Annotated in this window: 31 protein-coding genes (1 of these 31 running past the window's edge); 14 read left to right on the top strand and 17 right to left on the bottom strand. The window is 64.5% G+C overall.

Annotated features, from left to right (window positions below; genetic code table 11):
• Positions 1-437, top strand: a 437-nt coding sequence (locus tag LOM8899_RS17315) for a methyltransferase domain-containing protein (RefSeq protein WP_133065062.1), incomplete at its 5' end; no start/stop codon positions are given.
• Positions 438-532: 95 nt separating this feature from the next.
• Here LOM8899_RS17315 and galE read toward each other — a convergent pair.
• The gene (gene galE / locus LOM8899_RS17310; RefSeq protein WP_093993510.1) at positions 533-1,549 is read right to left on the bottom strand and encodes a UDP-glucose 4-epimerase GalE; all 1,017 of its coding nucleotides are present in this window, start codon (positions 1,547-1,549) and stop codon (positions 533-535) included.
• A 170-nt stretch (positions 1,550-1,719) separates the two neighbouring features.
• Between galE and LOM8899_RS17305 the strand changes: the two genes are divergently transcribed.
• Together LOM8899_RS17305 and LOM8899_RS17300 are read left to right on the top strand one after the other, a co-directional pair.
• The gene (locus tag LOM8899_RS17305) at positions 1,720-3,336 is read left to right on the top strand and encodes a class I SAM-dependent methyltransferase (protein ID WP_168770589.1); all 1,617 of its coding nucleotides are present in this window, start codon (positions 1,720-1,722) and stop codon (positions 3,334-3,336) included.
• Between the two features lie 12 nt (positions 3,337-3,348).
• A complete protein-coding gene (locus tag LOM8899_RS17300) occupies positions 3,349-5,622 on the top strand; it encodes an exostosin domain-containing protein (RefSeq protein ID WP_093993508.1) in 2,274 nt (757 codons plus the stop codon).
• A 42-nt stretch (positions 5,623-5,664) separates the two neighbouring features.
• On the opposite strand, the gene LOM8899_RS17295 is transcribed toward LOM8899_RS17300, so the two are convergent.
• Together LOM8899_RS17295 and LOM8899_RS17290 are read right to left on the bottom strand one after the other, a co-directional pair.
• Positions 5,665-5,970, bottom strand: a complete 306-nt coding sequence (locus tag LOM8899_RS17295) for a hypothetical protein (RefSeq protein WP_093993507.1) — start codon at positions 5,968-5,970, stop codon at positions 5,665-5,667.
• 122 nt (positions 5,971-6,092) lie between these two features.
• Positions 6,093-7,412, bottom strand: coding sequence for a UDP-glucose dehydrogenase family protein (locus LOM8899_RS17290; protein ID WP_093993506.1), 1,320 nt, complete (start codon positions 7,410-7,412; stop codon positions 6,093-6,095).
• A gap of 186 nt (positions 7,413-7,598) precedes the next feature.
• On the opposite strand from LOM8899_RS17290, the gene LOM8899_RS17285 reads away from it, so the two are divergent.
• A complete protein-coding gene (locus tag LOM8899_RS17285; RefSeq protein WP_093993505.1) occupies positions 7,599-8,720 on the top strand; it encodes a hypothetical protein in 1,122 nt (373 codons plus the stop codon).
• A 51-nt stretch (positions 8,721-8,771) separates the two neighbouring features.
• Here the strand turns inward: LOM8899_RS17285 and LOM8899_RS17280 are convergent, their stop codons facing one another.
• The 6 genes from LOM8899_RS17280 to LOM8899_RS17255 form a co-directional block, all read right to left on the bottom strand.
• Positions 8,772-9,422, bottom strand: a complete 651-nt coding sequence (locus LOM8899_RS17280) for a sulfotransferase family 2 domain-containing protein (protein ID WP_093993504.1) — start codon at positions 9,420-9,422, stop codon at positions 8,772-8,774.
• A 31-nt stretch (positions 9,423-9,453) separates the two neighbouring features.
• Complete coding sequence (locus tag LOM8899_RS17275; RefSeq protein ID WP_093993503.1) at positions 9,454-14,901, bottom strand: glycosyltransferase; 5,448 nt, start codon at positions 14,899-14,901, stop codon at positions 9,454-9,456.
• Between the two features lie 333 nt (positions 14,902-15,234).
• Complete coding sequence (gene kdsA / locus LOM8899_RS17270; RefSeq protein ID WP_093993502.1) at positions 15,235-16,086, bottom strand: 3-deoxy-8-phosphooctulonate synthase; 852 nt, start codon at positions 16,084-16,086, stop codon at positions 15,235-15,237.
• Positions 16,079-16,870: a 3-deoxy-manno-octulosonate cytidylyltransferase gene (locus LOM8899_RS17265; RefSeq protein WP_093993501.1), complete on the bottom strand. Its 792-nt coding sequence runs from the start codon at positions 16,868-16,870 to the stop codon at positions 16,079-16,081. Before LOM8899_RS17265 ends, kdsA begins: the two co-directional genes overlap by 8 nt.
• A 28-nt stretch (positions 16,871-16,898) precedes the next feature.
• Complete coding sequence (locus tag LOM8899_RS17260; protein WP_093993500.1) at positions 16,899-17,876, bottom strand: KpsF/GutQ family sugar-phosphate isomerase; 978 nt, start codon at positions 17,874-17,876, stop codon at positions 16,899-16,901.
• Between the two features lie 217 nt (positions 17,877-18,093).
• Positions 18,094-19,266 carry a DegT/DnrJ/EryC1/StrS family aminotransferase gene (locus LOM8899_RS17255; RefSeq protein WP_093993499.1) on the bottom strand — a complete coding sequence of 391 codons (1,173 nt, stop codon included), beginning with the start codon at positions 19,264-19,266 and terminating at the stop codon, positions 18,094-18,096.
• 242 nt (positions 19,267-19,508) lie between these two features.
• On the opposite strand from LOM8899_RS17255, the gene LOM8899_RS17250 reads away from it, so the two are divergent.
• The 4 genes from LOM8899_RS17250 to LOM8899_RS17235 all read left to right on the top strand — a co-directional run bounded on the left by LOM8899_RS17250 (position 19,509) and on the right by LOM8899_RS17235 (position 22,629).
• On the top strand, positions 19,509-20,222 hold the full coding sequence (locus LOM8899_RS17250; RefSeq protein WP_093993498.1) for a polysaccharide deacetylase family protein: 714 nt from the start codon (positions 19,509-19,511) through the stop codon (positions 20,220-20,222).
• The gene (locus LOM8899_RS17245) at positions 20,215-20,691 is read left to right on the top strand and encodes a glycosyltransferase family protein (protein ID WP_093993497.1); all 477 of its coding nucleotides are present in this window, start codon (positions 20,215-20,217) and stop codon (positions 20,689-20,691) included. Before LOM8899_RS17250 ends, LOM8899_RS17245 begins: the two co-directional genes overlap by 8 nt.
• Entirely contained in the window at positions 20,688-21,179 is a 492-nt protein-coding gene (locus LOM8899_RS17240; RefSeq protein ID WP_093993496.1) for a glycosyltransferase, read from the top strand. The genes LOM8899_RS17245 and LOM8899_RS17240 overlap by 4 nt, the downstream gene beginning before the upstream one ends.
• 124 nt (positions 21,180-21,303) lie before the next feature.
• Positions 21,304-22,629, top strand: coding sequence for a nucleotide sugar dehydrogenase (locus LOM8899_RS17235; RefSeq protein WP_093993495.1), 1,326 nt, complete (start codon positions 21,304-21,306; stop codon positions 22,627-22,629).
• Between the two features lie 317 nt (positions 22,630-22,946).
• Here the strand turns inward: LOM8899_RS17235 and LOM8899_RS17230 are convergent, their stop codons facing one another.
• Positions 22,947-25,403, bottom strand: a complete 2,457-nt coding sequence (locus LOM8899_RS17230) for a PKD domain-containing protein (RefSeq protein WP_168770588.1) — start codon at positions 25,401-25,403, stop codon at positions 22,947-22,949.
• Between the two features lie 396 nt (positions 25,404-25,799).
• Here LOM8899_RS17230 and LOM8899_RS23465 point away from each other — a divergent pair, with 396 nt between their 5' ends.
• Positions 25,800-25,973 carry a hypothetical protein gene (locus LOM8899_RS23465; protein WP_168770587.1) on the top strand — a complete coding sequence of 58 codons (174 nt, stop codon included), beginning with the start codon at positions 25,800-25,802 and terminating at the stop codon, positions 25,971-25,973.
• Positions 25,974-26,060: 87 nt separating this feature from the next.
• Here the strand turns inward: LOM8899_RS23465 and LOM8899_RS17225 are convergent, their stop codons facing one another.
• From LOM8899_RS17225 to LOM8899_RS17215, 3 genes are all read right to left on the bottom strand, one after another.
• On the bottom strand, positions 26,061-27,530 hold the full coding sequence (locus LOM8899_RS17225; RefSeq protein ID WP_133065061.1) for an efflux transporter outer membrane subunit: 1,470 nt from the start codon (positions 27,528-27,530) through the stop codon (positions 26,061-26,063).
• Positions 27,531-27,824: 294 nt separating this feature from the next.
• Complete coding sequence (locus LOM8899_RS17220; protein ID WP_093993492.1) at positions 27,825-29,144, bottom strand: HlyD family type I secretion periplasmic adaptor subunit; 1,320 nt, start codon at positions 29,142-29,144, stop codon at positions 27,825-27,827.
• Complete coding sequence (locus tag LOM8899_RS17215; protein WP_245820586.1) at positions 29,141-31,180, bottom strand: type I secretion system permease/ATPase; 2,040 nt, start codon at positions 31,178-31,180, stop codon at positions 29,141-29,143. Before LOM8899_RS17215 ends, LOM8899_RS17220 begins: the two co-directional genes overlap by 4 nt.
• A 224-nt stretch (positions 31,181-31,404) precedes the next feature.
• Here LOM8899_RS17215 and LOM8899_RS17210 point away from each other — a divergent pair, with 224 nt between their 5' ends.
• The 5 genes from LOM8899_RS17210 to LOM8899_RS17190 all read left to right on the top strand — a co-directional run bounded on the left by LOM8899_RS17210 (position 31,405) and on the right by LOM8899_RS17190 (position 37,695).
• The gene (locus LOM8899_RS17210) at positions 31,405-32,712 is read left to right on the top strand and encodes a right-handed parallel beta-helix repeat-containing protein (RefSeq protein ID WP_093993491.1); all 1,308 of its coding nucleotides are present in this window, start codon (positions 31,405-31,407) and stop codon (positions 32,710-32,712) included.
• A gap of 112 nt (positions 32,713-32,824) precedes the next feature.
• Positions 32,825-34,234 (top strand): O-antigen ligase family protein, encoded by a 1,410-nt coding sequence (locus tag LOM8899_RS17205; RefSeq protein ID WP_093993490.1) that lies wholly within the window; start codon positions 32,825-32,827, stop codon positions 34,232-34,234.
• Positions 34,235-34,333: 99 nt separating this feature from the next.
• On the top strand, positions 34,334-34,978 hold the full coding sequence (locus LOM8899_RS17200) for a class I SAM-dependent methyltransferase (RefSeq protein ID WP_093993489.1): 645 nt from the start codon (positions 34,334-34,336) through the stop codon (positions 34,976-34,978).
• A 187-nt stretch (positions 34,979-35,165) separates the two neighbouring features.
• The gene (locus LOM8899_RS17195; RefSeq protein WP_093993488.1) at positions 35,166-36,407 is read left to right on the top strand and encodes a glycosyltransferase family 4 protein; all 1,242 of its coding nucleotides are present in this window, start codon (positions 35,166-35,168) and stop codon (positions 36,405-36,407) included.
• A gap of 115 nt (positions 36,408-36,522) precedes the next feature.
• The gene (locus tag LOM8899_RS17190) at positions 36,523-37,695 is read left to right on the top strand and encodes a GNAT family N-acetyltransferase (protein ID WP_093993487.1); all 1,173 of its coding nucleotides are present in this window, start codon (positions 36,523-36,525) and stop codon (positions 37,693-37,695) included.
• 3 nt (positions 37,696-37,698) lie between these two features.
• On the opposite strand, the gene LOM8899_RS17185 is transcribed toward LOM8899_RS17190, so the two are convergent.
• The 4 genes from LOM8899_RS17185 to LOM8899_RS17170 form a co-directional block, all read right to left on the bottom strand.
• Complete coding sequence (locus LOM8899_RS17185; RefSeq protein WP_093993486.1) at positions 37,699-38,301, bottom strand: class I SAM-dependent DNA methyltransferase; 603 nt, start codon at positions 38,299-38,301, stop codon at positions 37,699-37,701.
• Between the two features lie 24 nt (positions 38,302-38,325).
• A complete protein-coding gene (locus tag LOM8899_RS17180) occupies positions 38,326-39,006 on the bottom strand; it encodes a polysaccharide deacetylase family protein (protein WP_093993485.1) in 681 nt (226 codons plus the stop codon).
• Positions 39,003-39,998, bottom strand: coding sequence for a glycosyltransferase family 2 protein (locus tag LOM8899_RS17175; protein ID WP_093993484.1), 996 nt, complete (start codon positions 39,996-39,998; stop codon positions 39,003-39,005). The genes LOM8899_RS17180 and LOM8899_RS17175 overlap by 4 nt, the downstream gene beginning before the upstream one ends.
• A gap of 187 nt (positions 39,999-40,185) precedes the next feature.
• Positions 40,186-41,113, bottom strand: partial view of an oligosaccharide flippase family protein gene (locus tag LOM8899_RS17170; protein WP_093993483.1) — the 3' portion only. The gene runs 494 nt beyond the window's last position; only the last 928 of its 1,422 coding nucleotides appear in the window; its start codon lies off the right edge, out of view; its stop codon occupies positions 40,186-40,188.

The following is a 41,113-nucleotide window of genomic DNA, read 5'->3' as shown; positions in this document are numbered from 1 at the left end:
TCGACGGGGTCACCAATGTGCCGGCCTATCTGGGGGAGTATCACTCCGATCTGGCCGACAACAGTTTCGACGTGGTCTTCTCGGTCAGCGTTGTCGAGCATGTGCCGCACACCGCCACCGTTGCCTTTATCGATGATCTGCTCCGCATTCTGAAGCCGGGCGGCGTCTGTTATCACGCGATGAGCATGTATGTCGGCGACAGTGTCGATCCGGCCAATCAGAGAAAACTGGATACCTATGCAGGCTGGCTGTCGCGCCCGGATGTGAGCCCGATGGAAGAGACGACCGCGACCCAGCCGCTGTTTCAATCGAACATGGGAACGAACCCCGACCTGACCATGTGGAAATGGGGGCAGACGAACGCCACGCTCACCGAGATGCGGTGCGCATCCCAGAGCGTGTCGCTGTTCATGGGCTTTCGCAAAGCCGGTTCCTAGCGTCCGCGCAGCCGTGCCGGACAGGTGGCATCACCCGGATGCCTGCCCCTCGTTCGAGGCGGCGTCCGTTGCGATTCCGGGGGGCGGACCTTGGTCTAGCCGGCCTCATAGCCCCTTGGATTGGCCGATTGCCATGTCCACAGGCTTTGCGCCATGGCGTCGATATCGTGAGTGGCCTGCCAGCCAAGAACCGCTTTGGCCTTGGCGCAGTTTGCCTCCATCGCGGCGATATCCCCGGCGCGGCGCGGCACCACGCGGGCGGGCAGGTCACGCCCCACCGCCCGGCTGAACGCCGCCACCATCTCGCGCACGGACCGCCCGGTGCCAGTGCCGATGTTATAGACCTCGGCCCCGGTGCTGACCGCCGCCCGGTTGAGCGCTGCCACATGGGCACGGGCCAGATCGACCACATGAATATAATCGCGCACGCCTGTCCCATCGGGGGTGTCATAGTCATCGCCAAAGATCTGCAGTTCCGCCCGCTGGCCGGTGGCCACCTGCGCCAGATAGGGCATCAGGTTGTTCGGGATGCCCTGCGGATCCTCGCCCAGCCGCCCCGAGGCATGCGCCCCCACCGGGTTGAAGTACCGCAAGAGCATCACAGACGCCTCGGGCCGGGCGGCGGCCCAATCGGTGAGGATCTGTTCGGCCATCCGTTTGGTCTGGCCGTAAACGGAGGTGGGCGCTGTGGGATGATCTTCGTCATAGGGCAGGTAGACCGGATCGCCATAGACCGTGGCAGACGACGAGAAGATGATCCGCGGGCAGGACGCCGCCTCCATGGCGCGCAGCAGGGACAGGGTGCCGGTGACGTTCACGTCGTAGTAGTCGACAGGCTTGGCCACGCTTTCGCCCACCGCCTTGAGCCCGGCGAAATGCACCACCGCGTCGGGGGCAAAGCCGGTGGCAATCCCGCTCAGGGTGGCGGTGTCTCGGATGTCGGCCTCATGCGCCTCCAGATGGCCGTTGGTCAGGCTGCGCACCCGGTCGAGCGCCACGGGCGAGCCATTGTCGAAATTGTCGACCACGCAGACCTCGTGCGCCTGTCCCAAGAGCTCGACAAGCGTATGGCTGCCGATATAGCCCGCCCCGCCGGTGACCAGAACACGCATGGGCTGTCTCCTCGTGATTGCAGTGTGTTGGCAGGGGTCTTAGGCTGCGAGGAGCGATGATGCCAGTCCTGCGATGCGCAATCAGCGGCTGTCATGCCTTTCCCGCCGGAGCCGGGACGCGTATGACAGGGCCAGACCCATTTCATGACGTATGCCAGATCAGGATTCCGATGACCAACGACGCCCAGCCACTCGTGCACAGTTCTTCCCGGCAGGTTCCGTTTCAGGAGATCGTAACACCCGTATCCGCCCGCGCCCTGTTCTGGCGGCCGCGCTATCTGTGCCGCTCGGATTTCGTCTATCATCTGCCGTTTCTGTTCTGGCTGATCGACATGCAGCGTCCGCAGGCGGCGGTCAGTCTGGGCGTTGGCGACGGGGCCGGGTATTTCGGCCTGTGTCAGGCGATGGACCGGCTGGGCCCCGAGGCCCGCTGTCACGGCCTTGACCCGCGCAGCGCCGCCGAGGGCGGCCCGAGCCGCGACGTGCGTGATTACAACGAGGCCCAGTATGCCGATTTCTCACGCCTCGATGCCGGCGATCCCCGCGAGCTGGTCCACCGTTTCGAGGACGGCTCTGTCGATCTGATGATCATCGACATGGCGTTGGACGCCGGCCTGATCCACAGCCTGACCCACGACTGGACCCGCAAGCTGTCGGACCGGGCGGTGATCCTGTTTCACGACACCCGGAATCGCTTTGCCGCCGGGCCGGAACAGAGCCTGTTGCAGAGCCTGACCCAAGCCTATCCCACGGTGCAGTTTCCCACCGGGGTGGGGCTGGCGGCGGTGCTCTATGGCGCGGACCGGCTGGACAAGCTGGAGCGGTTGTCGGAGCTGGGCCTTGGGGCCACCGGCTATGCCGAGGTGCATCATGTCTTTGCCCGGCTGGGCGCGGCCAATCACCATGAATGGGCTGCCCGCACCGAGACCGCCCGCGCCGAAGAGGCGCTGGAGCAGGCCCGTGCCGCCGATCTGGCTCTGAGCGAAGTCCGCGATGTGCTGAGCGCCCGCGAGGCGGCTCTTGAGAAACGCAGCCATTCGGATGACACCCGTGCAGAGCAACTGGCCTCCGTGCAGGCCCGCCTGTTCGATCTGCAGGCTGCCCATGACGCCCGTGCCCAGGAGATCGCGGAACACGCCAAGGCCCTTGCACAGGTCGAGGCCGACGCCCTGCGCGAAGCGGCCACCCGCGATGCGGCCCTGATCCGGGAACGTGACCGGGCCGAGGCGGCCACCGCCAAGCAGGTCGCCGCGGAGGCCGAGCGCGTCGCGGCTCAAACCGCGCTCGAGGCGCTGCGCATCGAGGCGGCGCGGGCCGCCGAGGCGGCTGCCGGTCAACTGGCCGTCAAGGAACGCGCCCTGGCCCTGACCACGGAACGGCTGGAGGCGGCCCAGAAGGCCGAGGCCGAGGCGCGCCGTCAGGCCGCCACCCAGTCCGAAACCGGCGCCGCCGAACTGGCCGCCGCTCAGAGCAGGATCGCGACCCTCGAAGAGCAGCTGAACGCCGCGCCCTCCGGCCCCGATCGGACGGTTTCAGACCCTGCGGCCGAGGCCAGCCATTTCGAGGAAATCAGGGTGCTGACCATCCGGCTGGAATCGGCCCAGCAAGAGGTGCTCACATTGCAAAAGGAGCTGCGCGCCAAGGCCGACCAAAGCGACCGGATGCGCGAACTCGAAGGCGAACTGGCGGCGGCCCGTCAGCATGTGGCCGATCTGCTGAGCAGCACCTCGTGGCGGCTCACCGGACCGGTGCGCAAGGTCGTGTCGACACTGCGGCGGCAAGGCTAAGGCCGCCTTCGGATGCGGGCCAAACCTTCAGCATCGGCGCTGGCATATTCGGCAGAGCGGCGGATGGGCATCTATGCTTTCGACCGTGGCTGGCAGTTTCCCGCGATCACCGAACAACATGCCTATCACCGGATGCGCCAGATGGGCGGAGCGCCCCCCGGTGTGGCCTATGTCGCCTACCCCTGGGCCACGCTGATCGACAAGCTGCAGGTGAATGCGGCAGATGCGCAGGCCCATCTCGACAGTTTTCACGCCTTTTGCCTTGGCTTGCCGGAGGAACCGGTCAAGGTGACCGTTTGCCAGCACATCCTGCTGCCCAGTTTCCGGCACCTGTTCGTCGAGGCGGGCGTGTCGGATGTGTTCTGGTCACACACCACCCATGCCGATCTGGTCGCTGCGCCGGATCCGGCCAAGGGGGACGGTCTGCGGTTGCATCCGTTCCCGCTCTATCCCGTGCAGACCCCGCGGATCGAGGCCGACCGGATGGCCCGGACCGAGCGGCGGTGGCTATACTCCTTTGTCGGGATGCGCCCCAACGGTTGGTATCTGACGCAGGTGCGGGCCTGGATCATCGACCGGTTGGGGGCGGACCTCCGCGGTCAAGTGATTGCCCGCGATGATTGGCATTACAAGCAGATCGTCTATCGCCATCAGGTGCTGGACCGGGCTCCCAAGGATGCCCAGGGCCGCCCCGCGCCCGGGCTGGTCGACGATGCCGCCTCGGCGCAGTTTCGCGACGTGCTCTACGACAGCACCTTTGCGCTGTGCCCCTCGGGCACGGGTCCGAATTCGATCCGCCTGTGGGAAGCGATCATGGCGGGCAGCATTCCGGTGATCATCGCCGATACCTATGCCCCGCCGGGCGATCCGCGCCTCTGGGACGAGGCGGTGGTGTTCTGCGAGGAAACCGCCGATGCGGTCGCCGCCCTGCCGGACAGGCTGGCCGCCCTTGCCAACGATCCGGCCCGAATGGCGGGGCTGCGTGCCGGGTTGGCCCGGCTGCGGCTGCTTTATGGTCCGCATGGCTTCGTGCCCGATGTGACGGCGTTGATGCAGAGCCTTGCCCATGCTCCGGACACGCCGACGACCCTGACCGAGCAGGGGGCGGTTCGGGCGCTGCTGACCCGGGCGACCGCGCTGTTGACGGGCCGTCCGGCCTTGGGGGGCGCGGGAGGCCCGGCTCGGGCCGCGCTCTCCTCGGCGCATCCGGCGCGACGCCACTACGATCATGTTGCGGCCGGGGCGGCGTCCGATCATGAACATGGCCCCGCCCCCCGGATCGGGCGCGGTGCGACCCCGGCGCTCTATCTGGCGGGCCCCGGTCTCACGCCGCTGCATTACCCGGCCCTGCGGCGGCTGGCGGGCGACAGGATCACGGTGGTCCGCGACCCGTCTCGTGCCGATCTGATCATGGCGGGCAGCCTGACCGACCTGCAAACCGCCGGCTCTGCTCGTGCCGTTCGGCTGATCGTCAGCGAGGCGTCGATGCCCGCGGTCGGGATGTTGCCCGGCTCCGGCCCGGTCTGGCTGAGCCATGCGACCAGCGACATCTTTCGCTTTGACCGTTTGCCCTATGCCTTGGTCTGTGACGATCAGACCTTGCCCCGCTTGGCCGGGTTGCTCAGCCCCGAACGGGACATCCCCGCCGCGGCCCTGCAGACCCGCTGGATGGCCGCCCAGGCCCGGGCGGCCCTGTGGTGCCCGCCGGTCGAGGCCGGGCCGTACCCGCCCGACCAGCCTGCCGGGGCCGATCCGTGCCTGCACGGGCTGGCGCAGGCGGTGTCAGACGCGGCACAGGCCCGGACGGAGGGTGAGCCGCAATCGCTGCTCTGCCTGGAGCCCCGGCAGATCGTCCCCGCGATCACCCCTGACACGAGCGCCGATCAGGTGCGTGCCGCGCTCGCCCGTGCGCATCTGGACAAGCTGTCTCGGCTCGACGGGCTGGCCCCGGTGCTTGGCGCCTTTGAGGAGACCGGCCATCCCGAGCATGTGGGGATGGCCGCGATCGAGGCCATCGCCCTGCAGGCCCGTCCGGCCGGTGTATTGGGGCCAGAGCATCGCCTGCGCGAGATCCTGCCCGCCGCTGCGATGATCGATCTGTCCGGGCTGACCCCTGTGGCGATTGCCATGCGGCTCTTGTCCGAGCCTCTGGATCTGGCGGCGGCCGAGGCGGTGTGCGAGGCTCGTATCGCATTGCGGGCGCGGCTGGCGCAGCCCCGCGACGTACTGGCCGAGCGACGCCGGATCGTGGAAGCGGTGCTGCAAGAGGTGTTCGAGCGGGTCTGAAATCCGACGGTGCAATCCCTGCCGAGGCGGCGGCCGCGGGCCTTACTTCCGGGCCAACATGCCACGCAGGGCCCGCAGCGGCGCGGTCACCCGCCATGACAGCGATGCCCGCAGAGCTTCCATTTCCCGTTCCACGGCATCGCAGTGGCGCTGGCCATCGACGATCTGGGCGCTCATCCGCTCGACCTGATCCTGAAGCGCCGCAATCTGGCGCTCGGCCCGGACGAGAGAGGATTCAGTCTGGGCGCTGGCATCCAACGCGTCTTGCAGCAGCCGGACATGGGCCAGTAAATCGGCCTGATTGATCTGACTGGCCTTGATCGGCCCTGATGAAATTGGCCCTGACATGACACCACCCACCGCAAGGGAATTACTCTGTCGGACCAGAGTGCGGTGTTAACGCAAATCGCGCAAGTCTTTGTTTCCAAAATGCAGGTTTGTCTTTTCCGGCTCGCCTTGCGGGCTCTTCGTCAGAGCCCGAAGCCGGCCCGCCCGACACCGGTATAGGCGACGAAGCCTGCCTCCTGCAGATCGCTGGCCGCATAGACATTGCGCAGATCGGCCATCCGGGCACTGGCCATCAGACCGGCCAGACGCTCCAGATCGAGGGCGCGGAATTCGTTCCATTCCGTCAGCATCACGATCGCATCGGCGCCCTTCGCGGCGCTGTAGGGATCCTCGGCCCAGGTGGCTCCGGGCAGGAGCGCCTCGCCTTCGCGGCGGCCTTGCGGATCGACGATGCGCACCCGCGCCCCGCCACCGATCAGGGCCGGCACGATGGTCAGCGAGGGTGCGTCGCGCATGTCGTCGGTGTTGGGTTTGAAGGTCGCGCCCAGCACTGCGATGGTGCGCCCGTTGACCGACCCGCCGCAGAGATCGGTGATCTTGTCGATCATCCGGCGTTTGACCTCGTCATTGACCTTGATCACCGCCTCGACGATCTGCATCGGCATGGCGTGCTCCTGACCGATCCGGGCCAGCGCCGAGGTGTCCTTGGGAAAGCACGAACCGCCATAGCCCGGCCCAGCGTGCAGGAATTTATTCCCGATCCGTCCATCGAGGCCGATCCCCTTGGCCACCTGCTTGACGTCGGCGCCGACCTTTTCACACAGGCCCGCGATCTCGTTGATGAAGGTGATCTTGGTGGCCAGAAACGCGTTGGCGGCGTATTTGATCATCTCGGCGCTTTCCAGATCTGTGGTCACGATCGGAAAGTCGCGCAGGAAAAGCGGCCGGTAGACATCGGCCATCACATCGGCGGCGCGTTTGGTCTCGACGCCCACGATCACCCGGTCGGGGCGCATGAAATCGTCGATGGCCGCCCCCTCGCGCAGGAACTCGGGATTGGAGGCGACGTCGAAATCGGCCTCGGGCGCGGCCTTGCGGATGATCCGGGCGACCTCGGCATTGGTGCCCACGGGCACGGTCGATTTCGTCACGACGACGGTATAGCCGGTCAGGGCCGCGGCGATATCGCGGGCGGCGGCGTAGACGTAGGTCAGGTCGGCATGGCCATCGCCGCGCCGGGTGGGGGTGCCCACGGCGATGAAAACGGCGTCGGCCCCGGCCACCGCCTGTGCCAGATCGGTGGTGAAGGACAGCCGCTCGGCGCCGACGTTGCGGGCCATCAGATCATCGAGGCCGGGCTCATAGATCGGCACCTGCCCCGCATCCAGCATCGCGATCTTGTCGGGATTGAGATCGACGCAGACCACCTCATGGCCGAAATCCGAAAAACAGACACCCGAAACAAGGCCGACGTAGCCGGTGCCGATCATAGCAATTTTCATCTGGGCCTCAAATTCGGTTTGGGTCGCGATATCGGGTGATCAGTATCGGAATGTCGTAGGACAGGCGGCAGGGACTATCAACTCTGTTTGTCCCTGATCGGTGTGGCGGGGCGCTGGCTTGTGTCCTTGCCCGGTTCGTGACAGACAACATGGCACTAACGCCAACAGGCCAGATGACAGGCGCATATGAAGATCATTCTCTTTATCGGGCATCACAAGGTTGGGTCCTCGGCGCTGCAATCCTATTTGGCACAGAATGCGGTCGCCTTGCTGCGGCAGGGAGTGCTCTATCCGGCCGTAGAGGCCTTGGGGTTCGAGCGGCTGTCGTCTGGGGACGTCGATGACATCGAGCCATGGTTGCTGCCGCCCAACCTGCGTGAGGCGCATAATGCGCTGGCGTTCAGCATGATCCACGACCACAACGGCAGCCCGGTGCCGCCCTTGCACTCGGATTTGCCATCGACCGACGAGATGCTGGCGCTGATCCAGCGGCAGGTCGATCTGTTCAATCCCGAGGTGATGGTCCTTGCGGCGGAAGTGTTTTCGCATTTCGGCAATATCAACTGCAATCTGATCAAACGCCTCACGGGGGCTTTCCCCGGGGCCGAAATCCAGCTGTCGGCGACGCTGCGCCGGGTCGATGACTACCTGATCTCCTGGCATGGTCAGAGACTGCGCTTTGGCCAGAAGGTGCGGGCCCTGCCGGGAGGGGCGCTGTCGCACTATGTCAAGACGATCCACTTTGATTATCGCAAGATGCTGCAGGGCTGGGTGGCCACCTTGCCCGAGGCTCCGCTGACGCTGCGCACCTATGCCGAGGTGATGGCCGCGGGGGGCTCGGTCAAGGATTTCATGGCACAGGCGGGCCTGCCTATGCCGGCGCCGTCCGGAACCGACCGGGGCGAGGAGCGGCGGATCAACGCGGGTTTGCACCGCGCCTTGATCGAGATCGCCCGGCAAGGCAATGCCACGCTGTCGCCGCAGGATGCCGCCGACATGTTCCGGGTGTTGCTGCAGATTGGCCCCGAGCTCGACCTGCCCCTATCGCCGCAGATCGAGCTTTATGGTGCCGCCGCCCGCACCCGGCTGGTCAATCAGTTCGTGCCGGTCAACGACTGGCTCGTGAAACTGGTGGATCGCCCCGTTTTCGCGGATCTGGATCAGATGGGGCACCTGCGCGATGTCCCGGAATTCGAGGCCAACAAAGCGGCTTTGGCGCAACTGACCAAAAGCCCCTATGCCAAGGAATTCAGGCCGGCGGCCCGCAGCTTTCTGGCAGGGCTGGAGCTTGCCCCGAACTACGAGTGACCGAGCGGGCCGACGGGCCGTTCCAGAGCCTGCCTCGGGCTGTGTGCATGTCTAGGCGTCAGCATATCCGAACCGGTCGAAATCCATCGCGAAGAGATCTGCCACCAGCGCCCTGTCGGCGGCGGTGATCGCAAAGGGCGGCACGGGCGGTCCGTCCTTGAGCCTGCGGTAGCGGGTGTTGACCCGGGGAATGCGGACGGGGTCCTCCGCGGTCTGCGCCCCGAAGGTCGCGTCCATCCACGCCTCGAGCTTTTCCAGCCCGTCCTCGACACGAAACAGCACCGCGTCGTCCGGCACGAAATCGGTCATCGGCCGGGTGTGGTTGTCATAGGCAAACGGATCGCGATCCCGGTCGGCGGCGATCCTGTGCAGCCAATCGGAAAAGCCGAGTTCAGGTGGAATCGTGCCTTCCTTTTCGCGCTGAAACAGAAACACCGAGGCCAGTCGCTCGACCGGGTGCCGCACAATTGCAAAGCTCGCGTCAAAGAAGCCGGGCGGAAACAGGCGCTCCAGGGCATCGCGCGTGACGTGCTGCGGGGAAGACCGCGTCCAGCGCAGGGGCTCTTCGACGGACAGGAACTGCCGGTCCGAGAAGGCGGGGGGGCCGAACCGGGCCTCGATATAGCGTGCCACGGCGGTGCCGGCGCATTTCGGCACATGGGCGAAATAGACCAGTTTGCCGTTGGCTTTGATCAGGGGCATGGCGGGGATCCTCGGAGCGGTCGGTGCCCGGTCAGATAGGCATCTGGAAGGCGTGCGCCCGCGGGCAATAGACCAGCGGCCGGTTCAGGTGGAGCCGGGTGAAATCCGCCCATTCCCGGATCAGCGTGACGTGATCGAGCTGTGAATGGGCGCCCTTGTCCGGCACAGGCAGGCGATTGGCCACATCGGCTGGGATATAGGTGCAGAACGGGTCAAACCCGGTCAGACTCATCAATCCGTCGGCGGGATCGAGTTGCGGGTCGAGCAGATTGTCGAGATCGGCCGAGACGGTGATGCAGACATCCCGCTGGGGCCGGGCGGCAGGGACGTGGCGGCGGGCGGCACCGCTGCGGCCGGGGAGCACCTGCCGCGTCAACAGCATGCCCGCCTGCGGCACCTTTGTCTGGGCATGGCTCAGGGCGGCCAGCCAGCCCGCCTGCACCAGCGTCGATGGCTCCAGAATGGCCAGTGCGGCAGAGGGTCTGCGGCAGGCGAGAGCATCCTTGATCCCGTTCAGCCCGTTCGGCTTGCCGGCGACTTGTCGAAGCAGCAGGCCCTGCTGATCCAGATCGGTCAGGGCTGCGATCATGTCGGGGCCGACCTGCACGATCAGCCGCTGCCCCGCATCGGGCCGCAGGCTCAGCCAGACGGTCTCGATCCGGCGGCGCAGGGCCTCTGGATCGGAGGCCTCTGTCGCGCGCAGGACCACGTCGACCGGCCGGGCCGGATCGGAGCGCCTTGCAGGGGCGGGGGGCGTTTCGGGGCTGGCGTGGGTCTGCCCCGCCCCCCCGCCGCGCCGCGCTGTCCGGATGTTGATCTGGGCCAGCGCGGCTGCCTCCGGTTCGGTTTCGGTGAGGCTGTCAGGCCCGAGGGTTCGGGTCACGAGCGCGGCCTGCACCGGGTGGGGCAGGGCGGTCTCGCTGGCGCGCAGCACCAGATCCCAGCCCGAATATCGCCGCAGGTCGGCGTCGAAGCCGCCGAGCCTGTCGATCAGACTGCGCCGATGAACGAGGCTGCTCAGCGCAATCACATCGTCATTCTCGATCAGCGCCAGAGACGGCGGCGGCAGGCGCAGGCCGATGATCTCCTGGGCGGTGTCGGCGCTCTGCTCGGCAACGGGAACCGTGGGATCGGTCTGCGCAAGCCAGGTTCCGCAATAGACCGCTTCGGGGCCCGGTTTGTCCTTCGACCGGGTCTGCAACAGGGCCGCGGTCATCACGCTCAGATAGTCTGGATCCCAGTGATCGTCGCTGTCGAGCCAGGCGATCACCTCGCCGTGGGCACGGGCCAGCCCTGTGTTGCGAGCGGCGGCCGCGCCGCCCTGCGTGGCGCGGCGGAGCAATGTGATCCGGCTGTCGTTGCTTGCCTGTATCTCGGTTTCCAGCTGGGACAGGGTCGTATCCGTGCTGGCGTCGTCGACGAGGATCAGTTCCCACATCGGATAGCGTTGCGCCTGCACCGAGCGCAGCGCGCGCACCGCGGCACCGGGCCGGTTGCGCACCGGCATGATCACGCTGACCAGCGGCGTCGAGCCAAGGTCGTCGGCCATTCTCAGAGCCTTCCCGGCTGCTTGCATATACCGGGTGATCGGCTGGCTGGCCGGGTCGTTCGACCCGAACCACAGGGTCTGCCCATAGGCCAGGGCGCGCAGAGCGGCGTGTGGTGGGGCTACGGCGGTCTTTCTGGTGCCGAGGCCGCTATCGGAGAGTGCGGCATCGGCCAGCGACGCGGTTTGTCCGGCGCGGCGCAGGTGCAGTCGATGCGGCCCGGCTTCCGCAAAGGCGCGGGGCAGGCGGATGGCAAAGCCGCCGTTCTCCGCCCCAGCATGCGGCCTGTCGGCGCGCCCGCGGCCGACGACCTGTCCGTCATGCACGATCTCGGCCATCAGGGGTTGGTCGGGATCGCTGCTGTCGACGAGCCAGCCGTGGCAGATGTGGCGGGTCAGTTCTGTCAGTCCGCCATCGAGGGCCGGGGCAGGGCGGCTGACGAACCGCTGCATGGCCGCGCCCTGCCGGTGGGCCGGATAGCCGTTGACGTAGAACGCCAGCCGGTGGCCGCTGCCGCTGCGGGCCGCATCGGGCAGCGCCATTTCAAAGCTGTGCATCTGCGCCGTTCCGCGCAGCAGGGCGGGCTGGAACCGGACCGCGCGGGTATGCCCGACGATCCGGCCGTCAAGCAGCGCCGTGATGGTGCAGGGCGCTCGGGTCGTCTCGGGGGTCAGGGCGATCTGTCCGACCAGAGCGCCATCGGGTGTGAGGATGGCGGTGCAACTGGCCAGCTCTGCGGGGTCGGGGTCGGGGACGGGGCTGTTCTTGTCAGGCAACCCGACGCTGGCCAGTTCCATCGCGATCAGATCGACGGGCCCGGTCTTGCCCGCCAGACCGTCGGCCAGAGCCGTCCGGGCGAGCAGATCGTAGAACGCCGCCCGGTCGGGGCGGGATGTGGTGATCCGGGCCGTCCATGTCGCGATGAAGTCGGTCTTGAGCCGTGCAGCCGTCGCCCGCACATCGGCGTCGGTGCCGATCCGCCCCGAAAAGATCAGGGCGTTGCGGATGTAGTAGTAATAGAAATACGGCGCAGGCAGGTCGCCGTCCTCGGAGCGCTTGTGATGGGCGAGCCGGATGTGCGGCAGAACCAGCGCCCGGTGGCCCTTGGCCTTGGCGGCGATCAGCCATGCGGTTTCTTCGAAATAGAGGAAGTAGTCCTCCGGTATCGTGCCGATCTCGGCCAAGGCTGAGGCCCGCAGGAAGACCGCCGCCCCGGTGATGAATTCGGCTTCGAACGGATCCTTGGGCAGCACTTCGGGCAGGTCGCCTGCATAGAGGTGCCCGGTGGAGAGCCCGTCGACCAGCGAGATATACGAGCCGGCCGAGGCCAGTCGCGGTGCGGCGCCGCCGCGCAGCAGGGCCGGGCCGAAGATGTTGGTCTGCGGGTGATCCTGCGCGGCCGCGATGTGCTGGCTGAGCGCCTTGGGGGGGACGACCATGTCGGGATTGAGGATCCAGACGAACTGGTACGGCAGATCCGCGATCAGCCGCAGCGCCGCGTTGTTGCCCCCGGCATAGCCCAGGTTCTCGGGAAGTCGGAGTATATGCGCCTTGGGAAACCGCGTCACCAGATCGAATTCGGAGAGGTTGGGAGAGCAGTTGTCGACGACGTAGACATCGAAATCAGTGTCTGTTCCATCCCGAAGAGTGCCGATCAGCCGGGCCGTATCGTCGGCATGCCCATAGTTGAGGATGATCACCGCGGTGCGGGCCGGCTGCGAAGGCGGGAAGGCCGCGCCCATCAGCCGGGCCTCGCGGGGCCGGTCGTCAAAGGCGATCTCGACCGTTTCGCCGGGCCAGGCCTGTGCGATCGCGGTGCTCAGGGCATTGGCGAGCACGGTTCGGCTGTGCGGCGTGATCGCGCCGGTGGCGGCCTCGCCCATGGCCTGCACCTGCGGCGCGGGCAGGGCGGCGGCCTCGGCCATCGCGGCGGCCAGAGGGGTGATGTGATCGCCGGTGTCGGACGGATACAGAATGCCCGTCACCCCCGGTGTCACCAGATCCGGGATTGCCCCCAGATCGGGGGCGACGACGGGCAGGCCAAAGGACATCGCGCAGATCAACGCCTTTGGGGTCATCACGTCGCGGTAGGGCAGGACCGCCCAATCCGCCGCCCTGTAATACCATTGCAGCGTTGTGTCCGCGACGGTGGTCTCGACGACCCGGACGTTCGGCAATGTCCCGTAGCTTCGGTTGAGCTCGCCTTTGCGCAGCGGCGGTGCCGTCTCTCCCATGATCACCAGCCATGCGTCGGGCTGGCTTTTGCGCAGGATGGCAAAGGCCGCGATCAGATCGTCGATCCCCTTGTCCGGGCTGAGCCGCCCCTGCAGCAGGAATACCGGCCCGGTGGCGTCTTCCAGCCCCAGCCGTACGCGGGCTTCGTGGCGGCTGACGTAGTCGGGATAGTGATCCAGGTAGGAGGGATGTGCCGCGACGAGCATCCGGTCAGGTGGTATCTGCCAGAGGGCGGTGACACGCGCGCGGGCGGCGTTCGAATGCACATGCACGATCCGGGCCAGATCGGCGATGTCCTGCCCCAGGGCATGCCAGACCGGCTCGAACAGGGTCTGTTCCGGCAGCGGGCTGTCGATCGTCCAGAGGATGATGCCGCCCAGATGCGCGAAATAGCCCAGTCGGTCGACATAGTCGCGGCGCAGCAATTCGGCCTCGACGGCATCGGCGGCAGGTGCCAGCACATGGGCGATGCCATGCAGATGCAGGACCACGGGCGGCGCGGGCCGGTCGCTGGCTTCGAGCCGGCCGATGGCGTCGTCCAGATCACCGGGCCGTGCATCCGTGTCCGTCATCGCCCGGTAGAGCAGTTTGCGGTAGGGGTCGGGCCCGCTTTGGGGCGGGGTGTGAAACAGGCTGACGGCGGCGGTCTCGGCGGTGCCGGTCTCTGGCTGCCGCGTGAGCAACCCGCCATAGGCCGCCGGCAGCGGGATCCGGGCAAAGGGCGCGGACAGGCCGGCGTCGTCGGCGGGCAGATGACAGGTCACATCGGTGAGCGGCCCGTTTGCGCGGGCCAAGAGCTGCACCAGCGGCACATTGAACCCGTAGGGCACGCAAAGCTCGTCGCTGAGCGGCACCGAGAGGCCTGCGCCATGGCCCAATGCCAGCCGTTGCTCTGCATCGCCGAGCCGCAGCACCACCTCTGGCGGCGCGTCGGCCAGGACCTGACCGGTGAGGGAGGTGCCGCTCAGCCCGGCCGTGGCGGTGAAAGGCGCGGCAAGGGTTTGGCCGACGATCTCGCCGGAGGGGCCTTCCGCCAGCGGGCTGATGCGGAACGGCTGCACCGGGGCGGCGGGCTGTTCGGCGATCTGGCGGGCGAGTTCGCCGGTGGCGGGATCGGCATCGAACCAGGCGGTCTGGAGCGGCCCCAGATCGACCTGGGCCGAGTCCGGCAGTTGCAGGATCAGACCGATCTGGTGGCTGTCGCTGTCCGGGGCACAGAGCAGTTGCGCCTCGATCAGATGCCAGTCGGGCGTGTGCAGCGGCAGTTTGGCGGCAGTGCTTCCGATCACTTCGGCCGAACCCGTCGTGCGTTTGATCCATGACAATGCGGGCTGCACCAGCGGCACGTCGGTCTGCACGTCCGCGGTGCCGATCCGGACCAGCGCCCGCACGGCCAGCAGCATCGGCGTCTCGGTTCCGGGCCTGTCGAGGGTGAGGTTCAGGCGCACCCAGCCGAGATTGCCGGGCAGGCCGAACCGCACGAGGTCGACACCGTCGGCCTTGCCGACATCAGCGGTGACGCCATCCGGCCCCGCCGGAATTCCGGGGGCCTTCCACGTCAAATCGAGGCCCTGCGACAGGCCGATCCGGTTGGTATCATGGCTGAGCGTGATGGCTCTGTGCCCCAAGCGTCCGACCTGAGCGGGCCGGTCGGAAGCATCTGTGTCGTCAAGCTGCGGAACCGGGCTGTCGGTCATTGATTTCTCGCCACCAAGGGTCTTTGCGGGGAAGGACAAGCAGAGTGGTATCAGGGCCTTGGGCAGAGGCCAAGTTCTGCCTGAGCCACAGCGATGTCCGCTGGAACACGCGCCTCGATTTGCCGGGGGATCACGGCTTATAGAACATAATCTTCCTTATGCGAGGGCGGGATGTAAGCGCAAAGTTAAAGTGTCCGACATCTGCAAAGCAGAAGTGTCACTCTCTTCGCAAAACCATGTGAGGATGAGCGAACGTGGGAGCGAACGTGGCAGGAAATAGGGGGTCTTTCTTCGCTTGTTGCGAAACATTCTTACTGTAAGCCCGTTGACACCTCAGTTTGAGCCAAGCCCGCCCTTGGCAAGATCATCAAAGGCCCGCAGCGTCCCGATCAGCGCGGCCATCTGATCCACCGGGATCATGTTCGGCCCGTCGCTCGGTGCGTTGTCGGGGTCTTCGTGGGTCTCGATGAACAGCGCGTTGACCCCCACCGCACAGGCGGCCCGCGCCAGCACCGGGGCGAATTCCCGCTGCCCGCCCGAGGTCGTCCCCTGCCCGCCGGGCTGCTGCACAGAGTGGGTCGCGTCGAACACCACCGGATAGCCTGTGGCCGCCATCACCGGCAGGCCCCGGAAATCGCTGACCAGCGTGTTGTAGCCAAAGGACGTGCCCCTATCGCAGAGCAGGATCCGCTCGTTGCCCGTGCTGGCCACCTTGGCGGCCACATTGCCCATATCCCAAGGCGCCAGAAACTGGCCCTTCTTGATGTTGATCGCGGCCCCGGTGGCCCCTGCGGCCAAGAGCAGATCGGTCTGACGACACAAGAACGCAGGGATCTGGATCACGTCCACCGCCTCGGCCGCCGCCGCGCATTGATCGGCGGCGTGCACATCCGTGAGCACCGGGCAGCCGAACTCGGCCCGGATGTCGGCGAGGATCTGCAGCCCCTTGTCCATGCCGATGCCCCGCTCGGTGCTGATCGAGGAGCGGTTGGCCTTGTCGTAGCTGGCCTTGAAGATGAAGCGCGTGCCGGTGGCCGCACAGGCCTCGGCGATACGCTCGGCCATCATCCGTGCGTGCTCGCGGCTTTCCAACTGGCAGGGGCCGGTGATCAGCGCGAAGGGCGCGGTGCCGCCGATGGCGATGTCACCGACCATTACGGTGCGGGTTTGCAGAGCGCTACTCATGGATCAGGATGCTTTCGATACGGGCCACGTCTTCGGGGTTGTTGAGCTCCCAGAACACCCGGCCCCGGCCCTCGACCTCGACGCAGGTGATCGGGTGGTTGTTCTCCAGAAACCGCAATTGTTCCAACCCTTCAAGCCGCTCCAGCGGGCCCGCCTGCCACGTCTGATAGAGCGCCAGCGCCTCGGGGCGGTAGGCATAGAGCCCGACATGGTGGAACACCGCGTCCCAGCTGTCCGCACGGCGGGCGGGATCAATATAGGGGATGACCTCCTTGGAAAAGTAAAGCGCCCGTCCGGTGGCCCCGAATACGGCGGTGGTGCCCCCGACCCGGCCTGCCTCGCGGTCGGACCGGAAATGCCCGTAGGTCTGCGCATCGCAGCGCACCACGGGGGTGGCGACCTGCGCCTCGGGATCGGCGGCCATCGCCGCGATCAGGTCTTCGACGAACCATGCGGGCGTCAGCGGCGCGTCGCCTTGCAGGTTGACGATCAGGTCCGCCGAGAGCCCTGCCCGCGCCATCGCATCGGCACAGCGCGCGGTGCCGTTTTCGCATTGATCCGAGGTCATGATGACCTCGGCCCCGAAGCCAAGCGAGGCGTCGCGGATGCGGTCGTCGTCGGTGGCCACATAGACCGCATCGACGCCTGACACCGCGACCGCGGCCTCCCAACTGCGCTGGATCAGGGTCTTGGAGACCCCGTCCGCGCCGCGCAACTCGACGAGCGGTTTGCCGGGATAGCGCTGCGAGGCGTAGCGGGCGGGGATGATGATAACGGTTTTCATTCTCAGGACCTTAGAGCAAAGGGCATCACTAGACCACGCCCGCGCGCAGGCAGTCGTGCAGGCGCAGGAGGCCGACCGGACGGGCCTCGGGGTCGGTGACCACGAGGGCGGTGATCATGGCGCTGTTCATCACCCCCACCGCCTCGGCGGCGAGCATGTCGGGGGGCGCTGTGCGGGGCTGTCTGGTGGCGACCTCTCCGGCGGTGCGCCCGGTCAGCCCGTCCATGTGGCGGCGCAGGTCGCCGTCCGAGATCAGGCCGGCCAGAACCCCTTGTTCATCGAGCACCAGGGCCACGCCGAAGCCCTTGGCGCTCATCACCAGAAGCGCGTCGTCCATGCGGGTGCCGGCCGTCACAAGAGGCAGGTCGTCGCCCGAGTGCATCAGCTGTGCCACGGTGGCCAGTTGCGCCCCCAGTTTGCCACCCGGATGGAAGGTACGGAACTGGTCGGAGACGAAGCCGCGCTGCTCCATCACGGCCACGCAGAGCGCGTCGCCAAGCGCCAGCGTCAGCGTCGTCGAGGTGGTCGGCGCGAGCCCGATGATGCAGGCCTCGGGCGCCGCAGGCAGGGTCAGCCGCAGATCTGCGGCCTTCATCAAGGTGCTGTTTTCATTGCCGGAAATCCCGATGATCGGGATCGAGAACCGGCGGGCATGGGCGATCAGATCCCCCAGTTCCGCGGTCTCGCCCGAGTTCGAGACCAGCACGCAGACATCGCCCGGCATCACCATGCCCAGATCGCCGTGGCTGGCCTCGGCGGGATGCACGAAAAACGAGGGCGTTCCGGTGGAGGCCAGGGTCGAGGAAATCTTGCGCGCGATATGCCCCGACTTGCCGATGCCCGACAGCACCACCCGGCCTTTGGCCTGTAAAACAAGGGCCACGGCCTCGGCGAAATCGGCGGGCAAGGCGTTTGACATGGCCAAGACGGCGGCGGCTTCGATTTCGAGCACGCGCCGCGCGGTGGCCAGAACGTCAGCGGTCTTGGGCGGCATTTCAGCGGTCATCGGCGGGGTCCTGCCTTGCGGGGTGCGCCTCTGTTTCCCCTGATTTGCGCGCCTGTGCAACCTTGCTGCGGATCGCCGCCCGACCCTACTGACATTTCCGTCAAGGCCGCTGCGGTATGGCGTCGGTATCACGTCGGTATGGCGTCGGTGTCGTTTTCGGCATTGGGGCCGTGTCAGCAGCCCGACCCCCAGATCTGGGGCCCGGCCCCAGCGGCTGTCAGGCCGGGCTCGTCGCCATACCATGCGTGGGATCCGGCGCCCCGGCCGCCGGTTCTGCCGCCTGCTGCAACAGCCGCACCACGCGCGCCACGTCATGGGCCGCCAGATCATGCGCCATCGGCAGGCCGATGAGCTTGCGGCTCAGGCTGTCCGTCACCGGCAGGGGATCGGAGCCGGCGGCGGCGAAATGCGGCTGGGTGTGCTGGCCGTCCTCGTACCAGCGCCGGGTCTCGACCTTGCCGCCGAGCAGGATCTTTTCGGCCCGGTCGAAATGCGCCGCATCCTGTGCCTCGAACAGCGCATAGGCCGAGGACACCCGCGGCGGCAGCAGCATCGCCCCGCCCGGATCGCAGACCTCGGCCGCCTTGGCATAGAGCGCCGACACCCGGGCATAATCGCGCCGCCGGGCCGGGAATTCGTCCAGCATCGCCAGCCCCACGGCGGCGTGGTATTCGCTCATCTTGGCATTCGTCCCCGCGACCTTGCATTCGCGCGACAGAAAGAAGCCGAAGTTCGAGACCTGCTGGACCATGTCCTGCCCGGCCGGATTGTCCCAGATCACCGCCCCGCCTTCGCCGGTCGAAAAGGTCTTGGTGGCGTGAAAGCTGAGCGACAGCGGCACGCTCTGCGAGATCTGGTCGGGGTGGTCCAGCACCGCCTCGAAGGCGGCGGCCGCATCCACGACGACCGGCACCCCGGTGGCCGCGTGCAGCGCCTCGAGCGCGGCCATGTCGGGCAGCACCCCGTAGGGCGCCACCGAGACGATCAGCCCGGCCTGATCCAGCAGCGGATGGCGGGCCAGCGCCACCGGATCGAGCGCCCATGTCTCGGGATCGATATCGACGAAATGCACCCGGTAGCCGCAGCGCTCGACCGCCAGCCCGGTGGCGGCAAAGGAGAAGGACGGGATCAGCGCCAGCGGCCTGTCCGGCGTGGCCAGCCCGGTCTTGGCGAGGATCGCCACTTCGAGCGCCGAGGTTCCCGACGAGGTCGACCGCACCGCATGGGCGGGCCGCTCGAAGCTGGTGGCGATCCGCTCTTCGAGCTGCTGCACCAATGGCCCGCGATTGCTGTAGTGCCTGCGGCTGTCGATCCCCCGGATGTATCCGGCGATGGCCTCCGCATCGGGCAGTTGCGGACGGCAGACGTAGACGTAGTCGGAATAGGTCATCGCGGAGACTCCGGCGTGGGGTTGGCTCACCCTAGATCAGGGTTCGGCATTGTCCAAGAGAGCGCGGTGACGCGGCCAGGATCGGCGCTGAAATCGGTGCAGGAGATCGGGGCCGGGATCGCGATCCGCATCGGGGCCGTCACCGAGCCGGAGCCGGCCAAAATCCCCGCCCCGCCGTTGCGCCGTGAACCGCATTGCTCTAGGCTCTTTCAAAAGGATTTAGTGGAAGGCCCGCGCCCCCCGTGACCATTGCGCTTCTCTTTGTCCTGACCGCCTTTATCATCGTCGTCGGTTGGTATGCCCTGCCGTTTCTGGTGCGCCGCCGCTCTGAATCCCTTTTGCGCGACAAGGTGCGCGGATCGCTTGTGCTGAGCTATGACGACGGTCCGGGCACCGATCTGACCGCAGAGCTGCTGGACCTGCTCGACGCCGAGAACCTTCGGGCGACGTTCTTCATGATCGGCGATGCCGCCGCCGCCCGCCCGGACCGGGTGGCCGAGGTTCTGGCCCGCGGCCACGAGGTCGGTTCGCACACCCAGAGCCATTCCAATGCGTGGAAAGTGCCCCCGCTTCGGGCGATCCGCGACATGCGCGCGGGCCGCGTCACCGTGGATGCCCTTGGCGGCGACGGCACCCTGTTTCGCCCGCCTTACGGCAAGCTGACCCTTGGCACCCTTGCCGCCGCCGCCGGCTGGCGGCTGGCGTGGTGGAGCATCGACCCGCGCGACAGCTGGGCCCCCCGCCCCATCGACGAGGTGCTCGCCGAGGTCGAGGCCGCGCAGGGCGGCGTGATTCTGCTGCACGATTTTGACAAACCCCGCCGCGATCAGCTTTCCCCTTCGGATCATCACGACTATGTCTTGGAAATGACCCGCCGCCTCATCTTGCTGGCGAAACAAAAGGGCTGGGCGGTTCGGACGATGGGAGATTTGATGCGGGACGGTGCCGATGTCTAAGCGGGTCCTTGCCGTCGCCTCCGGGGGCGGACACTGGATTCAGCTGTTGCGGCTCAAGCCTGCTTGGGACGGCTGTCAGGTGAGCTATGTCACCACCACGAACGGCTTCCGCGCCGATCTTGTGGCCGAGGCGCAGGCCAAGGATCTGCCGATCCCCGGCTACTGGGTGGTCTCGGAGGCGAACCGCAAGCAGAAGCTGCGCCTTCTCCGCCAGCTTTTGAAGCTGACCTGGATCGTGCTCAGGGTCCGCCCTCATGCGATTGTCACGACCGGCGCCTCGGTCGGCTATTTCGCCATTCGTCTGGGCAAGCTGGTCGGGGCCAAATGCATCTGGATCGACAGCATCGCGAATGCCGAGGTGTTGTCGATGTCGGGCCAGATGGTCGGCCCGCATGCCGATCTGTGGCTGACCCAGTGGCCCGATATCGCCACGGAGGACGGCCCGGCCTTCGAGGGGTCTGTGCTGTGATCTTTCTGACCATCGGAACCCACGAGCCATTCGACCGGCTGGTCCGGGCCGTGGATGCCTGGGCCGGTGAGACCGGGGCCGAGGTCTTTGCCCAGATCACCGACCGGGCCGAATTCGTCCCGCAGCACATGACTTACGTGAACCATGTCGACCCGGCCGAATACGACGCCCGCTGTGCCGCGGCGCCGTTCCTGATTGCCCATGCCGGGATGGGGTCGATCCTTGCGGCGCTGAAGCTGGCCAAGCCGATCGTGGTGCTGCCCCGCCGTGGCCATCTGAACGAGACCCGCAACGATCACCAGTTCGCGACGGCGCAGAAATTCGGCACCCGTCCGGGCATTCTGGTGGCCGAGACCGAGGCCGATCTGCCGCAGCGCCTGTCTCAGGCTCAGGCCCTTGTCGCGGCGGGCACGGGTGCGGCCGGTCCGATCTCGCCCACCGCCGAGCCCCGTCTGATCGCCGCCATCCGCGCGGTCATCCTGTCTTGAACGCCTGCCAGGCCGGGCAGTGCAGGCCCGGTCTCGCGCGGGCATTTCCACATGTGCGCCTTGTGCCTGCCGCAATAGTCCCGCATAGAATCCGCATTTATCCAGGACCAGAGATTGTGACGAAATGACTGCATTGACCGATCTTGAGCGCAGACTTGAAACCAAAACCGCTCGGGTCGGTGTGGTTGGATTGGGCTATGTCGGTCTGCCCCTGATCCTGCGCCTCTCGGAGGCGGGCTTTCCGGTCACCGGCTTCGACGTGAACGCCAGGCATCTGGCCCGGCTTGTCGATGGTCGGAGCCCGTTCAACCATATCGCCGATGCCGAGGTCGCCGCCCTGACCGGCCGCGACACTCTGCTGACCGGTGATTTCGCCCATGCCGCCGATCTCGACGTGGTGATCCTCTGCGTCCCGACGCCGCTCGACAAATACAAGCAGCCCAACCTCGACTATGTGATCAACAGCCTCAAGTCGGCCGCCCCCTACCTGCATTCGGGGATGATGGTGAGCCTTGAATCCACCACATGGCCCGGCACCACCGAAGAGATCATGCAGCCGATCATCGAAGCGCAGGGGCTGACCGTCGGCACCGATGTCGCGCTTGTGTTCTCGCCCGAGCGGGAAGACCCGGGCAATGCCCATTTCACCCTGCGCCAGATCCCCAAGGTGGTCGGCGGTGTGACCCCGGCCTGCCTGTCGGCTGGCGTTCTGCTCTATTCTGCGATCGTGGATCAGGTGGTGCCGGTCAGCTCGACCAAGGCCGCCGAGCTGACCAAGCTGCTGGAGAACATCCAGCGCTCGGTCAATATCGGCCTGATCAACGAGATGAAGATCATCGCCAATGCGATGGGGATCGACATCTTCGAGGTCGTCGATGCCGCCTCGACCAAGCCCTTCGGCTTTACCCGCTATACCCCCGGCCCCGGCCTCGGTGGCCACTGCATCCCGATCGATCCGTTCTATCTGACGTGGAAGGCCCGCGAATATGGCCTGAACACCCGGTTCATCGAACTGTCGGGCGAGATCAACGGCCGGATGCCGCACTACGTCGTCGACGAGCTCGTCGCCCGCCTGTCCGAGGTGTCCGGCCTTGCGATCCGGGGGGCGAGGATCCTTGTGGCCGGTCTGGCCTACAAGAAGAACATCAACGACCTGCGCGAAAGCCCGGCGCTGGAGATCATGACCCTGCTGCGCGGCATGGGGGCGGATGTCTGTTACCACGATCCGCTGATTCCCACCGTCCCCCGAACCCGCGAATACGGCGATCTGGAAGGCATGGCCTCGGTCGATATCAACAGCCGGCAATGGGACGGCGCGATCGTGGTGACCGATCACGACAGCCTCGACAGCGCCGCCCTTCTGGCCCGCTCGGACGTGCTGATCGACACCCGCAACATCTATGGCGGCTCCCGGCATCCGGAAGCAGGCAAGAAGATTTTTGTGGCCTGAGAGATGGGGCTGGGCCTCGGCCGCTGACTGACCCGCAGGGTTGCTCTCCGCGTTCTGTCGTGTCTGGCCGAGTGCGCACCGCCACTACACCCATCGCGGCGCTGATATACATCACAGTCACTACAGGGCTGATCGCCCTGCGCGATTGTGGCTATGGCTGACGGCTGTGTCGCAACCGCTCTGAGAGCGCTTCTGCACCTGATTGCCTTGAGCACCAAGACGGCGCTCAAGGTATCGCTCGTTCAAAAGTCCGCCTGCGCCAAGGGCCGCGTTTGCCGTGGCATTCCGCAACCGAATGGTCTGCGCTACCGAAAGGATCAGGCGGCGAACGCGTCGTTATCTCCGTCATGGCTGTCGTCATAGGCCATCTTGTCCGTCGCTGACGGAATGTCGTCGTCCGGGACGTCCTCGACCTTGGATTTGTTGCCATGCAGCTGCTTGTTCAGGAAGGCCAGGATCTTTTTCAACAAGGCGTTCGAGCCGGCTTCGTCGGGCGCGGGGTTGTACGGTTCCTCCTCGACGGGGGGTTCTTCAACCGGTGGTTCCTCGACGGGCGGCTCCTCGACGGGCGGTTCTTCGGCCGGTGGTTCTTCAACCGGTGGCTCCTCGACGGGCGGTTCTTCGGCCGGGGGCTCCTCGACCGGTGGCTGCTCGACGGGCGGCTCCTCAACCGGTGGCTCCTCGGCCGGTGGTTCCTCGACGGGCTCCTTTTCAACCGGTGATTCTTCGACAGGTGGTGCAGGCAGCGGAGCCTGGCTGTCGAAATCATCGGCGTTTGCGGTGATCTCGAGCGCAGTCACAGAGCCGTCGTAGTTGGCACCGCCCCAAGGGTTGCCGAATGTGAGATCGTTGGTGCTGGAATTGCCCATGCCCCCGGGCACGACGCCGGTTCCGACAATGACACCGTCAACGCTGATCAGAAGGTCTTCGCCGGAGAGGCTGATGCTGATGTCATGCGCCTTGATGTCATCGAGCCCAGCTCCGGTAGTCGTAAAGCCATATTGAGCGCCAGCGGGGTCGTGAATGATCACGAGCAGTTCGCCGTCGTCCTCGACGGTGACATAGAAGCTCATGTGCAGGCGAATGATCTCGCCAGCATTGTCGGCGCTGTCGGCTTGGATCGTCATGTTGATCTGAATGTCGTCGGCGCCTTCAATCTCGGCGAAATGGCTGCGTTTGATCGCGTAGCCTGCCACCCCTGTCTCGGGCACTTCGATCCCGGTTGCGTCAACGGTGTCGATCTTGGTGGCTTGCCCATAGTCATAGGACAGGATCTGACCGTCTTCGAAGGATAGAAGGGTTGCCCCCTGAATCCCGACGTCAAAGCTTTGACTGTCGCTGGTGCCATCGGGGAGGGTCACTGTCAGGACGACCGAATAGACCCCGCCGTCAGGGAAGGCATGACTGATGGTCTCGCCTGTGCCGGTGGTTCCATCGCCGAAGTCCCATGTATAGGTGGTTCCCTCGGGCAGGGTGTCGAGGGTGGTCAGGGTTTGGCCCGCATCGAAGTGGCGCACAGCGGCGTTGTCGGGACTTGCCGCGATCTGAAAATGCGCTTCTACGACGCCGTCTATCTCCGGCGCAAGTGTCGAAAGGGCTCCGGCCCCGGCGGCCTCGATCACGCCGCCGGGGATGGCCACGAAGGTATGCACGCCATTCTCAGGGGTCAGGGTCGATGTGATGAACATCTCACTGTAGTAATTGGCGCCGTTCGGATCCTGATCCTGAACGATCACGTTGTCGGTGACTTTCCAATCGGGCTGATCGAAGTATCCGGTGACTCCGCCAGTGACGTTCTGACTGATGGTGACGTCGGTCGAGTTCTCGTTGATGTTGATCGTGGGGATTTCCACCGTTTCATCGATCCCGTCATCGGCGCCGCCATCCGCATGGACAACGGTGTTGTTCGAAACCACAATTCCGTCAGTTTCGCCGACTGTGATGCCCGCCAGATGTCCGTTCACGATCACGTTGTTGGTGATGGTGATGTTCTGATAATACATTTCCTCGCCGGCGAGCCCCATGTCGACCTCTTCATTGCGCATGAAGATCGACTGAGTGTACGTGCCATCACCAATGTCGAGGACGTTGTTCTCGATCACGATGTCGGTGCTGGGGCTGTCGGTGCCGTTGGTCCAGAACTGGATCATGTCGCAGTGATCGTCGCTTGCCGGGTTGCCTGCGAAATCATGGATATAGTTGTCAGCGATGGTCACGCTCGTGACCTCGACGAAGTCCATGCCATCTCGCCGCACCGAATGCAGGTCGTTGCCGATCACGTCGATAGTGTTGGTCTCAGAGACGATCAGGCCCGTTGTGAATCCGAAGATCTCGTTGCTTTCGAGCGCGATATCGTCGCACCCGCGCACCGAAAGCCCGTAACCCCAGCCAAAACCGTCATCAATCTCGGACACGCCCTGGGCGACGTCACCGTCGAATGTGCAATTCACCACCGATATATTGCTGGAGTAGTTGATCTCGAACGGGCGCACCCAATTGTCATCGCCTTCCGCGAAGGTGTAGTCGAAGTAGAGCCCGTCGAGCGTAATGTTCCCCGAGTCCTGGATGGTCAGCTCATCGAATATCGCCGGGTTTTCGGGATCGGCCGATGCTATCGTGACAGTGGTGGGGAATGTCACGTCGAAACTGGAATATGAGCTCAGCTCCAGTGAACCGTAATCTCCGCCTTCCAGCAGGATTGTCTCGCCTCCTGTGCAGGCTGCCAGCGCTTCATATAGCTCTTCAGAAGATGAGACGGTGATGACGTCTGACATGGTGAACTCCCAGGCATGTCGGGTAAGGCAAGGTCGAAAACTGCCACTTAAATGTGGCCGAAACATGCACCGGATTTGTCACTGAGGTGGCTCTTGAACGCAGGTTGTTCCTAAGGGCAAGGTGGTGTTGAGACGTTGATTGCAAAGCGGCGGTTTCTTGCTGTTCTATTGGAACACATCGGCGCCTCTGGGCCGACGGGCGCTCGGTATTTGCGGATCTTTGGATGTAGCGCCGCAAAGCAGTGCGGCGGCGAATGCCAAGACAACAGGAGGTGAAGGCTGGAGACTCTGCGCCACAAGACCTATCCTGTACCCTGTGGACCGCGCGGCCATTTCGTTCCTGATCTCTCCGAAGTCACTCTGGCGCTGATTGATGTCGAAGGGGCAGAACTGATTGTGATCGATGCTTTGGAACTCGATCACCGTCGGGTCGACTGGATCCTTATTGAGAACATGCGCGTGATCGGTGGTGATCCCAGAGGGCGTGAGACGCTCTTTGCGATGGGCTATCGGCTGCGCGCCCGGATCGCGTCTAGGGATGATCTGTTCGAATTCGTGGGTACAAGGTAGGCACAAGAGAGTGGCCCGCCTCGACCTGTCTGGCGGGCAACTGACATCACCCCGACGGGCTGCCTGAAGTCGGTTCCGCGGTGCCGCTCAGTTGGTGTTTGGCGCGGTTTCGCTGCTCTCCGTCGCGTTTGCCGCTGTCGCGATCAATCCTGTCCCGCCGCCGGTCGGCACCCCCGCTTCGTGGCCTGCGCCGAGCCGGACGTTGAGCGCGATGAAGCTTTGGGACTGGCGCAGCCGAAGAGCGGCCAGGTTCCGCTCGGCGGCGGCCAGATCCGCTTCGGCGGCGATCACGTCGGAGAGCGTGGCTTCTTCGTTCTCGAAGATGTTCCGGGTCAGGCTCAGGGCCTCGCGGTAGAGCCGCTGAGCTTCGCGGGCGGAGCCGATAGCGGTGCTTGTGGCGTTATAGTCGATCAACGCGTTCTCGACTTCGAGAATGGCGCTGAGCACGGTGGATTTCCACGCCAGATGCGCGTCGCGGGCCTGCGCGTGCCGCGCCTCGACCGCCGCCTGCCCGGCCTGCATCGGCAGAGCGGGAAACTGGATGGCCGGGCCAAAGTAGTATTCGGTATCGACCCCGCCGCCGAGCAGGTTCAGCGTGATGACCCCCGACAGGGACAGCCGGGGATAGAGATTGGCCCGGGTGGGTCCGATCTCGGCCACGGCCACATAATAGCGCCGTTCGGCAATGCGGATGTCTGGTCGGTTGCGCAACAGGTCGGCGGGGATCCCGACATCAGGCGGCAGACCGGGGACCGGCTGGGCGGCGGTGGCGGCAAGTTGGCTTGCCAGCGGATCCGGCAGGGTGCCCGGCTGCCGTCCGGCGAGCACCGCCAGTTCGTTCAGCCCGGCGTTGACGGCGGCCTCCTCTCCGGGCATCCGGCTGCGCAATTCGGCGACCCGGGCCTCGGAACGGGTCACATCCAGCCGCGTCGCCTCTTCGGCGGCCGCTTCGCGCCGCAGTTGGGCGAGTGTCGCGCGGCGGTTTGACAATTCTCGGCGGCTGAGCGCCAGAGCGTGCTGATCGTGGCGCAACTGGACATAGGCATTCGCGACATTGAGCAAGAGCAGCAGGCGGGCCGCGTCGACTTCGGTCTCGGCGATGTCGATCCGCCCGGTTGCCGCCCGGATCCCGTCGCGTCGCGCGCCGTAGGGATCGAGTATCCAGTCAAACCCCAGCTCGGTGCTTGCGCTGCTCGTATAGCCCTCGCCCACGCTGCCTTCGAGACGCCCGTCTGCCCGAGGTGTCACGAGGCTGCCGCCGGGGATGCTGTCGCGTTCGGCCCGCGCCTGGATCACCCGTTCCTGCGCCCCCGCCAGATCGAGGTTGTCCGTCAGCGAGAGCATGATCAGCTGATGCAGGACCGGATCTTCGAGCCGGGTCCACCATCTGGCATTGTCCAACAGCACGGGCGCCGCTCCGGGGGCGCCGCGAAAGCTGTCGAGGAAGGGGAAGGTCGGTGATGAGTAGGGCTCGGACGTGTCGCATCCCGCCAAGACGAGGCTCGACGCGATGAGCATGTTGCAAGCCCACAGACGGCGCTTGTGTTGTCCGGTCACTCTGCCCTGACCTTTCCTCAATCGTCCGCCCTGCCCCTGTGCACGGGGTCCGGCGCACTTTGCCCTGCGATCCGATTTCGGCCCGCCGGTTCTTGTTTTGCGGTCACAATGGGCGACGCGCTGGCTGCCGCCAAGGACAACGGCGGTTCGCGCCGAAAATTGCAGGAAAATGTGCCAAAGCTGCCGCAGGCGGGGCCGAGCGCCGCAGATCGCCACAGAACGCTGTAGAACGCCCCTGCCGGTTCGGAGATCTGGCCGCGGTGCGTCTTTACGCGGCCTGCGTCAGGCCCGGAGCTACTCGCGGAACGTATGCCGCAGATGCGAAAGGACGGGGTTGAGCAGATAGGCCAGCACGGTCCGCCCGCCGGTCTGCAGGTAGGCCTCGATCGGCATGCCGGGCACGAGGGTCCGGGGATCGATCCCGCTGGCCTCCAGATGCTCGGGCGTGACGTTCAGCGTGACCCGGTAGTGGCTTGCCCCGGTGCGTTCGTCGGTGATCGCATTGGGCGACACCAGCCCCACCTTGGCGATCAGCCGAGGCGTCTGCTGTGGATCGAACGAGCTGAGCACGATCTGTGCGTCCTGTCCGGGATAGACCTGATCGATGGCCCGCGGGTCCAGCTGCAATTCGAAGGCGATCTCATCCTGGGTGGGCACCACTTCGGCGACTTGTCCGCCCGGGGGCAGGACCTCGCCCGGCCATGTGACCTGCAGGGTGTGCACGACCCCGGCGGCGGGCGCCAGAATGTTGACCCGGTCGAGCTGGGCCTGCCGCGTGACGATCTCGAGGATCAATTCCTCGCTGCGCTGGGTCACTTCGCGCAGTTGCGTCGCCACATCCTCGAGGAAGCTGCGTTCGCTTTGCAGCGTTTCGAGCTCCTGTTCGCGTTGGCTGTTCGACAGGCGGGCCAGTTCGGATTGCTGTGCGGCCAGTTCGCCTGCGACGCCGGCAAGGCTCCGCTCGAGTTCGGACAGCCGGCTTTGCCGTGCCAGCCCCTGCTGGATCAGGCTCTCGAGGTTTGCCACGTCGCGTTGCAGCAGGCTCAGTTGCCGTTCGCTCGCGTCGATCTGGGCGGTCACCCCGGTGATCTGATTGCCGATCTGCAGTTGCGCTTCGGCCAGTTGTTCCCGGCCTCCGGCAAGCAGAGCCGCCCGGGTTTCGAAGATCCGGCGCTCGCTGTCTTCGAAGGCGCTGGTATCGGGCAGGGGAAAGGGCAAGGCCGGATAGCTGAAGACGATCTCGCTCAGCCCCTGCTGTTCGGCCTGAAGCCGGGCGCGCAGGGTCAGGCTGGCGGCCAGTTGGCTGCGCGCGATATCGAGGTTGATCGCATGGATCGTGGGATCGAGCCGGGCAATGAGTTGCCCCCGTTCGACCCAATCCCCTTCGGCCACGAACACCGCTTCGACGGTGCCGCCGTCCTGGCTTTGCACGATCTTGGTCCGGCCGGAGACGGCGATCTGCCCCGATCCGATCACCGCTCCGTTGATCACGGTGAACCCGGCCCAGACCCCGAAGATTCCGACAAGTGCCAGAACCGCCAGGGCCGCAATCCAGCCCGGCCGCCGCAGATCGAGGAGCGGCCCGCCCGCCGTTGAGACCGATGCGCTGCTCATGCCTGCCGCTTTGCCCGCGCGGGCCCTGCTTTGCGCACCACCATCGGCACCGCCCGCGCTCTGGGCTTGGCGGCGGCCTCTGGTTCGGAATGCGGGTCTGTGACGGGCTGTGTCGCCGTCCGTGACGTTGTCTGCGGAGCTGCGTGTGGCGCTGTCTGCGGAGCCGTCTGTGGGGGGAGTTTCACGATGGTTCGGCTCTTGGCCCGGGCCTCATTCGGGGCGCCGGCCGGGGCGACGGCCACGACCGAGCGCCGCGGGGGCGCGGCTCTGAACGTCGATGCCGGCGCCGCGGACGGCACGGGTGCCGCATTGGCGGCGGGTGCGGCCCTTGGCGCGGCGAGGATCTCGTCCTTGTCGCCGAATGCCTTTATCCTGCCCGCGTCGAGGACCAGCAGTTTGTTCACCGCCCCGAGGGCGCTGGGGCGGTGCGTCATCACGATGACCGTCGAGCCGGACCGCCGCAGCGCCGTGATCGTCCGGGCCAGAGCGTCGTCCCCGGAGATATCCAGATTGGCATTTGGTTCATCAAGCACGACGAGCGCAGGCAATCCAAAGACGGCCCGTGCCAGCCCGAGCCGCTGGATCTGCCCGCCGGACAGGGGCGACGGTGCGCCCGCGTCGCAGATCCGGGTCGCATAGCCTTTCGGCAGGGTCATGATCATGTCGTGGATGCCCGTCAGCATGGCCGCGTCGATGACCGCTTCGTCGGTGGCTTCGGGATCGAACCGGGCGATGTTGTCGCGGATCGTGCCGGGCAACAGCTCGAGCGATTGCGGCAGATAGCCGATCGCCCGCCCCAGTTGCCGGGAGGGCCATTGTTCGAGGGTCGCCCCATCGAGCCGGACCTCGCCGCCGTCGGCATGGGTCGCCCCGACCAGGAGCCGTGCCAATGTGGTTTTCCCCGAGGCCGAGGCGCCGATGACACCAAGCCCGTCGCCGGCCTGGAGCGAAAAGCTCGCGTCGGAGACGATCCGGCGCGGGTCCACCCCCGACGCATCGGCCCCCAGTTTGGTGAGCTTGCGGACGCTGACGTGGCCTTTGGGCGCGGGCAGTTCGATCGCGTCTTCGCCTTGAGGCAGGGCCGCGAAGGCCGCGGCCAGATGCCGGTGTGCCGTCAGGCTGCGGGCGATGGTGCGCCAATGGCCGATCAACTGATCGACCGGTGCAAGCGCCCGCCCGGCGAGGATCGACGAGGCGATGATCATTCCTGGCGAGATCTGTTCGAGAAGCACCAGATAGGCCCCGAGCGTCAGGATCGACGATTGCAGCAGCATTCTGAAGCTGCGGCTCGAGGCGGCCAGAACCTCGGACGGTTCATTGCCGGACTGACCGCTGGCCAGTGCCTTCTTGTGCAGCTTGAGCCAGTGTCCGGTGACGGCCGTCTGCATCCGCATGGCCCGGACCGCATCCGCGCTGCGGCTGCTTTCGACCGAGAACCCGCGTTCCTGCGCATCAAGGGTCAGACTGCGCGACAGGCTTGGCGCCGTGACGGCCCGGTTGATCAGAGCGATCACGCACACCACCGCCGCCCCGCCGATCGTCAGAAACCCGAGCCAGGGATGGATCAGGAACAGCACTGTCATGAACAGGGGCATGAAGGGCAGATCGGCGATCGTGGTGGCCCCCGCGCTCGACAGAAAGCCGCGCAGGACGTTCAGATTGGCCAGAGCCGTGGCCTGCACCTTGTCTGCTCCGGGAAGCAGCGCAATCCGAAACGCCGCCCCTGCCAGATCGTTGTCGAGCCGCAGGGCCGCCCGCGACAGGAACCGCGCCCGCAGCGCGTCGAACAGGGCAAAGAAGCTGTAGAGCACGACGACGATCACAAAGAGCCCGACGAGGGTCTGGACAGACCGGCTCGACAGCACCCGGTCGTAGACCTGAAGCATGTAGATCGACCCTGTCAGCGCCAGCAGATTGACCGCCGCACTCAGCAGCACCACCACGATGAGCGACGGGCGCAACCGTTTGAGCGCCGTCCGGTATGGATCCCCGACCGCACCTATCACGTCCGATTTGTGCCCCTGCATTGCCTGCATGTATTGCCCCTTGCCCCGCGAAACGGCCGGGAAGGCGCTATTTCACTGAGGGTCTGCGTATGGTTTAGTGCAAAAAATGTCAAAAAATAAGGCGAAAACCAGCCCGTCGGCACATTATTATGATCAATTTTCACGGCTTCTCGTGTCGTTTCGGATACAAGGATCGATGATTGACCAGGGCCATGGTTCGGCCCAAGGTTGGGGCCTTGAACGAGGTGTAGGCCATGTACAACCCATCCAGACGGGCGACGCTGCGCGCGTTGATGTCCACGGCTTTGCTGCCGGGCGTCGTTATGTCCGGGGCGAGCGAAGTGAATGCGCAGACCACAGTGGTGACCCCTGCCACATTGGCCGGAGCCATTGCCGGGGCCACGGCGGGCGGCACGCTGCTGCTGGAGGGCGGTGACTACGGCAGGGTCGTCATCGAGGGCGACTGGTCGGCCGGAGCGCCGCTGGTTCTGCGTTCGGCTGATCCCGGCAATCCGGCCCGGATCGCTGAGTTGATGGTATATTCGACCCGCAATGTCAGGTTTGAACAGTTGGTCTTCAAGTATCGCTTTGCGGCAGGCGATCCCTATTATTTCAGGCCCTTTCAGATACGGGACAGTCAGGACATCACCCTGCGCTCCAGCCTGATTGACGGGGACTTGGCGGGACCGGGCGCAGATGTGGCCGAGGGCTATGCGACCGGTTTTGGCCTGAGCATCCGGACCTGCCGTCAGATCCGCGTTCTGGGCAACGAAGTCCGCCGCTTTGGCCGTGGCATGATCTGCGACGATGTGCGCGGCCTCGTCGTGCAGGCCAACGACTTCCACAGTCTTCGCTCGGACGGGATGAATTTTGTCGCCGTGCAGGACGTGGCGCTCGAAGGCAATCACATTCACGATTTTACCCGCAATATCGACAGTTCCGATCACGCGGACATGATCCAGTTCTGGACCAATCAGGCAGTGGGCCCCACCCGAAACGTGCGCATTCGCGGAAACCTGCTGAATGCAGGCCGGGGCGGATGGACCCAGTCGATCTTCATGCGCAACGAAATGGTCGATACCGGAGCAGCCGGGGCCGAGATGTACTACCGCAATATCGAGGTCAGCAATAATGTGATCCTCAACGCCCATCTCCACGGTGTCATGGTGGGTGAGACCCGTGGTCTGGTCATTTCCAACAACACTATGGTGCGCAATGCGCTGGCCTTGGGCCAGATCGATCCACCGCCACCCTCTCCACTGTGGGAGCCGCAAATACGGGTCAATCCAGCGGCCGAAGACGTCGTGATCGCACGGAACGTTACGGCCGGAATCATGGGGCACGAGGATCAGTCCGACTGGCGGGTGCGCGACAACGTGATCGTGCAGGACAGAGGCCGGGCCTTTCCGGGCTTTTATAACACTGTGTTCGGGCAGGCGTCGCTGGTCGATCCCACGCAGCCCGCTTCTTTTGCCGCGCGTCCTGGGGGGCCGCTTGATGGGACCGGGATCGGAGCGACGTGGCTTGATGCGTCGGTGACTGGCCCGCCGTCGCGGTTCTGACACCGCCGGTGTCGCGATGTCACGCGCGCGCTTTGGAAAGATCGGGTCTCATTCTCGCCACCAAGCTGTGGTATAGACCAAGATCGTTGCACGAGCCGCAAGAGAGCGCCCATTGACCCAAGCCCTGACCCACCGTCGTCCCGACGCGCGGGACCCCCGCGCCGCGGGCGCGTTCTCGGAGGCTGTGGCAACGGTCGCTCGGCTGCCGGTTCCGGTGCTGATCTATGTGATGTGCGTTGTCTTTCCGGTCAGTATCCCGGTCGGGCCTCTGAACATGACCTCGGTGCGGCTGCTGCTGATCGTGATGATCATTCCGCTGACCATCCGACTGCTGATGGGCAAATACGGCCGGGTGCTCGCAACGGATATTCTATTTTTCTGTCATGTCCTGTGGGCGACTGTGGCGCTGGCCGTCAACAACCCGGATCGGGTGGTCGAACAGGCGGGTTCGATCGGCATTGAGTTCATCGGCGGGTATGTTCTGGCGCGCGCCTATATCCGGTCGCCCGAAGATTTTCTGGGCCTGTGCCGGCTGTTGGTGGGGATTGTGCTGTTCCTGATGCCGTTTGCGATTGTCGAAGCGGTGACGGAGCGCCATCCCCTGCTGGAGATACTGGGATCACTGCCGGGACTCGGCACAGTCCCCGAGATCGCACAAGATAAACGGCTTGGGTTTAACCGGGTTCAGGGGGCGTTTGCCCATGCCATCCACTTTGGTCTGTTTGCCGCGATCGCGATGTCGCTGTGTGTCGTGGGGTTGAAAGGCACAATGAACACCACAAGGCGGCTGGTCAGTAGCGCACTGATTTTTATCACCGGTTTTCTGGCGCTGTCGAGTGCTGCGATCATCGCATTGGCGCTTCAGTTGGGCCTTCTTCTTTGGTCGATCATTTTTAGGAGGTTCTGGTGGCGCTGGTGGCTCTTGGCCGGGCTTTTCGTTCTGGCCTATGTCGCAGTCGATCTGCTGTCGAACAGGAAACCGATCTACGTCTTCTTTAGCTATATGACGTTTTCGGCAGGGACAGGCTATTATAGGGTTCTGACCTTTGAATGGGGGATGGTGAATGTCTTTGCAAACCCGGTCTTCGGCATTGGCCTGAACGATTGGGTGCGCGCGGAGTGGATGGTTACCTCCAGTGTGGACAATTTCTGGCTCCTGATGGCAATGAGCTACGGCATCCCCGGCTTTCTCTTTGTGGCGTTGGGATATATCATCGTGCTCTGGCGGGTCATGTGGCGCAACCTTGAGGGGGACGCACAACTGATGCAGTTACGCCGGGCCTGGGTTTTCACCTTTATGGGCCTCAGTTTCATGCTCTTTACCGTGCATGTCTGGGGAAATATGTATTCCTTTGTCTTCTTCATGTTCGGGGCCGGTGTATGGTTTCTGGAGGCCACGCCGCGACACGAGCGCAAGGATGACAACGAAGCGGAGCCAGAGCCTATCCGGTCGCAAAGCGTGGTCAGAGCCGGTCAGCAGGCTCCGCCAGCTGGTCACAAATCTCGCTTTACCCGATTTTAGTTACCGATTTAACCAAGCCCACTTTTCAAGGAGACGCTTTATGCAAAGCCTTCACGGTGCTGACATTACGGCCCACCAACTCAGCGAGGACCAGAGGTCGTGAAAGACGAGTCAAAGAGCGCAAGCGACGTCAAGACAGGGTATCATGATCTGGTTCGTCACGATGCGATCGCGATCATGCCCGACAAGGTCGGCCGTGTCCTGGACGTGGGTGGGGGCATCGGGGCCACCTCGGTCTACCTCAAGGAGCAGGGCCGGGCCGACCGGGTGTTTGTACTCGATATCATCGAAGACGGTTTCCTGCCCGGGGTGGATGCGCATGCTTCGGTCAATCTCGACAGCGACAATGCCTTGGCCGAGATCGGCGAGAAATTTGACACGATCCTGTGCCTTGATGTGCTGGAGCACCTTGTGGATCCATGGAGCGCGGTGCGCCAATTGACGCCCTTGCTGCGTCCGGGCGGTGTGATCGTAGCAAGCTTGCCAAACATCCGGCATTGGCAAGTAGTCTATCCTTTGGTGGTGAAGGGAACCTTCGATCTCACCGACAAGGGGCTTCTTGATCGCACCCATATGCGCTGGTTTACCCGCAAATCGGCGATTGAGTTGATGACGTGCAGCGGGCTGAAAGTGCAGCAGCTCGAAGGACGCTTGTCGGCCAAGCGCTGGCGACTGGCCAATGCCCTGACGCTGGGTCGGATGCGCGGGCTGTTCGAACTCCAGTATCTGATCCGGGTGGGGTAGCGCCCAGTTCAGGATGATATTGCTGTGGTTTTCAAGCCTTGCGGTTTCAGCTTTGCGACGGGGAACTGGAAACTGCACCTGACGATAGCGTCCCATCGTTGGGGCTGCTCGAGGATCGAGGCGTATTTGTACCTAGTTCGGATAGCGGCCGACTGCTATTTTCAAGGCAAAGAAGAAAGACCATGTCATGACTGAACCATCTTCGCCTGCCATCAGGGCTTTGCTGATCGCACCGCACATTTCACGTCAGTCGACGGGCGAAGGTTTCGTTGCGTTCAAATGGGCGGAGGCTCTTTCGAGCAAACTGGCCCTGACCGTGTTGGCCCTGCAAAGCCCCACGCACGATCCATTGCAGGACCAGCTACCCGAGGCAAAGGTGGTGACATGGCCCGATCCGAAGATCCTTGTCGGTAAACGGTTCCGCGCGATGGTGAAGCCGGATTGGTTCTTCTTTGCGGCAAAAGTCAAAGGGTATCTGGCCAAGAACCCCGAGGCCTTTGACATTGGCCACCAGATCATGCCGCTCGCTCCGCGCTATGCCAGCCCCTTCCGACACTTCAAGATGCCTTATGTGATCGGCCCCCTTGGCGGATCGCTTCCCACACCGGCAGGGTTCAAATCCGAGATGGGCAAACCTGTGTGGTATACCCGCTTGCGGGCGCTGGATGATCTGCGGCTACGCTTTGACCCGGGATTGCGCCAGAGCTATTCCGGTGCCGCGCTCGTGGCAGGGGTGGCACCCTATGTGGAGGAGAAGCTTCGTTCGATCCCGCTGCAGCGCTATGAAAACATCCTCGAACTCGGCATAGACACGCTCCCCGAATTGTCGCCCAAGCCCGCCACAGGGGCGGGGCTGAAGCTGCTGCACGTGGGTCGTGGCGTCCGGACCAAGGGATTGCGCGAGGTGATCCGCGCCATGGCACAGCTCAAGGACCTGAGCGATATTTCTCTGACCAGCGCGGGAGAGGGCGAGGAGATCGCCTTTTGCAAACAAGAGGCGGCCCGTCTGGGCGTCGCCGACCGTGTCCGGTTTCTAGGCCTCATTCCGCGTGCCGAGGTGGACGAACTCTATAAAGAAGCCGACATTTTCGTATTCCCCAGTTTCCGGGAACCCACGGGTGGCGTGCTCTATGAAGCGATGGGTTGGGGACTTCCGATCATCGCAGCGGCGACGGGGGGGCCGAATTGGATCGTGGATGACACGACCGGTCTCAAAGTCCCGGTGGAGACGCCCGAGCAGTTGGCCCGCGATGTCGCAGAGGCAATCCGGACACTCGCAACAGACCCGGAATTGCGCCGATCAATGGGCGACGCCGGACGCGCCAAGCTCGCCAAGGAAGGGTTCTGGGACCAGAAGGCCGCGGCTCTCGTGGGGCATTATCGCTCCGTACTGGGTCGTAGCGATGGCAGTCCCGAAGATGAAAAGTAAAACAGCACAGGGTTTGGAGAGGTGGAGTGGCGCTTGTGGTTTCACCACGGCATGGTCAGATTATGCTGAAATCGAGGTCCTCCGTGCATGACGCGGTGCGGTAAGGAAACAGCGCTTGATACAGAACGATCAGCCCTCTCCGAAGGAGCCCCGACCGCCGCTCGTCGTCAGACGGGCAACGGCCGAAGATCTTCCGGCATTGCTGGACTTTGTCGGGCAGACCTATGGCCTCGGTGCGCCCTTCAAGGATGCTGCCCGTCATGCGTGGCAATTCGAAGACAACCCGTTTCGTCCTGCCAGCGAAACGGCCCCGACGATTTGGCTGGCATTTGACGGGCGGCGCGTCGTCGGAGAAATCGCCGTTCAGGACGGGATGCTCTGGCATGAAGCAGGGCCGGTGCCAGCCGGTTGGATCGTCGATGTGATGGTGCATCCGGACTACAGAGGCCAAGGGCTGAGCCACCGCATCCATGAGGCGATCATGGTCGAACGCCCGGTGCTGGTGACCTTGACTATGGCGCCCGCGACGCGGCGGGTTGCCGAACGGGCCGGATGTTTGACGCTGGGGCCGACCCGGCAGTTCATTCTGCCCTACCGGCTGTCAACGCGGACGGTCATGAGGTTTCTGGCCTATAAAGCGGGCGCGGGGTCGGCCTCACGCAGAGCGGCCATCCGTCTGTTCAATGCGAGCCGGATTGCCCCGATGATACTGGCCGGTGCCAGCCGCCTGTTTGGCGCATGGCGTCGATGGCGCGCCCCAAAGCTGCTGCCGGCGCGCCTGAGCATCGCTGAAGTCGATCATTTTCCGAACAGCCTCGATGCGCTCTGGGCGGCTAACCGGGGTCTGTTTCCGGCTGTCTTCGAACGCTCCGTGCGTTTTCTCAACTGGCGTTTCACGCAAGCTCCCGGGCTGGACTACCGCTGTTTCCTGCTGCGCCGGGACGGGAGCCTCGTGGGATACGTTGTGACGCGCGTGGGGGTGAAGGACGAGCTGCCATTGGGCGTGATCGTGGATGTGTTCGCGGACCCGCGGGACCACGAGGCGCTGGACGCGCTGGTTGCCCATGCCTGCCGGGTCTTGCGTCCCAGTGTGGAATATATCGAAGCCGCCGCCTCGACGCCCGCGTGGCGCGAGGCCCTGTCGCGGGCTGGTTTCATCGCCACCAAGACCATGTATCCCACGGTTGTCTGCACCGATGCCGAGCTTCGGGACCGATTGGCGCAGAACCCTGATGGCTGGCACTTTACCAAGGCGGACCATGACTGGGACCAAGTTCATCCGGTTTGAGGCTCAGCGCCGCTCCGGTGCCTCCCAGACGAAGCATTCCCAGACCGTATCCTCAAAGCGGATATCCTCCAGCCTGCGCCACCCGTCGCCAGCAAAGCTGGCCCGCATCTTGTCTGACCGGGGCTTGTAGTTCGAGACATATAGCCTGTCCGTCCGGCTTTGCAGCTTGCCCAGGATATCGTCGATATCCATAGCGTAATACAGCACCTCGCAGGCTGTGATCAGATCGAACCGCTGGTCTGGGATGATCGTCAGCGCATCCTCGAGGGCGGCCACTTCAAAGCTGGCCTGCGGGCAGCGATTGCCGGCACGTGCCACGGCGGCCGGGCTGATGTCGACGCCGTGAAGCCGGTCGCTGATACCGATCAGGGATAGGCTCTGATGCCCCTCACCGCATCCGAATTCGAGCACGCTGCCGAAACGCGGTGCCATCGACTGCAGCTGGGCCAAGGTCTGCGCAAACCGGTGCTGTTCGCGCGGGGAGGCCATATCCCACGGGTCTTCGAGCGAATAGAGCAGCCGCAATTTGCCGTAGGAGCCGCCAAACTCTGATCCCCGGAGCATCAGGCGTTTCCAGAGTTTGGCCAAGACGTTTACGGGGTTCATGCTGTTTTCTCCGGTCGGGCGGCCTCAGATGACATTCGATTTGAGCCAACTCTTGACGGTGCGCTTGATCTTGGCCCTTGCGGGCGCGCTGTCCGCGACGATGGCGTCGATCCGGCTGACATCCATATCCGAGCGGACCGAGGTGCGGTGCCGCAGCGGTTGGTTCTGCGCGGCATGCCCGCCATCGCTGGTGTATATCTCTTTGAAGCCGGATGCCTTGAGGTGTTTTATGACGCGCGCATTGTAGGCACCGAAGGGGATCGCAACCGTCTCGACCGGGCGGCCTGTGATCCGGCTCAGAGTGTCGCGAGCCGTGATCGTTTCGGTCTGCAGCTGGGGAGCGTCTGCCTTGCGCCAATCGACGTGATCCTGCCCGTGGAGACCGATCTCCATGCCTTTGGCCAGCAGGTCCCGGACCTGACCTGCGGACAGATAGGCCGGATCGTCCAGACGCCCTGTCAGCACAAAGAAATGCCCCACCAAATTGCGATCTTGCAGAGCGGGACAGGCGATTTCCAGGTCCGACAGATTGCCGTCGTCAAAGGTGATCTTGATCTGTGTGCCACGGCTGGACAACAGCTTGATGCGGTCCAGCATGGCCAGAAATTGATCGCGGCTGACCCAATAGCGGGCCTCGTCTTCTGCCACATTGGCATGGGGCGTGCCAATGCCATGGAAATTGAGGATGCACAGGGGGCTGCTCATGATGGCCTCTTGCCTGTTCCAAAGGCCCGGAACCGATCACCCGGCGCGATCCTGTCGCGGACTGCGGCGGGTGGCGGCAAACCGTTCAGCCCTCGGGCGGCGGCAGCCGCTTCGTCCATCGCCCCAAGCAACATCAATTTGGCGACCCGCAGCATCGACAAAAACCATGTCGTTGGCAGGGCCAGCGGCCGGAACCGGCGCACGAACCGCATCCTGTTGCGGTAGTTGAAGTAATTCGCGAACGGCGAGGGCCTTCTGTTCATCGCGCCCGTGCCGATGGTGGTACCACCGTGATGCAGCACTTCCGCCTCTGGGCACAAGATCAACGGCAGATCTCCGCGCCGCGCCGCCCAGTCGACCTCTTCATAATACAGAAAGTAATCTTCCACCATCAGGCCTGCTTGCTCGACAAAGCGCCGCGAGGCGACAAGGCTTGCACCGGAGATGAAGTCCAGCGTTTCGGCGTCCGGGAGAACGGCGCTCTCAGGCAAGAGACCACTGTTGAGATTCTTGCAGATACCCGACCAGGGGAACACGACGCCGCCGTCAGATTGGATATGTCCGGGCGCCTCATGGTATCTGATCCGCCCACCCATAAGGGCAAAGGGCCCGGCCTCGCGCGCCTTGCGAGCAAAGGCGCTGGCAGTGTCGGGCAACGCTTCGCTGTCGGGGTTGAGAACCCAGAACAGATCAAGGTCGGGCACCGCCAAAAGGCGTTTCAGCCCGGCGTTCACCGCCCCGGCGAAGCCCAGATTGCCACCGGTGCTCAGGATCGAGAACCCGGTAGACACAGGCGGTCCGTCGGGCGAAAGCTCTGCAAGGGCCACGTTGTTGGCATCTGCCCAGTTGCGGATAACCTCGAGTGTCCCATCGTCGGAGGCATTGTCGCAGACAACGACATGCAGGTCGGGCTGGGTGCTTGTGCGCAGGCTTTCAAGGCAGGCGGCGATCACATCCGCCGACTGAAAGGTTACGATAATCACACCGATCATAGGGAAAGCCTCTGGATGCGCGTGGTTTGAGCCGACTGCCTCCACGTGGTGCGCCGATTGCGGGTAACATCCCCTCGTCTGGCTGACGGATCAAGTGTTTCCGGCATTTGACGGGGTCTGGAAATCCCCTCGGAGGTTGAAGGCTTGCTGTGACAGAACTGTTCCTGCTCATTCTGTTCGGTCGTCGTCATTGAACGGTTGGCCCTTGCCTGCGTTTCAGCAAGAGCGCGCGCAATGTTGGGAGTGCTATATACGTAATGGCGCAAATCACCACGGCGCCGATAAGAGCCAGCAGCGGTCCTGCGATAGGCACTTGCGGGTTCAGTGCGGGAAGGCCTGCCAAAAGGCCCGCGACCACCAATGCCAGGACAGACCCAATCATCGGGCGCCGGATCAGCCGTACCGGAAATTGGCAGCGCCGTTGCAGCAGGTAGAGCGCGACGATCAGAGCCAGAGCCTCACCCAACAGCGCGATCCCCAACAAGATGAGCAGGTCCCCCGACACAACGGCCCAATACCAGGCCGCGGGAAACACCAGTATCCGGGCGATATTGGCATACATATCATTGCGGGTGTGGCCCAGGGCCATGGCAATGGTCTGTGGTCCGACCTTGAAGATCCGCAGGCCTTGCACGATGGCAAACCAGATCAAAAGGGTGGCCAGTTCCGCATAGCTTTCCCCCAGCAACAGATGCACGACGGCAGGTCCCAGCAAAGCCATGCCGAGCACAAAGGCCAGCGTCATCGCCAGAACAGTCTCGACAGCGAGGATCCCCCGCTGTTGGAACTGTGCGGCGCTGATATCCGATTGTGACAGTTGCGGCAGAAAGAAGTTCTGGGCACTTTTTGAGATGATTAGGGCGGGCGAGAGCGCCAGTGTCATTCCCATCGCAAAGATTGCCAGCGTCTCCATTCCCAGTTCCCGCCCGACGATCATCTTGTCGCCCTGAAACACCAGAAACAGCAGAAAGCCGTTCACGAGAAGCGGCCAGCCGAATGACAGGGAGCGTCGGATGACCGCCCTGTCAAAGGCGATCTGGTAGGGCCGTTGCGCCATCAGATGGGATGTCGCAACGGAAACGGCGATGAAGAAGATCAACGCATAAAGCGTCACC

Origin of the sequence: Flavimaricola marinus, assembly GCF_900184895.1 — a bacterium.
Taxonomy (GTDB): domain Bacteria; phylum Pseudomonadota; class Alphaproteobacteria; order Rhodobacterales; family Rhodobacteraceae; genus Flavimaricola; species Flavimaricola marinus.
Note: the sequence above shows the minus strand (reverse complement) of the source record. Positions and strands in the feature narration are given on the sequence as shown.

Coding starts and splice junctions, on each gene's coding strand:
- galE (WP_093993510.1), bottom strand. CDS start 1,549: ATGCGTGTTCTGGTCACCGGCGGGGCGGGCTATATCGGCAGCCATACG.
- LOM8899_RS17305 (WP_168770589.1), top strand. CDS start 1,720: ATGACCAACGACGCCCAGCCACTCGTGCACAGTTCTTCCCGGCAGGTT.
- LOM8899_RS17300 (WP_093993508.1), top strand. CDS start 3,349: ATGCGGGCCAAACCTTCAGCATCGGCGCTGGCATATTCGGCAGAGCGG.
- LOM8899_RS17295 (WP_093993507.1), bottom strand. CDS start 5,970: ATGTCAGGGCCAATTTCATCAGGGCCGATCAAGGCCAGTCAGATCAAT.
- LOM8899_RS17290 (WP_093993506.1), bottom strand. CDS start 7,412: ATGAAAATTGCTATGATCGGCACCGGCTACGTCGGCCTTGTTTCGGGT.
- LOM8899_RS17285 (WP_093993505.1), top strand. CDS start 7,599: ATGAAGATCATTCTCTTTATCGGGCATCACAAGGTTGGGTCCTCGGCG.
- LOM8899_RS17280 (WP_093993504.1), bottom strand. CDS start 9,422: ATGCCCCTGATCAAAGCCAACGGCAAACTGGTCTATTTCGCCCATGTG.
- LOM8899_RS17275 (WP_093993503.1), bottom strand. CDS start 14,901: ATGACCGACAGCCCGGTTCCGCAGCTTGACGACACAGATGCTTCCGAC.
- kdsA (WP_093993502.1), bottom strand. CDS start 16,086: ATGAGTAGCGCTCTGCAAACCCGCACCGTAATGGTCGGTGACATCGCC.
- LOM8899_RS17265 (WP_093993501.1), bottom strand. CDS start 16,870: ATGAAAACCGTTATCATCATCCCCGCCCGCTACGCCTCGCAGCGCTAT.
- LOM8899_RS17260 (WP_093993500.1), bottom strand. CDS start 17,876: ATGACCGCTGAAATGCCGCCCAAGACCGCTGACGTTCTGGCCACCGCG.
- LOM8899_RS17255 (WP_093993499.1), bottom strand. CDS start 19,266: ATGACCTATTCCGACTACGTCTACGTCTGCCGTCCGCAACTGCCCGAT.
- LOM8899_RS17245 (WP_093993497.1), top strand. CDS start 20,215: ATGTCTAAGCGGGTCCTTGCCGTCGCCTCCGGGGGCGGACACTGGATT.
- LOM8899_RS17235 (WP_093993495.1), top strand. CDS start 21,304: ATGACTGCATTGACCGATCTTGAGCGCAGACTTGAAACCAAAACCGCT.
- LOM8899_RS17230 (WP_168770588.1), bottom strand. CDS start 25,403: ATGTCAGACGTCATCACCGTCTCATCTTCTGAAGAGCTATATGAAGCG.
- LOM8899_RS17220 (WP_093993492.1), bottom strand. CDS start 29,144: ATGAGCAGCGCATCGGTCTCAACGGCGGGCGGGCCGCTCCTCGATCTG.
- LOM8899_RS17215 (WP_245820586.1), bottom strand. CDS start 31,180: ATGCAGGCAATGCAGGGGCACAAATCGGACGTGATAGGTGCGGTCGGG.
- LOM8899_RS17210 (WP_093993491.1), top strand. CDS start 31,405: ATGTACAACCCATCCAGACGGGCGACGCTGCGCGCGTTGATGTCCACG.
- LOM8899_RS17195 (WP_093993488.1), top strand. CDS start 35,166: ATGACTGAACCATCTTCGCCTGCCATCAGGGCTTTGCTGATCGCACCG.
- LOM8899_RS17185 (WP_093993486.1), bottom strand. CDS start 38,301: ATGAACCCCGTAAACGTCTTGGCCAAACTCTGGAAACGCCTGATGCTC.
- LOM8899_RS17180 (WP_093993485.1), bottom strand. CDS start 39,006: ATGAGCAGCCCCCTGTGCATCCTCAATTTCCATGGCATTGGCACGCCC.
- LOM8899_RS17175 (WP_093993484.1), bottom strand. CDS start 39,998: ATGATCGGTGTGATTATCGTAACCTTTCAGTCGGCGGATGTGATCGCC.